We start from the raw sequence: 57,671 nt of genomic DNA, 5'->3' as shown, positions 1-57,671 counted from the left end.
CCATCGGCAGGCGACGCGGGATGAAGCCGCCCTTGGCGCCGGTGGGCACGATCACCGCGTTCTTCACCTGCTGCGCCTTCACCAGGCCCAGCACTTCAGTACGGTAGTCTTCCTCGCGGTCGGACCAGCGCAGGCCGCCACGGGCCACGGCGCCGAAGCGCAGGTGCACGCCTTCCACGCGCGGGCAGTAGACGAATATCTCGAACTTCGGCGTCGGACGCGGGATTTCCGGAATGGCCTTGGGATTGAACTTGAAGCTGAAGTAGCTCTTGTTCTGCCCGGTCGCATCCGGCTGGTAGAAGTTGGTGCGCAGGGTCGCCTTGATCAGGTCGAGGTAGCGCCGCAGGATGCGGTCTTCGTTGAGCACCTGGACCTCGTCCAGCGCCGTAAGGATGGCCTGCTCCAGCTTTTGCTGCTTGTCTTCCAGGTCTTCGGCGGTGAGCTTGCGGGCCAGGTAGAAGCGGGTCTTGAACAGGCGCACCAGTTCGCGGGCGATGTCCACATGGGCATTCAGCGCACTGGCGATATAGCCAAGGTCGAAGCCCAGGCGGATCTGCTTGAGGTAGCGAGCGTAGGCACGCAGCAGCGCCACGTCACGCCACGGCAGGCCGGCGGTCAGCACCAGGCGGTTGAAGGCGTCGTTCTCGGCATCGCCGTTGACGATATGGACGAAGGCGTCCTGCAGGGTCTCATTGAGTTCCTGGATGTTGACGTCCAGGCCTTCGGCGTAGGTGAAGGCGAAGTCGTGGATCCAGTATTCGCGGCCGTTGGTGTGGCGCAGGCGATAGGGGAACTCGCCGAGCACGCGCAGGCCGAGGTTCTCCAGGATCGGCAGGACGTCCGACAGCGCCAGCGGCGTGTCGGCGTGGTACAGCTTGCAGTGCAGCTGCTGCTCGCCCTGGGCCAGCGGCTGGTAGAAGCTCATCACCAGCGGACGGCTGTCGGAGAGGCTCGACAGGTGCTGCAAATCCACCACCGCGAAGTGCGGGGCGAAGCGCTCGCGGTAGCCGGCCGGGAAGCCTTTGGGGAAGTCTTCCAGCAGGTTGTTGCCCTGTCCTTCGCCGAAGTTCTCCAGCACCAGCGCGGCGTAGTCGTCCTGCCAGGAGCGGCAGGCCTGGATGGCTTCCTGTTCCAACTGGACGGCGTCGACGTCGATACGATTCTTCGGATCGACGCGCAGGATGAACTGCACGCGCGCCAGGGTGGATTCGGAGAAGAAGGTCCAGAACTCGCAGTCGCTGGCCTTCAGGCGATCACGCAGGACCTGCTCGATCTTGATGCGAGTCTCGGTGGAATAGATGTCGCGCGGCACGTACGCCAGGCAGTAGGCGAAGCGGCCGTAAGGGTCCTTGCGCAGGAACAGGCGGATCTTGTTGCGCTCCTGGATCTGCACGATGGACATGGCCGTGCTGAACAGCTCGTCCACCGAGGTCTGGAACAGGTCGTCACGCGGCAGCACTTCCAGTATCTGGGCCAGTTCCTTGCCCAGGTGGGCATTGGCGTCGAAACCGGAGCGGCTCTCCACTTCCAGCACCTTGCCGCGGATCGACGGGATCTGGGTCACGCTGTCGTTGTAGACCGAGGAGGTGAACAGGCCCATGAAGCGGAACTCGCGCAGCACCTTGCCCTTGGCATCGATCTCGCGGATCGACACGTAATCCGGGTAGGCCGGGCGATGCACGCGACTGGGGTGCGAGGCCTTGGCGAAAGACAGCAGCAGAGGCTCGCGCAGGTAGGCCACCGCGTAGTCTTCGATATGCAGCTCCTGCTGGCTGAGGCCGGTACGCAGCAGCTTGGTCACACCGAGGAAGGACTTCTCGTCGTAGATCATGCGCCCGCCATCGGTCTCGTCGACGACGGTGAATTCCTCATAGCCGAGGAAGGTAAAATGGTTGTCCAGCAGCCATTCGAGGAAGGCACGCACCTCGGCGGTGTCTTCCGCACGGACCTTGGATTTTGACTTGCCCAGCCAGCCCAGCAAGTCTTCGGCCTTGGCGCGCATGGCCGGGAAGTCGGCCACCGCCAGGCGAACCTCGCCCAGCACTTCCAGCAGGCTCTTCTCCAGTGTGCGCAGCTCGCCGATGTGCGAGGCGCGATCGATCTCCAGGTACATCAGCGACTCCTGATGCACGTCCTTGCCGTGGTTGCCCTTGGGCAGGATTTCCAGCAGCTCGCCCTTGGCGCTGCGGCGCACGCTCAGCACGTTGGTCTGCAGGGTATGGATGCTGTAACCGCGGCGGTTCAGCTCCATGCGCACCGAGTCGACCAGGAACGGCTGGTCCGGATGCAGCACCTGCACCGCGGTATGGGTGGACTGCCAGCCGTGCTTTTCGTAATCGGGGTTGTACACCGCAACGATGGGCTGGGCGGGGTCGAAGCGTTCCAACAGGCGCCAGGAAGACAGCGTGCAGCCGACCAGGTCGGTCAGCCTGCGCTGGGTCAATTCGTCGAGGGAGATGAAGCCGAAGAACTGCTCGGCGAACAGGGTCACTTGTGGCAGACCCTTGTCGTCGACGTGCTGTGCCAGGGCCGCTTTCAGTTGTTGCTGGAAGTCGGCTTTGCTGGCTGCGGTGAAGAACGCCATGTTGGTACTCCGCTGGGCTCGTTTTGTTGGATTGAGCGTAGAACGCTTCTCGCCGTACATCAGGTGGGCCACAGATATAGCCGGGCAGTGTGGCCCTCGATTGACAACCCCGACCGGGCGGTCACCAATCCCACCGAGCTTATCGGGAGTCGCCCGGCGCTGGCTTCCGGGGCTGCGACATATTCGTTCAACCGCATGCAGGCTTCGTGTCTACGAGAAACAACCGGGATTACAGTACGATCGTTCCGCATCTGCCGCAGGAAATATCAAAGCGCTATCATGCTGATTCCTGCCCTGGAACGGACGCCATGCAACGCCACCCGCCTCTACACCGCCCGCTTTTGCGCCACCTGGACAACCTGCTGGTCACCCTGCTGGGCGTGGCACTGCTCGTGCCGGCCTGGCTGTTCCTCGATGAAGCCGTACGGCCGCTGCTGCTGGGTGCAGTCCCGGTCTACCTCGGCGTGCTGCTGCCGCGCATCGTCGGCCGGGACGAGCGTCTGCGCCGTGTCGAAGCCGCGCGAGAGCGCTCGGTGCGCGACTGGGGCTTCTGCAGCCGCGACCGCACTGGCCCGTGGATCAACTACATCGACTTCCCGTTGGTCTGCGAGGACGTACTGTTCGAGGGCCGTTTCTTCTATAGCGAGTGGCTGGTGGTGCATGACGGACGCATCATCATCAATCCCGGCCCTGCCCAGGTGGACCTCACCGCCGGCACGGTGAGCTACGACTTCGGCTGCGCCCGCACCTACGCCTGGGACGGCTGCTCGCCGAAAGTGCCGTTCTTCTGGATCGCCACCCTCGGCACGCCGGACTGGTGGGAGCACCTGGAAAACGTGCAGTGCCTGCGCCATGGGCAGCAGAAGGGGCGCGTGATGTTCTGGCCAGTGGCGCACCATGCGAGCCTGGTGCACGACGCGCTGTACCAGTTCCTCAACGTCGCGCCGGTGACCAAGGCCGAAGCCGACCAACTGTTCCATCGCCTGCTGCTCGACGCCGGCATGCCGCGCCTGGTGGCCTGGGTTTACCGCTTCGCCGTGGTCCACGGCGGCGCGCGCGACATGCGCCAGCAGCGCAACCCCAACACTTCCCTGCGCTGCCTGACGCCGTTGCCTGGCGATCCGCTGCTGCTGGAACCACTAGCGCCGCACAAGGCTCGAAGTGTGGCGCTGCAAGAGTGACGGCCGATGCAGTAAAGTAGGCGCCCCGACAGCCCCACCCTTCGTCCAGGAAATCCACGCGATGGAACATCGTGAGTCGCTCCTTGCACTGCGCCAGTATCTCTCCAGCCAGATCCTCGGCCAGGAAAAGCTCATCGAGCGGCTGCTCATTGCCCTGATCGCCGACGGCCACCTGCTGGTGGAAGGCGCACCGGGCCTGGCCAAGACCAAGGCGATCAAGGACCTGGCCGAAGGCCTGGAGGCCGACTTCCACCGTATCCAGTTCACCCCCGACCTGCTCCCGGCCGACATCACCGGCACCGAAATCTATCGCCCGGAGAATGGCAGTTTCGTGTTCCAGCAGGGGCCGATCTTCCACCACCTGGTGCTGGCTGACGAAATCAACCGCGCGCCAGCCAAGGTGCAGTCCGCCCTGCTCGAAGCCATGGCCGAGCGCCAGGTCAGCGTGGGCCGCAGCACCTACGACCTGCCGCCGCTGTTCCTGGTGATGGCGACGCAGAACCCCATCGAGCAGGAAGGCACCTACCCGCTGCCCGAGGCCCAGCTCGACCGCTTCCTCATGCATGTGAAGATCGGCTACCCGGAAGCCTCCGTGGAGCGCCGTATCCTCCAGCAGGCCCGTGGCGAAGCGCTGAACGGCGAGACCAAGCCCGAGCGCCGGGTCACCCAGGAGGCCATCTTCGCCGCCCGCCAGGAAATCCTCGGCCTGTACATGGCCGACGCGGTGGAGGAATACCTGGTACAGCTGATCATGGCCACGCGCACCCCGGCCAAGTACGACGCCGAACTGGCCGAGTGGCTGTCGTATGGCGCCAGCCCGCGCGGTTCCATCGCCCTGGACCGCTGCGCACGTGCCCACGCCTGGCTCGCCGGGCGCGACTTCGTCAGCCCCGAGGACATCCAGGCGATGCTCTTCGACGTGCTGCGCCACCGCCTGATCCTCACCTTCGAGGCCGAGGCCGCCGGGATCGACCAGGACCGCGTGGTCCAGCGCATCCTCGACGTGGTCGCCGTCGCCTGACATGCACAACGTCCTGGCGCCCGGCGTGGCCGTCTCGCTCGGCGAGCTGATCGAGATCCGTCACCGCCTGCGCGAAGTCCAGCTGTTCTCCACACCCTCGCGGCGCAGCCCGCTCATCGGCCTGCACCACTCGCGCCTGCGCGGCCGTGGTGTGGACTTCGACCAGGTGCGCGTCTACCAGGCCGGCGACGACGTGCGCACCATCGACTGGCGCGTCACTGCACGCAGCCAGGAACCGCACACCAAGCTGTTCCATGAGGAGCGCGAGCGCCCGGTATTCGTCCTGGTCGAGCAGAGCGCGCGGCTGTTCTTCGGCTCCGGGCTGTGCTTCAAGTCTGTGCTTGCCGCCCGCGCCGCCGCCTTCGTCGGCTGGGCCGCGCTGGCGCACAACGACCGTATCGGCGGGCTGGTGTTCACCGACAGCGAATGCCACGAGATCAAGCCACGGCGCAGCAAACAGAGCCTGCTGCAGTTGTTCAACCTGATCGTGCGCGCCAACAACGCCCTGCTTGCCGGCTCCAATCTGAGCCACAGCGGCGACGGCTTCGGCATGGCCCTGCGCCGCGCCCGCGAGGTGCTGCGCCCTGGCAGTCTGGTCATGGTGATGTGCGACGAACGCGCGCTCAGCGACGTGGCCGAACAGCAGCTGTCCCTGCTGGCACGGCACACCGACCTGGTGATGCTGCCGGTGTCCGACCCGCTCGACCACGCCCTGCCCGCCGCCGGGTTGCTAAGGTTCGCGGAAGGCGCGGCGCAGCTGGAACTGGACACCCACATCGACGAACAGCGCCTGGCCTACCGCGCTCTCGGCGAGGCCCGCCGCGAACGCTGGCAGCGCCTGGCCCTGCGCCTGGGCGTACCGCTGCTGCCGCTGACCACCCAGGAAGAGCTGGTGGAGCAGTTGCGCAACCTGCTGGAACAGCACCAGCGGGGATATGCCAAATGAATCCCCTCGACCAGCTGCAACCGCTGATCGAGCCCGCCGCGGTGCCCTGGTGGCCGCCGGCGCCAGGCTGGTGGCTGCTTGCCGCACTGGCGCCGCTGCTGTTCTGGGCGCTGTGGCGCCACCGCCAGCGCTGGCTGCCCAAACGCAAGGCCAAGGTCGTCGCCGAGGTGCCGCTGGACCCGCTGCGCGAAGCCGCGCTGGAAGAACTCAAGCGCCTGCCGCGCCCCTATGACCGCGCGCCGGCCGGCCCCTGGCTGCAAGCGCTGAACGGCCTGCTCAAGCGCCTGTCGCGCGCCCGCTGGCCGGACAGCCACAGCCACACCCTGAGCGGCCGCGCCTGGCTGGCCTTCCTCGACACCCGCTGCCCGGCGGCGGGCCTGACCCGCTGGATGATCCTGGTGGAGGGTGGCTACCGCAGCGAGTGCAAGCTGGACGACAAGGCCATCGACGGCCTGGCCGCTTCAGTGGAGACCTGGGTGCGCAAGCATGTTTGAGTTCGCCTGGGCCTGGATTTTCCTGCTCGCCCCGCTGCCCTGGGTGATGCGCTTCATCCTGCCGCCCGCCGACAACGGCGAGGCGGCGATCAAGGTCAGCTTCCTCAAGGAACTCGAAGGCCTCGCCGGCCGCCGCGCCCGTGCGCGCCTGCCAGCCTGGCGCCAGCAGGCGCCCTTCGCCCTGCTCTGGCTCTGCCTGCTGCTGGCCGCCGCGCGCCCGCAATGGGTCGGCGAGCCTCTGCCGATCCCCGCCACCGGTCGCGACCTGCTGGTGGCTGTGGATGTCTCCGGCTCCATGGATTACGCCGACATGACCTGGGATGGCTCGGAAGTCAGCCGCCTGGACCTGGTGAAGAAACTGTTCGGCGACTTCATCGAAGGCCGCCGGGGGGATCGCGTCGGACTGATCCTGTTCGGCACCCGCGCCTACCTGCAGGCACCACTGACCTTCGACCGTTCCACCGTGCGCATCTGGCTGGACGAAGCGCTGATCGGCATCGCCGGCAAGGACACCGCCCTGGGCGACGCCATTGGCCTGGCGGTCAAGCGCCTGCGCCAGCGACCGGCCGAAAGCCGCGTACTGGTGCTGATCACCGACGGCGCCAACACCGCCGGCGAGATCTCCCCGCAGACCGCTGCCAAGCTGGCCGCCGAAGAGCACGTGAAGGTCTACACCATCGGCATCGGCGCCGACCCGAAACAGGGCGGCGTGGCCGGGCTGTTCGGCCTCAATCCCGGGCTGGACCTGGACGAACCGGCACTCAAGGCCATCGCCGAAAGCACCGGCGGCGAATACTTCCGTGCACGCAATGGCGAAGAACTACAGCGCATTTCCGACAGCCTCGACCGGCTCGAGCCGGTGGAGCAGAAGCCAACCCAGGCGCGCCCGGCCATCGCCCTGTACAGCTGGCCACTGCTGTTCGCCTTGCTGGTCAGCGTGGCCCTGGTAATCGGTACCCTCTGGCCGCCCGAGGAGTGGCGCCTGCCGGCCCGGCTGGCGCGTCTACGCAAGGAGCGCCAGCCATGAGCGCCCTCTGGCCCCACCTGCTGCGCCCCTGGTGGCTGCTCCTGCTGCCGCTGCTCGGCTGGCTGCTGTGGAAACTCTGGCACCGCGAACGCCGCGCCGGGCGCTGGCAATTGCTGCTGCCCCAGGCCTTCCATCCCTGGCTGCTGTCCGGCGGTAATGGTCGCCACGAGCGCCGCCCGTGGATCTACCTCGGCATCGCCTGGCTGCTGGCCGTGCTTGCCCTGCTCGGCCCGAGCTGGCAGCAGGTGGAACAACCGACCATGGAGCGCAGCGATCCGCTGGTGGTGGTGCTGGAGCTCACCCCGCAGATGCTCGCCACCGACCTCAAGCCCACGCGCCTGGAACAGGCCCGGCGCAAGTTGCTCGACCTGTTGCAGGCCCGCAGCGATGCGCAGACCGCCATCGTCGTCTACGCCGGCAGCGCCCATACGCTGGTGCCGCTGTCCAACGACCTGGGCACCGCGCGCAACCTGCTCGACGCCCTCAAGCCGTCGATCATGCCCGAGCCTGGCCAGCGCGCCGACCTCGCCGTGGCCCAGGCCCGCCGCCTGCTGGAAAACGGCGCAGAGGGCAACGGCCGCATCCTGCTGATCACCAGCGAACTGGACGCCCGCGAACGCCAGGGCATCCGCCAGGCGCTCAAAGGCAAGGGCAAGGACCTGCTGCTGCTCGCCGTGGGCACTCCCGGCGGCGCACCCATCGCCCAGGAGGACGGCACTTTCCTCAAGGACGACCAGGGCAACATCCTCGTGCCGCGCCTGGACGAGAGCTCGTTGCGCGCCTTCGCCACCGACATGGGCGGCCGCTTCCAGCGCCTGCGCGCCAGCAGCAGCGACCTGCGCTCCCTCGGCCTGCTGGACAGCACCCAGGGCCTGCAGGTGAGCGAAGAGGACGCCCTGCTGCGCCTGCAGCGCTGGGCCGATCAGGGCTACTGGCTGCTGTTGCCGCTGCTCCTGCTGGCCGCCTGCGCCGGCCGTCGCGGCTGGTTGTTCAGCCTGCCGCTGCTGCCCCTGCTGTGGGCGCCGCCACAGGACGCCAACGCCTTCGAGTTCAACGACCTCTGGCTGCGCCCTGACCAGCAGGGCCAGCGTCTGCTCGATGGCGGGCACCCCGCCGAGGCCGCCGAGCGTTTCGAGGACTTCCGTTGGAAGGGTCTGGCACTCTACCGCGCTGGCGACTACGTGGACGCCGCCCTGGCCTTCGCCCAGGGCGATGAGGCTGCCGACCACTACAACCGGGGCAATGCCCTGGCCAAACAGAATGAACTTGAAGCGGCCATCGACGCCTACGACCAGGCGCTGGAGCGCGACCCGGAGCTTGAGCCCGCCCAGCGCAACAAGGCGCTGCTCGAAGACCTGCTGCGCCAGCGCAAGGAAAACCCCGAAGGCAGTAGCACCGACCAGCCATCCCAGCAGAAGCAGAACCCCGCCCAGAGCAGTGATCCCCAGGCCGCCAAGCCGCAGGACGAACAGCACGACGAAGAGCACTCCAGCGAACGCGACTCGCAGCCGGCACCGGCGGCGAAGAATCCCTCGCAGGAAACCGAGCGGCCCTCCGCCAGCCAGAGCGACAAGCCCGGCGAGAACGCCCGCGAAGAACAGGAAACCAACCCGGAAGATGCCGGTCCACTGAGTGACGAGCGCCACCAGGCCCTGGAACAGTGGCTACGGCAGATTCCCGACGATCCGTCCGAGCTGTTGCGCCGCAAGTTCTGGTACCAGCAACAGCAGCAGCGCCAGGAACCCACCCCATGAAAAGGCTGATCTGCCTGACCCTGCTCTGCCTCGCCGCGTTCCGCGCCGAGGCCAGCCTCACCGCCAGCGTCGACCGCGCGCAACTGACGGCGGGCGAGAGCGTCGAACTGACACTGGAATCGGACGACCCAACCCTGTTCGGCAAGCCGGACCTGAAGCCGCTGGACGAACAGTTCGTGGTGCTCGGCACCCGCCAGGTCAACCGTCTGACCACCCTCAACGGCAAGGCCCAGGCCACCACGCGCTGGATCATCACCCTGCAGCCGCGCAACGAGGGCAAGGTGGAAATCCCGCCGATCCTCCTGGGCGGCAATGCCAGCGAACCGATCAGCCTTGAGGTCCTCAAGGCCGAGGACAGCGACGAGGGCCAGAAACTCGCGCCGGTATTCATCGACGCCAGCGTCGACCATGAGCAAAGCTGGGTGCAGGCCCAGGTGATCCTGACCCTGCGCATCTATCACTCGGTATCGCTGTACGACGACAGCAGCCTCAGCCCGCTGCGCATGAACGACGCCCGCGTCGAGCCACTGGGCGAACCGCGTACCTACGAGAAGAACATCAATGGCGTTCGCCACGGCGTGATCGAAGTGCGCTACGCGATCTTCCCGCAGAACAGCGGCACCCTGAAAATCCCTGGGCAGACCTTCAACGCCACCCAGGTCGCCCAACGCCGCAACGAGGACAACAACCCCTTCGGCCCACCGCCGGGCAAGCAGGTACGCGTGGTCTCGCCGAGCATCCCGCTGCAGGTCGACCCTAAACCGACGGACTACCCCAAGGACGCACCGTGGCTGCCCGCCCGTTCGCTCAGCCTGACCGAAACCTGGAGCCCGCAACCGGAAGAGGCCAAGGCCGGAGAGTCGCTGACCCGCAACATCATGCTGCGCGTGGAAGGCCTCTCCAGCGCACAATTGCCGCCGCTGCCGATCACCCTGCCCGAGGGCCTGCGCCATTACCCGGATCAGCCACAGCTGGCCAATGAAGCCAGCGACCAGGGCATGATCGGCAGTCGCGAGGAGCGTGAAGCGCTGATCGCCGACAAGGCCGGGCCGGTGGAGTTGCCACCGGTGGAGATCGTCTGGTGGAACACCCAGGAGCACCGCGTCGAACGCACCAGCCTGCCGGCACGCACGCTGCAGGTCGCCGCCAACTCACAGCTGGAGGAACACCCGGAGAGCTCCGCCGTTGCCAGCGAAACCGTGATCAGCGATGTGTTGCTGTGGCCCTGGAAGCTGGCTTGCGCGCTGCTCAGCCTGACCACCCTGCTCGGCTTCACCCTCTGGTGGCGCGCCCGCAGCCAGCCGGCGGTCATCCGCGTGGCGCAAGCCGGCCCGAGCACCCGTACCCTGCTCGACGAACTACGCCGCGCCAGCCAGGCCAACGACCCGCACGCCACCCGCCAGGCACTGGACGCCTGGGCCCGCCAGCAACCGGAAACCCTGGCCGACATGGCGGCGCGCTTCGTGCCGCTGTCCGACGCGCTGGATGGCCTCAACGGTGCGCTCTACAGCGACAGCGAGGGCGGCCGCAACTGGCAGGGCGAAGACCTCTGGCGCGCTATCCGCTCCCTCCCCGGTGCCGATCCGGACGCTCCGCCAACGCCGGAAGCCAGCAGCCTGCCGCCGCTCTACCCTCGCTGACGGCTATGCTGCAGGCATCCTCGCCCGAGATGCCTCCATGCTTCGTCACCCGCTGATTCCTGCACTGGCCGTCAGCCTGCTGCTGATCCCCGCCGGCACGCTGAACGCGGCCGAGGCGCTGCCGCCGACCCAACCGCTGCAAGGCCCCGGCGGCTCGAATTACGCCCATGCCGACGTGCGCCAGTGGCACTTCACTGCCGAGGGCAACGAATACTGGATTTTCACCCCGGACCGCCCTGTCCCATCCAGCGCCCCCGTCGTGGTCTTCAGCCACGGCTGGAGTGTGATGCAGCCGGACCTGTACCGCGCCTGGATCGAGCACATCGTCCGGCGTGGCAGCATCCTCATCTACCCGCGCTACCAGGCGACGCTGAAGACGCCGGCGGAAGCGTTCCTGCCCAATGCCGCCGATTCCGTGCGCCGCGCCATCGCCGATCTACAGGCGGGCAAGCTGGAGGTGAAGCCGGAACTGGAGCACGTCGCCTACGTCGGCCATTCGGCCGGGGGTCTGATCGCCAGCGGGCTGTCAGCTTCCTGGCAGCGATTGGGCATACCGAAACCGCGAGTGCTGATGGCCGTGGAACCCGGCAAGAGCAGTGGCCCGCGCTGGCGGCAGGTGCCGCTGGAGCCATTGGCGAACATTCCCGCCGGCACGCTGCTGCTGGCACTGTGCGGCGACGAGGACGAGCGAGTCGCCTGCGATGACGCCCGGCGCATCTACTCGGAAAGCACCCAGGTCGCGGCTCGCGACAAGGACTTGCTACTCCTGCGCAGCGACCGCCACGGCAGCCCGCCACTGCTGGCCAACCATGCAGCGCCGACCGCGCCGCGCTTCGATCCGCGTTACCCGCCCAGCGATGCTTCCAGCTGGCTGCTCAACCGCGTGCAGGAGCGCGTGAAGCAGCGCCTGAAACAAGGCCAACCATCAGCGCACAACGCATTGGCAACGGATGCCATGGACTGGTTCGGCCCCTGGAAGCTGTTCGATGCGTTGTGCGATGCAGCCTTCTACGGCCAGGATCGCGGCTACGCCCTGGGTGGCGGGCCAGCGCAACTCTCCATGGGGCGCTGGAGTGACGGGACGCCGGTGAAGACGATCCAGCGCTTGTCGAATCCCTGAAGCGTGTACCCGTAGGAGCGGACTCTGTCCGCGATGGATTCCTGTCGGCTGCGGGCCCGACCGAGAGCAATAAAAAAACCGCGGCCCAAGGGCCGCGGTTTTCGTTTACCGCTAATGCCGTCGATCAGTGAACCAGGATCGATGCCTTCTTCTGACGCACCTTCTCCGGGTTGATCAGGAAGCGCGCCAGTGCCGGCAGCAGCCACAGGGCGCCGAACATGTTCCAGAGGAGCATGAAGGTCAGCATCAGGCCCATGTCGGCCTGGAACTTGATCGCCGAGAAGATCCAGGTGGCAACACCGATCGCCAGGCACAGGCCGGTGAACAGCACGGCCTTGCCGGTGGACTTCAGCGTCTCGTAGTAGGCCTCCTGCAGGGACAGGCCCTGACGCAGGAAGGACTCCAGGCGGGTGTAGATATAGATGCCGTAGTCCACGCCAATCCCCACGCCCAGCGCGATCACCGGCAGGGTCGCCACTTTCACGCCGATGCCCAGGGTCGCCATCAGCGCGTTGCCCAGCACCGAGGTGAGGATCAGCGGCAGCACGATGCACAGGGTCGCGGCGAAGGAGCGGAAGGTGATCAGGCACATCAGCGCCACGCAGATGTACACCAGGATCAGGATGGTCAGTTCCGAGTGCTTGATCACGTCGTTGGTGGCGGCCTCGATACCGGCGTTACCGGCGGCGAGCTTGAACTTCAGGTCGTCCTTCTCGTTGGCCTTGGCGAAGTCCTGGACCACCGCAACGGCACGGTCGAGGGTCTCGGCCTTGTGGTCATTGAGGAACACCAGCAAGGGCGCCAGCGAGCAGTTGCTGTTGAACAGGCCTTCGGCGCGGCTGATGGAGTTGTTCAGCACGTCCTGGTTGCGCGACAGCGACTCCCACTTCAGGTTGCCTTCGTTCATACCCTTGATCATCTGCTTGGAGACGGTGACCAGGGAGATGGCCGACTGCACGCCCTGGGTGTTCTCCAGGCGCCAGGCCAGCTCGTCGATGGCGGACAGGGTATTGTGGGTGGAGCAGCCTTCAGCTTGGGACTCCACCATCACCACCAGCACGTCGGAGCTGGTCGAGTAGTTGCGGATGATGAAGTCGTTGTCCAGGTTGTAGCGCGAGTCCGGACGCAGCTCCGGCGCGCCCTGGTCGAGGTCGCCGATCTTCAGGTGATGGCCTTGCCACATGCCGCCTGCGAACATCGCCAGGGCGATGACCACGGAGATCGGCGCCACGCTCGGGCTGGCGAAGTTGGACAGCGCGCGCCAGAAGGGATGGTCGCGCACGGCGTCTTCCTTGCTGCGCTGCACGGCCTTCTTGCTGATGCCGATGTAGGAGATGGCGACCGGCAGCAGGATCAGGTTGGTGAACACGATCACCGCCACGCCGATGGAGGCGCCGATGGCCAGTTCGCGGATCACGCCGATGTCGATCACCAGCAGGGTGATGAAGCCCACCGCGTCCGCGAGGATCGCGATCATGCCCGGCAGGAACAGCTGGCGGAAGGTACGGCGCGCGGCCAGCAGCGGGGTTTCCGCGTCACTGGACTGCAGGGCGATACCGTTGATCTTCTGCACGCCGTGGGAAATACCGATGGCGAAGATCAGGAACGGCACGAGCATCGAGTACGGGTCCAGCCCGAAACCGAAGAGGTGCAGCAGGCCCAACTGCCAGATCACTGCCACCAGCGTGGTGGACAGCACGGCGATGGTGGAGCGCACGCACTTGGTGAACCACAGCAGCAGCACCAGGGTGATGACGAAGCAGATGCCGAAGAAGCCGACCACCATCAGCAGGCCATCGATCAGGTCACCGACCTTCTTGGCGAAGCCGGTGATGTGCACCTTCACATTGGGGTTCTGCAGCTGGTACTTGTCGCGGATCTTCTCTTCCAGCTCATGGGAGAACTGGCGGTAGTCCAGCTTCATCAGCTTGCCCTGGTCCTTCGGGTCCGGGTAGACCTCCAGCAGCGGCACGTCGACGATGCTCGACTTGAAGTTGTTGGCTACCAGGCGGCCGATCTGGCCGGACTTGAGCACGTTGTTGCGCAGCAGGTCGAGAGCCTTGGCCGAACCGTCGTAGGTCTGCGGGATCACTTCGCCACCGGCGAAGCCTTCCTCGGTGACCTCGGTCCAGCGCACGCTCGGGCTCCACAGCGACTTCATGCCGGAGCGGTCGACGCCGGGGATGTAGAACACCTCGTCATGGATCTGCCGCAGCGTCTCCATGTATTCCTTGGTGAAGATGTCGCCATTCACCGCTTCCACCGAGATGCGTACGGTGTTGCCGAGGTTGGCCAGGTCGTTGCGGTGCTCCAGCATGTTCTGGATGAACGGGTGCTGCAGCGGGATCATCTTCTCGAAGCTGGTGGACGGACGCACCTGCATTGCCGACCAGGCAAGGAAGACGGTCACCAGCAGGCACGCGATGATCACGAACGGCCGGTGGGTGAAGATGATGCGTTCCAGGAAAGTTGCCTTGTCCTGTTGATGCTTGTTCAGAGCGTTCATTGCGGCTCCCCGGCTTATTGTTGTTCTGTCAGCTCGGCGCCGGTCGCCGAAGCCAGGTGGATACCGCCCTGGCCGACCAGGACCAGGTTGCCATTGCCGGCGGCGCTCACGCCCGCGAGGGACAGGCGATCCGGACGGTTGACGACGCTGAAGCTCACGCCGTCGTCCTTGCTCTCCAGCACGCTGCCGCCATGGCCGACGACGACGATGGTGCCGTCATTCAGCAGGCTGCCCTCGGAGAGGCCGAACTCCAGCTCACCGCCGTTGGCGGTGGGCAGGCTGACCTGCTGCCAGGTAGTACCGAAATCGGTGGAACGGAACAGGTGGCCGCGCAGGCCGTAGGCCAGGACAGTGCCCGCCTGGCGGGTGCCGGTGACGCCGAACAGCGAGCCTTCGTACGGGCCCTGGAGTTTTTCCCAGGTCTCGCCCCAGTCTTTGGAGCGGAACATGCTGCCCGCCTCGCCCACCACGAACAGGCCGGAATCCTTCACCGCCGCGATGGCGTTGAGGTGGAACTGGTCTTCGTTGTCCAGGCGGTCGCTGACGTCTTCCCAGTGCTGGCCGCCATCGGTGGTTTCCAGCAGCGCACCGTAGGCGCCCACGGCCATGCCGTGGTTCTCGTCCTGGAACCAGATGTCCAGCAACGGCGCTTCGCGCTTGAGGTCCTCGAACTGGCGCACCCAGGTGGTGCCGCCGTCGGTGGTGGCCAGGACCTGGGCGTCATGGCCGACGGCCCAGCCCTTCTTGTCGCTGATGAAGAATACCGAGGTCAGCAGCTGGCGGGTCGGCACGGTGGCCTGGGTCCAGTTCTTGCCATCATCGTCGGAATAGAGGATGTGCCCGTGATCACCCACCGCGACCAGGCGCTTGCCGGCATTGGCGACGCTCAGCAGCAGGCTGTTGGCGGCCTTGGCGGAAATGATCGAGTTGGAATCACTGGCCGCTTCCGTTGCAGCTACAGCGTGCAGCGGAGCCAGGGACATCATCAGGAAGGAAAACGCGCCGAGCAGGGAAATCGACTTGCGCGACATCGGGATTGAGCTTCGCACTCCCGACACGGGCTGCTCGCTCGAAGTGCGCCACAGGGGCTCACGCATATGCCTTTACCTCTTTTTCTTATGCAGGCGGTATGTAGTTTGGAGCTATATAGCCAGCCTTTTCCGGGGCTGACAATTGACGGCACGTTATCTTTTGTTAAGCCCCGGTCGCCTCACTCAAAAGGATGACTGCGTTTTGCCACCTCACCCGAAAGGCGCACCGCTGGAGGCTTCCAGCGGGTTGAGCGGTAACACTTTTCGCTTCTGCCCTACAGGATCTGAGGACGTTTCCACCACAAATGAAAAAGCCCGCCGAAGGGCGGGCTTTTTCCAGGAGCCGAGCTTGCTCGCTCCTGCAAGTTCGTCCGACGAACTCAGCGGGTGCCGCGGCGACGCAATGCGGACGGGCTGAAGTAGGAGTCGTCCGGTACGGCCTGGCCGAAGTCGATGGTGCTCGGCTCTTCGTTGTCCAGGTTCTGTACGTGGTAGCGACGGGCCTGCAGGTCGTGGAAGGTATCCAGAGCGGTCCAGGTGGTGGGCAGCTCGTAGTAGTTCTTCAGGTAGGCCAGCGATACACGCCACAGCTCGCCACGACCATCGTACTGGTCGACTTCGGCGGCGCCCCAGCTATCTTCGTCCAGGAACAGCACGCGCTTGGAGTAGATATGGCGCGAGCCCGGCTTCAGGGTGCCTTCGACGACCCACACACGGTGCAGCTCGTAGCGGGTGTATTTCGGGTTCAGGTGGCTGGGGGTCAGCAGATCCTTGTACTTAACCTCAGGGCTGGAAACCTTGTAGTTGTTGTACGGGATGTACATTTCCTTCTTGCCGATCAGCTTCCAGTCGTAGCGATCCGGCGAGCCGTTGAACATGTCGGTGTCGTCGGCGGTACGCAGGCCGTCGGCGGCAGCGATCGGGGTGTCATAGGCCAGGTTCGGCGCACGACGCACGCGGCGCTGGCCGGCGTTGTAGCCCCAGGCCTGACGCGGCTCCTTGACCTGGTCGAGCGTCTCGTGAACCAGCGCGGCGCCGCCCGCCAGGCGAGCCGGGCTCTTGGTGAACGACAGGTAGTAGAACAGCAGGTTGTTCAGGTTCGAGAAGCTGTTGCCCTGGATGTAGTACTTGAACAGCGCTTCCTGCTGCGAGGTCACCAGCGAGTAGTCACCGTTACGCTGCACGGCCACTTCGGAGGCACGGCGCACGATGAAGGTGCCGCGGTAACGGGCGATGTGGTTCCACACCGCCTCGACGCCACTCTGCGGAATCGGGAACGGCACGCCACCGAAGGCATCGACGAAGCCATTGCCGCCCTCGGCCAGCTTGGCGCTGGTGGCGTTCTTCAGGGTGTTGTCATACACCCACTGCGGCGCCGAACCACTGCGGCGGCTCGGGTACACCGGCATCTGGAAGGTATCGGGGTAGGTGGCGAACAGCGCCAGGGTGCCCGGGGTCAGGTTGGCCTTGTACTGGTCCAGGTTCGCCTTGGTGATGGTGTACAGCGGCTTGTCGGCGGCGAACGGGTCGATGTGGTGCTGGCCCGGCTTGTAGCCGGCCGGCGCCTGGGTAATGCCACCGGTCCAGGCCGGAATGGTGCCGGCGGCGTTGCCGGCCTTTTCCGCGCCCATCGGGGTCAGGGTCGATTGCAGCTTGGCCGCATCCTGCGGGGAAACCGCCGCCAGCGCGCTGCCGGCGGACAGAGCCAGGGCCACCGCGGCGCCGACCAGGGTACGCATGTTGCGCATGTTGCTTCTCCGTGAGCTATGCGCGGCGGGTACTTCTGACGCCCGCCGCGCGCTGATCATTATTAGAAGGAGTACTTGACGTTGAAGCCGACGTTGTCGCGGTCGCGTGCGGCGTTGTTCTGCCCGGCGCCGTAGAACTCGGTGTACTGCAGTTCGGCTTCCAGGGCGTTCAGGTAGGTGGCCTTGACGCCCAGGGTGTAGGCCTTGCGGCCTTCGATGAAGTTACCGGTCTGGTAGGAGTTGCCTTCGAAGTCGTCCTTGTAGACGGCGTAGGGCGAGATGTTCACACCGGCGTAGACGTCGTTCCAGGTACCCGACAGCAGCAGGGTGTAGCCGTAGGCGTTCTTGTTCACCTGATCGTCGCGGTCGTAACCGGAGATGTAGGCGCCGTTGCCACGGCCGGAGTAGTAGCGGGTCGAACCATCGTAGGCGGTGTACTGCAGGTTGCTGCCGCGCAGGTGCTCGGAAGCCAGTTCAGCCACGCCCATCAGCGAGTCGAAGGACAGCGACGGGCCGAAGTTGTAGATGGTGCCCAGCGAGGTATTGAAAGCCTCGACGCGCTCGTAGTTGTGGATCTGGTCGCTCATCGAGACCTGGCCACCACCGATATTCACGCTTTTGCCGCTGGCCAGCCCCGGGGCCTGGACCAGCAGGTCGCCGAGCAGGTCGTTGGTGGTGGCGATGCCGATCGGCAGGTTCGGGCGGTAGGCCAGCTCACCGAATACCGAGGCTTCGCCCACGGTGGTGTTGAAGCTCAGGCCATACATGCGGATGTTTTCGACGTACTCGCGACGGGCGTTGACCTGGTTGGCAACGTCCACCGAGGTCGCGCCATTGACCAGGCTCAGCACCTGGCCGGCCAGGGCGTTGCCGCTGCCGGCTGCCGACTGCAGCTGGTCGTAGGACGAGAAGCCGCCAATTCCAGCCAGTTGATCGAGGTCGACCCCGGCATAGTCGCTGTTCAGGTCAGCGTAGATGGTCGGCTCTTTCGAGTGGTAGTTGACGAAGTAGAAGCCGAACTCGGTGGAGTTCAGCTCTTCCGCCACATAGTGGAAGGCGACGCCGAACTGACCATCGTTCTTCGCGTTGATGTCCTTGCCGACGTTGGCAACCTTGAACACGCCGTTGGAGTCCAGGTAGCTGGTGCCCTGCAGGCCACCTACGTGGGCAGCGGACAGCTGCGGGTAGAGGGTCTGGAACAGCGGGTTGGAGAGCGCGCCAACAGTGGTGTAGGCCGTGTTGCCGCCGTCGGCGAACAGGTCGGTCTCGGAGAAGAAGGTGCCAACTGGGTCGATGCGGGTCTCTTTCCAGTTCCACTGGTAGAAGGCGTCCATCGACAGGTTGTCGGTCAGGCCGATGTTGAAGCTCGCGGCTTCGACCGGCATCAGCACTTCTTTCAGCTCGGAACCCGGCAGGCGGAACTTGGCGGCATCCACCGGGTTGGTGGTGTTCACGCCACCGCGGTAGAAGATGCCCTCGCCCCAGTTGAACACCTGGCGACCCAGGCGCGCGGTCAGCGGGTGGTCGGCTACGTCCCAGTTGCCATAGACGTAGGCATCGAGGATCTCGGCGCGGTTACCGGCGGCGTCGCGGGTCTCGCTGGTGAAGCGGTCGCTATTGGGGTAGGTCTGGCTCGGCTGCGCCGGATGGTTGTTGTCGTAGTAGTCGTTGCGTTTGTCCATGATCTGGGTGTCATAGAAAGCCGAGCCACGTACGAACAGGCCGTAGTTCTTGTAGGTCGCTTCCAGGTCGGAAGTGATCTTGTACACCTCGGAAACCAGGCCGGTGTCGAAGTTGCGGTTGCCGTCGTTGCCGTTGATGTCGTTGTTGGTCTTGTCCTGCCCCTGCACGCGCCACAGGGCGCCATAGGACACGGTGCTGTCCAGCGAGCCGGTGACTTCGTTGTCGAGGAAGCTGAATTCGACGGCGGTCGCTGGCGCGGACATCAGCAGCGGCAGGATGCCTGCCAGGGCAAAGCCCGCACGAGCAGGCGCATAACGCAAGACGGACTTGCGAACTGGGATTTCCATTAGGACTCACTCCATGGACTGATCATTCTTTGGCGGTGCCGTCACTGCGGGCGGTTCACCGTTTCAGCCGTTATTCCACGGCCTTGTTGTCGTCGATCTGAAGGAAACTCCCCCAAGGTGCTCGACACGCCTCCCGCCCCATCGGACGGGCAAAGGCTAAGCGGGGTCCGTCGGTGCAACCCCAGTGCCAACAGCACCGATGTATCCGAATCTGCTTACAAAAAATAAAGAATCTACGCGCTACTTTTTGTGACTGGTCGTTCACTAACCAATTCAAGTGGCCGATTGCGCCATTTACCATCCCGAGTGGCGCAATCGGCCCCTGAAGGCGCGACGCAGACACGTCGGCGTTTTTCGCCCAATATCACAAAGCGATAAGAATGATATCGATTAATTTCGATAGGTAACAAAAAGGTGTTACCAACAAGGGTTGGTAACACCTTTTCGACAGTGCTTTGCGCCCCAGGGAGGGGGCGCGGCGGGAGTGTTACGCGAGGCTCTTGCTGACCACTTCGTAGACATCGCTGGACAGTTCGCCGGACGCCAGGATGCGTTCCAGCTCCGCCTTCATCAGTGACTGGCGCGCCGGCGCGTACTTGCGCCAGCGGGTCAGCGGCGTCAGCAGGCGCGAGGCGATCTGCGGGTTGAGCGCGTTGAGGGTGATGATCTGGTCGGCCAGGAAGCGGTAGCCGGCGCCATCCGCGCGATGGAAGTTCACCGCGTTCTGGTTGGCGAAGGCGCCGATCAGCGCACGAATCTTGTTCGGGTTCTTCAGGGTGAAGGCCGAGTGCTTCATCAGCTCCTGCACACGCTCCAGCCCACCCGGCAGGGTGCAGCCGGCCTGGACGCTGAACCACTGGTCCATCACCAGCGGGTCTTCCTTGAAGTAGTCGGCGAACATCGCCAGCCCCTCGGCCTTCGCGCTCTCGAACGACTTGCCCTTGGATGAAGCGTTAACCAGCACGGCAAGCGCGGTCAGGCGCTCGGTCATGTTGTCGCAATCCTTGTACTGCTCCTGGCAGGCGGCGAGCACTTCGGCCTTGCCACTCTGCATGAGGTAGGACAGGGAAATGTTCTGCAGGCTGCGACGCGCGATGTGCGAGGCCTCGGCAACGTAGGCAGTCTCGCGGGACTGCTTGCGGTTGGCCTGGTAGCGCTCCCACAGCTGCTCGTGCAGCGCCGCGCCGATCTGCTGGCGGGCGAACTCGCGGGCGGCATGAATTGCCTCGACATCAGCCACTTCGCTGATCTCGGTGAGGTACGCCTCGCTGGGCAGCGAGAGCATCTCGGCGACCATCGCCTGATCCAGCCCGGTGTCCAGCAGCAGGGTGCGCAAGGCGGTGATCAGGCGCTGGTCGAGCACCAACTGCTCGCCGCGCTGATGCTGGCCAATCAGTTCCTGCAGCACCTGCACGGAGAGCTGCTGGCCAGCTTCCCAGCGGTTGAAACCGTCCTCGTCGTGCTGCATGAGGAACATCAGTTGATCGCGGTCGTACGGGAAGCTCAGCTTCACCGGCGCGGAGAAGCCACGCAGCAGCGATGGCAGCGGCTTCTCGGCGAGGCCGACGAAGGTGAAGGACTGCTCGGCCTCGGTGACCTGCAGCACGCGGTCGCTGCCATGAGCGTGCTCCTCGCCCTGCAGGCGCAGCGGCACGGCGTTGCCCAGCTTGTCGATCAGGCCCATTTGCACGGGGATAACGAAGGGCTGCTTCTCGCTCTGCCCCGGCGTGGCCGGGCAGCTCTGGCGGAAGGTCAGGGTGTAGCTCTGCGCCGCGGCGTCAAAGCTCTCCTCCACCGCCAGACGCGGGGTACCGGCCTGGCTGTACCAGCGTTTGAACTGGGTAAGGTCGACGCCGTTGGCGTCTTCCATGGCCTTGACGAAATCGTCGCAGGTCACGGCCTGGCCATCATGGCGCTCGAAGTACAGGTCGGTGCCCTTGCGGAAGCCGTCGGCGCCCAACAGGGTGTGGATCATGCGCACCACTTCCGAACCCTTCTCGTAGACGGTCAGGGTGTAGAAGTTGGAAATCTCGATGAAGGAATCCGGACGCACCGGGTGCGCCATGGGGCCGGCATCCTCGGCGAACTGGTTGGTGCGCAGGAAGGCCACGTCCTCGACGCGTTTGACGGTGCGCGAATTCATGTCGGCAGAGAACTCGCTGTCGCGGAACACGGTGAAACCTTCCTTGAGCGACAGCTGGAACCAGTCGCGGCAGGTCACGCGGTTGCCCGACCAGTTGTGGAAGTACTCGTGGGCCACCACGCCTTCGACACGCTGGTGCGCAGCGTCGGTCGCGGTCTCGGCCTTGGCCAGTACGCAACTGGAGTTGAAGATGTTGAGGCCCTTGTTCTCCATGGCGCCCATGTTGAAGTCATTGACCGCAACGATCATGAAGATGTCCAGGTCGTACTCGCGGCCGTAGACCTTCTCGTCCCAGCGCATCGAGTTCTTCAGGCTGTCCATGGCGTGCTGGACCTTGTCGATGTTCTCCGGCTCGACATAAATGCGCAGGGTGACTTCGCGCTCGCTCATGGTGGTGAACTGGTCTTCCACGCACCAGAGGTCACCGGCAACCAGGGCGAACAGGTAGGCCGGCTTCTTGAACGGATCCTGCCAGGTCGCCCAGTGGCGGCCACCCTCTTCCGCGCCGCTGGCCACCGGGTTGCCGTTGGAGAGGAGCACCGGGTACTGGTGCTGCTCGGCCGACAGCGTGGTGGTGAAGCTGCTCATCACGTCGGGGCGGTCGAGGTAGTAGGTGATCTTGCGGAAGCCTTCGGCCTCGCACTGGGTGCAGAACATCTTGCCGGACTTGTACAGGCCTTCCAGTGCGGTGTTGCTTTCCGGGTGGATGCGCACGGTGCTGTCGACAGTGAAGGTCTCGGCAGTCGGCTGCAAGGTCAGGTGGCTATCGTCGAGTTGGTACTGGCCGGCTTCGAGGGGCTGGTCATCCAGCGCCAGCGACAGCAGCTCCAGCTGCTGGCCGTCGAGCACCAGCGGCGGCAGGCCAGCGCCGCGCTCCGGGTTGCGGCGCATCACCAGCTGGGCGTGGACCAGGGTGTGGTCCTCGTACAGCTCGAAGGTCAGGTTGGTCTCGTCGATCAGGTACTCGGGCGCCTGATAATCCTTGAGGTGGATGACTTTCGGTTGCTCGGTACGCATGGCTTTTGGCCCCTTGGCAGGCGGCAGGCGGGATGGGCCGGCCGGAGGAATACTGACTCTAGCGATTGGGAACGGCGCGGGCGAGTCGCAAGCGCATCTATCCCTAGATGCGCCTTCTCTAGATGCGAGCTGCGGGCCCTGAATTCAATGCAGGTTCGATCAGGCGCTGATGGCCAACTGGTACGCGGTGAACTTGCGCACGTTGATCACGCCGGTATCGAAGATCAGATACTGGCCCTTGATACCCTGCAGGGTACCCTCGACCACCGGCGTCTTGTCCAGATCGAAGCTGGTGATCTTGGCCAGGTAGGCCTCCACCGGGTACTGGATTTCGATCGGCTGCATGTCGATCACCGGCTGGATCGCCTGCAGGCCGAAGCGCTGCTGCAGCGCGACGATGCCGTCGGCGCAGGCGTCGAAGATCTGCTCGCGAATGGCCACCAGGTCCAGCGGCTCGGCCTCGCCCTTGAGCAGCGCGCGCCAGTTGGTACGGTCGGTGACCTGGCTGCGCAGCAGGTCCTCGACGAAGCCGGACTGCTGGCGGGTCGCCACGCGCATGATCGGCAATGCCTGGCGCGCGCCCTGGTCGATCCAGCGAGTCGGCACCTGGGTGGCGCGGGTGATGCCCACCTTGGCTCCCGAGGAGTTGGCCAGGTAGACCACGTGGTCGGTCATGCAGAAGCGCTCGCCCCACTCCGGCTCACGGCAGGAGCCGTCTTCGTAGTGGCACTTCTCCGGGCTCATGATGCAGCTGTCGCATTGCGCCAGCTTGGTGAAGCACGGGTAGCAGTAGCCCTGGGCGAAGCTCTTCTTGGTCTTGCGGCCGCAATGGCCGCAGAAGATTTCACCGAGGTATTCCAGGCGCACCGTCTTGCCGATCAGCGGGTTCACCGGAACCTGCGAATCGCCCAAACGGAAGGAATACTGCACGGGGCTTTCCAGGCGCGCCGACATCTTGTCCAGGGCGCCGCGTCCAAGCTCCTGCATCAGTGCAGCGAGTTGGAGGAGAAGAGGATGTTCGGGATCGGCTCGGCGTGGGATTCGCAGGCCTGCGGGCCCATGTAGCCGGTGCGCTGATCCTCGGGCAGGTTGTCGAGCTCCCAGGCGATCATGGCCTGCAGCGACAGCTCCTTCTGCTCCACGGTGAGCTTGCGGCCGTCAGGCCACTTGCCGATTTCCACGGCCAGTTTGAGGCTCTCGTAGATGTCGGGGGTGATGTTCTCGATCATTTCGGCGAAGGACGACATGGGCCGGCTCCTGCAGGGGAAAAACGAAGCCGGCATTCTACCGGGCGAAAGCCTCACGCGCACGAACACCGGTCAATCGGTTGCGCCGCTCCCGTTCATCCTGGGGACTGCTTTCGTAGGATGGCATGGAGCGAAGCGATACCCATCACTCCCGGAATCGACAGCGCTCCTACAGGTTCAGCGTTACGCGGTGCGGCGCCGCGCCAGCAGCCCACCGACCAAGCCGCTCAGGCACCCCGCCACCAGCCCGCCGACATGGGCGCCGTTGGCGATGGAGCCGAAGCCGAGCATATCGATCACCCCCGACAGGCACACCAGCAGCCAGATCAGCATCATCGCCACCACGCCCTTGGGCAGGTGATAGGCCGGCGTGGGCGCCATGCGCTGGAAGATCCAGCAGTGGCCGAGCAGGCCGTAGAGCACACCGGACAGGCCACCGAACAGGCTCGGGCCGCTGACGCCGTACTGCACCAGGTTCGACACCAGGCCGAAGCCCAGGCTCAGGCCCAGCAGCAGCCAGGGCCCCTGGCGGTACTCGATGCGCCGACCCAGCTCCCAGTACCACATGGCGTTCATCGCCAGGTGCAGCCAGCCAAAGTGGATCAGCATGGGCGTCAGCAGGCGCCACCACTGCCCGCTCGCCAGCGTGTCGGAGAGCGGATAGAACAGCACGCGGTCTTCGCTGACGAAGCGGAAGTCCTGGAAGGTGAACCAGCGCAGGGTCTCCGGCGAGGTACCCAGCAGCGTCACGGCGGCCACCACGAAGGTCACCAGCAGCACCGCGGCAGTCATTCGGCTCAGCTTCAACTGCTGCACGAACCCCGGCCCACGACGCTGGGGCTCGGCCTGCACGGTGAAATCCGGGTCGCCCTGTGGATAGCGCTGGTACAGGCTGCGAACCTGCTCCGCCAGCTGCGAATTGGGTACCCAGAGCACCTGTTCGCCGGACTCCTCGCTGACCCGGAACGGCACGTTCAGCCGGCGCAGCAGGCCGACGAACTCGCCCAGGTCCACCGCCGCCGGCAGCCGCATCGCTTCAACTGTACTCACTCATTGCCCTCCGGGCGCTTCACATCCACCCACACGAACTTGTTGCGGTCCAGCCGCGTTTCCTCGTCCAGCCGGTAGGCCGCGAGCTTGCCGTACATCACCGCGCTGTAATCCAGGCAGGCAAGGTTCGGGCGGATCGGCGCCGGCGTGCCGCGCCGCCAGTAGTGGCCGACGAACAGCAGCGGCTCGTCGGCACCATAGGTCAGCAGGCGAGACTTCTGCTCCTCGCTCAAGCGCTCGCTGGCCACTTCGTCGGGCAGCGCGTCGGGCTGGAACACGATATCGCCATAGGTCTCCGGCGCACGGTCCTCTTCCCAGAACTTGGTGCGGAAGAAAGCACGGGTGAAACCGTCGCTGCCGGTCAGAGTCAGGCCGTTGGGCAGGCGCATGTCAGTGCCGCGCAGCAGGCGGTCGCAGGCCTGCTGGGCAAAGCTGCCAGGCTCTGCGGTGGCCATGAGGAAGGCTTCGTCGATGCGCCCGTCCGGGAATTGCTGGCGCAGCGCGTCGATCACGTCGTGGTCCCAGCAGGCATGGGCCATACGGAAGCGCCCGGCATCGAGGAACAGCGGCATGTCCTGGAACCAACCGAGGAAATCGCGCCAGTCCGCCGGGTGGCCTTCGAACTGATCCAGCGTCTCGCGGATCAGTCGGGCATGGCGCGGCGTGTGCTCGCGCACGTACTGGCGCCCACTGCCTGGCGCTGCCGGAGTGGACCAGCCAAGGGCGTTGAATTCGTGATTGCCCATGATGCACAGCGCTTCGCCGGCGGCGACCATGTCGTGTACCCGGTGCAGCGCCTCGCGGATACGCGGGCCGCGATCGATGATGTCGCCGAGGAACAGCGCCTGGCGCCGCGCATGCCGCCACACGCCACCCTGCTGTCGGTAGCCGAGGCGCTCCAGCAGATGGTCGAGGGTGTGCGCGCAGCCGTGGATGTCACCGATCAGGTCGTAGCCGCGTGCGGGGTCGAGTTCCATCACTCGCTGCTCCCGAGACGGCTGCCCCAACCCAGTTTGGTCCGGCAGACCTCGTAGTAGTTGTGGTCGATGGGGTGGATCAGGCGCAGCTTCTGCGGCTTCTTGCTCACCGTGACGGTATCGCCCGGCGCACAGGTGAAGTGGTTCTGGCCGTCGCAGGACACCTGCGGGTAGATCTGCATATTCGGCGAGACGACGATCTTCAGCTCACTGTTGCCATCGACCACGATGGGCCGGCTGGAGAGCATGTGCGGGTACATCGGCACCACCACGATGGCATCCAGCTTGGGATGCATGATCGGCCCGCCGGCGGACAGCGCGTAGGCGGTGGAGCCGGTCGGCGTGGCGACGATCAGGCCGTCGGCCTTCTGGCTGCAGACGAACTGGCCGTCGATGTACAGCTCGAACTCGATCATCCGCGTGGACTTGCCGGGGTGCAGCACCACATCGTTCAGCGCGTCGCCCTGGCCGATGGATTCGCCGTGGCGGCGCACCAGGGCATCGAGCAGGAAGCGGCTCTCGACGATGTACTGGCCGCCGAGCACTTCGGCGACCTTGGTCTCCAGTTCGTCAGGGCGGATATCGGTGAGAAAGCCCAGGCTACCGCGGTTGATCCCCAGCACCGGCACCTTGTGCCGCGCCAGGGCGCGCGCGGCGCCGAGCATGCTGCCGTCGCCACCGACGACGATCACCAGGTCGCAGATCTCACCCATGATCTTGCGCGAGCAGGTCTGCAGACTGTGACCCGGCAGCACCTCCGCGATGGTGTCCTCGAGGATCACGTGCAGATGGCGCTCGGTGAGGAATTTCTTCAGCCGACGGATGGTTTCCAGCACCTGGGTGCTGCCCAGGCGGCCGATGATGCCGATATTGCGAAAGGGTTCCATGGGACTCCGGACGGCGTTGCGCTACTCGAATGACGGAATTATGGGCGAAAGGCGGAAGCAGCGGCAAACCGCAGCGTGGCCGGAGCGCGCGCATAACGGCTAGGCTTGGGGGATGACCGACTTCACCTCCCTGCTCGACGAGTTGCTGATCGACCTGCGCCAGCCGCAGGTCCGCGACCTTGCCTGGACGCTGCTCTCCCCGCCCTTGCTACAACCAGGCAGCCCTGCCCTGCGCCATCCGCTGAGCGCCAGCCGCTGGTACGCAAAACCCTCGCTGCTGGCCGACTGGCTGCGTGCCCTGGAACAGTCGCCAGGTGAATTACTGGAACAGCTCGAGTCTGCGCCACACCAGCGCCTGGGCCGTTACTACGAGCGCCTCTGGCAATACGCCCTGGAACGCGCTCCGGACCTGCGCCTGCTGGCCGCCAACCTGCCGGTGCGCGACAACGGCCAGACCCTCGGCGAACTGGATCTGCTACTGGAGGACGACGACGGCCTGCATCACCTGGAACTGGCCATCAAGCTCTACCTCGGCCCCAGCGACGACGGACCCGACTCCTGGCTCGGACCGGGCGCCGAAGACCATCTGCTGCGCAAGATCGAGCACTTCTACCAGCACCAACTGCCCCTCTCCTCCACCGCCGAAGGGTTGGCCGTGGTGCGCGAGCACAGCGACGCCGAGCCGTCACCCGGTCTCTGGCTCGGCGGCTACCTGTTCTATGCCTGGCCGACGCCCTGCCGGCCACCTGCCGGCGCCAGCAGCAACCACCAGCGCGGCCGCTGGCTGCACCGACGCGCCTGGCCCGCCTACCAGGCACAACACCCGCAAGGCTGGCAGGCTTTGTCCCGCAAGGGCTGGCTATCCCCGGCCGCCGAAGATGAAAGCTGGAGCGCAGAGCGTTTCGCTACCTGGCTGGCCGAGCTGCCGGAGGACGGCTTCCCACAGATGCTGGTGCGCATGGAGCACCACGAAGGGCGCTGGCGGGAGCAGGAGCGCCTGTTCCTGGTGGGCGACCGCTGGCCACGGGTGCACAGCGGCTATACGCGCTGAGCGGCCAGGGTCTTCAATTTCTCATCCAGCGCCCGACGCCCCTGCAAGCCGCCGCTGTGGATGGCGACGATGCGGGTGCCGCGTGCGATGCGCCCCGCTGCGATTTCATCGTGTAACGCCAGCAGCAACTTCCCGGTGTACAGCGGCTCCAGCGGCACGCCGCACTCGGTTTCGGTCGCGAGGATGAAGTGCGCCAGCGTCGTATCGATCCGTGCGAAGCCGCCCCGGCTGGCGTCGATCAGTCGGTAGCCGGCATTGGTGGCACCCGCTTCGCGCAGCAACTCAGGCACCTGTGTTTCCACGCCATGCCCAGGCGGCACCGCCATGGTACCGACCACCGGATGCGCGCCGCGCTCTCCGAGCACCAGGCCGGCCAGGGTCGTACCCGTGCCACAGGCCACCCAGAGTTGTTGATAGTCATCCCAGCCGATGCCGCCGAGCTGATGACGAATCTGCGTGACCAGTGGCGAACACCCCTGAGCACCGCGCAGCCCGCCGCCGCCCTCACCGACCGCCAGCAATTGGGGATAACGCTCGCGCCATGGCGTCCAGAAATCTGCTTCGTGACGCCGACGATAACCACCGTAGCCAAGCCAGTGGAGCTGCATGCCTAGCTGCTGCAGATCGGCGACAGTAGGATTGTCCTGCTCTTCTCCGCGCAGCAATCCAACCGTTTCGAAACCGAAGCGTGCCCCGGCGGCAGCCACTGCGTGCAGGTGATTGGAGTGAGCGCCGCCCAGGGTCATCACGCCACGCAGGCCGAGATCAGCGGCCAGATGCAGATACGGCGTGAGCTTGAACCACTTGTTGCCAGAGACGAACTCATCCACCAGGTCCAGACGCAACAGCGCCAGCTCGATGCCAGCGCGATCGAGCCAATCCAGATGGATGCGTTGCAGCGGTGCTTCGGGGCGCCAGTCGGGGAACCGCACGGCGCCCCGGTCAGCCGGTGGTGACGCTGCGCAGACGGCCGGCGGTCTTGTGCCGGGAACAGCAGTTGCTGTCGCCCTCGACGAAGCGGCCGGGAGTTTCCACGCGGTCGATGGGCATGGCGCAGCGCTCGCCGTTGGACAACCGTCCCTCACAGGCAGGCTGCTGGTAATGGGCAAGCCAGCTGCGGTATTGGTCTTCGGCGACGAAGCACTTGGCGGCGGCAAACGCCATGGGGTTTTCCTGGTAACGGGCGACATCCTGCAGTGACAGGGTCAGATGCCCCGCGCCCGGATGGTACACCACGAAGATCACCCCCATGCCGGACAGGCGCTCCAGCACCGAGCCGCCAGCCGCCTGGGCTGACAGAGCGTCCAGCTCCAGGCGCAGGCCATCCGCGCCCTGCTGCAGTTGCGCGGCGATCTGGCGCAACTGACCGGTTTCCTCGCGAAGTTGCTCGGCCTCCTGGCGCAGTTGCTGGTTCTCCTTCTGCAGCTGCTGGTCCAGCTCGTTGCGGTAACCCAGCTCGACGTCGCGGACGGAAATCTGCTCCTTGTAGCGAGCCTCCAGGCTGGCCATGCGGGTGCGCGACTCCTCCTCGATCTGCTGGCGCAATTGCTCCAGCTCGTCTCGGCCGCTCGCCTCGATGTGGCGAAGTTGTGCGGTCAGCTCCTCGCGCCCGCGCTGGAAACCGTTGGCCTGGCCATCCAGCTCTCGGCGCAGACCGGCGTTGATCTCTTCCTCGCGCTTGAGGCCCTCGCGCAGCGCCGCGAGCTCGGCCTGCAGCACCTTGACCTGCTCCTGCGCGCCCAGCTTCAGGCGGCCGAGTTCCTGCTCATGCTGCTGACTGATCTGCGACAGGCGGGTCTCGTGCTGGCCGAGTAGTTCGGCGGTCTTTTGATGATGATCCTCGAGCATGGCGCGGGCCAGCTTCTCGGCCTCCTCGCGCGACTCCTCCTCGGCGGGCGCATACCACTGGTGTTCGTCGGCCATCTGCAGGCGTGCCAGCTCGACCGCAGCCGGCTCCTCTTCCACCAGCACGCCAAGATTGTTGCGCTTGATCGATTCGCGCAGCTGGACCAGATGGTTCCTGCTGGCATCCAGGGTCGGATCCCACAGGTGCATCTGGTGCCAGGACACCGGGCACTGGCTGCGGCACGCCAGGCGAATGGGGCCTGCGCCCATGTCCGGGCCGCGACCGGCGCGGTCGGCCAGGTTGCGCAGCGGCAGGTTCCAGCCACGGTCGGCCTCGCCCTTCTCGTCGAAGTCCAGGTAGAAGAACACCACCGCCTTGACCAGCAGGCGCGGGTTGATCAGCACATAGGCGAGCTGCATCTGCTGATCGGCGTATTCCGGCATCTGCACGACGTTGTCGAGCAGCGCCTCGAACTCGGGATAGAGCATTTCCTTGCAGACGCCGCGGTCATTGAAGAAGACCACGGCTTCCACCATTTGAGGCTTCTTCTGCATGCTCATCGATTGACCTCTGGGCTGGTGCGGGAGGAAGTCTGAAAAAAGGGCCTGTCAGAAACGCAGCACCCGAACAGCGGGAAAATCCCGACATTCGAGCAAGTCTAGGGGAATTAATGTCGCAGGCAATGTGACTCGGTTGGCACCCGACCCGGCGGTCAGGCCGGGCGGTTAACTGGCTGGATCATTCTGTGACGCGGTTGGATTTTCGGGAAGATATCCGGGCCCGGAAGGGAACTTTTCCGGGCCCGATTCTGCGACTCAGGTCGCAGCCGAATCAGATTGCAGCGGCGAGGCGTGAGCCCTGATTGATGGCGCGCTTGGCGTCCAGTTCGGCGGCCACGTCGGCCCCTCCGATCAGGTGCACGCTCTGGCCGGCGGCAACCAGGCCGTCATGCAGCTCGCGCAGCGGGTCCTGGCCGGCGCAGACGACCACGGTATCCACCGGCAGCACCTGCGGCTCGCCACCGGCGATGCTGATATGCAGGCCATCGTTGTCGACCTTGAGGTACTCGACACTGTTGAGCATCTGCACCTGCTTGTTCTTCAGGCCGGTGCGGTGGATCCAGCCGGTAGTCTTGCCCAGGCCGTCGCCGACCTTGGTCTTCTTGCGCTGCAGCAGGAACACCTGGCGCGCCGCGGAGTGCGGGTGCGCCTGGATGCCGGCAACACCGCCACGGGCCTCCAGGTTCTCGTCGATGCCCCACTCCTGCCAGAAAGCATGGCGGTCCAGGCTGGTGGACTCGCCGGCATGGGTGATGTACTCGGAAACGTCGAAGCCGATGCCGCCGGCGCCGATCACCGCCGCGCTGTGGCCGACCGGCTTGCGCTCGAGGATGGCGTCCAGGTAGTTGATCACCTTGGCATTCTCGATGCCCGGAATGGCCGGGGTGCGCGGCACGATGCCGGTGGCCAGGATGATCTCGTCGAAGCCGCCCTTGACCAGATCATCGACGCTGACGCGGGTGTTCAGGTGCAGGTCGACGCCAGTGGTTTCCACCTTGCGCTTGAAGTAGCGCAGGGTCTCGTAGAACTCTTCCTTGCCTGGGACGCGCTTGGCGACGTTGAACTGGCCGCCGATCTCACTGGCGGAATCGAACAGCGTCACCTCGTGGCCACGTTCTGCCGCCACGGTGGCAGCGGACAGGCCAGCGGGGCCGGCACCGACCACAGCGATCTTCTTCACATGGGTGGTGGGGATGTAGTTCAGCTCGGTCTCGTGGCAGGCGCGCGGGTTCACCAGGCAACTGGTCAGCTTGCCGCCGAAGGTGTGGTCCAGGCAGGCCTGGTTGCAGCCGATGCAGGTGTTGATCTCGTCGGCGCGGCCTTCGGCGGCCTTGTTGACGAAGTCCGGGTCGGCGAGGAACGGACGGGCCATGGAGACCATGTCGGCGTCGCCTTCGGCCAGCACCTGTTCGGCGATTTCCGGCGTGTTGATGCGGTTGGTAGTGATCAGCGGGATGCCGATCTCACCACGCAGCTTGGCGGTGACCTTGGTGAAGGCCGCGCGCGGCACTTTGGTGGCGATGGTCGGGATACGCGCTTCGTGCCAGCCGATGCCGGTGTTGATGATGGTGGCGCCGGCCTGCTCGATGGCCTTTGCCAGCAGGACGATCTCATCCCAGGTGCTGCCGCCTTCCACCAGGTCGAGCATCGACAGGCGGTAGATGATGATGAAGTTCGGGCCCACGGCCTCGCGCACGCGGCGGACGATCTCCACCGGCAGGCGCATGCGGTTCTCGTAGCTGCCGCCCCAGCGGTCGGTACGGTGGTTGGTGTGGGCGGCCAGGAACTGGTTGATGAAGTAGCCTTCCGAACCCATGATCTCGACGCCATCGTAGCCGGCCACCTGGGCCAGGCTCGAGCAATTGACGAAGTCGGCGATCTGCTTCTCGATACCCTCTTCATCCAGCTCGCGCGGCTTGAACGGATTGATCGGCGCCTGAATGGCGCTGGGCGCAACGGATTTCGGGCTGTAGGCGTAACGGCCGGCGTGGAGGATCTGCATGCAGATCTTGCCACCCGCCTCGTGCACCGCCTGGGTGACGACCTTGTGCTTCTCGGCCTCTTCGGCGGTGCTCAGCTTGGCCGCGCCGGAATACACACCACCCTCCTCGTTCGGGCCGATGCCGCCGGTGACCATCAGGCCAACGCCACCACGGGCGCGCTCGGCAAAGTAGGCCGCCATGCGCTCGAAGCCCTGGGGCTTTTCTTCCAGGCCGGTGTGCATGGAGCCCATCAGGGTGCGGTTGCGCAGGGTGGTGAAGCCCAGGTCCAACGGTGCGAGCAGGTGCGGGTAAGTGGCGGTCATGTTGTCTCCGGCATTCACGATGATGCCGCGCCCTCAGCTTGCAGTATGGGAACGGCAATGCATGGGGCGCGGTCGGTATGGAGCAGACTCTAAGGAGCGCACTCTCGTCGCTCAATGATCGAAAATGACAAGTTACTGATCGAATATGACACCCCGGCTTGGCAACGTCCGGCCCAACCCCTACCCTGTGGTGCATTCCATGAGTACCCGTCCTTTATGCGTAAGCTGATCTTCTTCGTCCTGGTCGTTCTCTTCGCCGGCTATGCCGGCTGGGCGGAGCGTCGCCCGGTGGGCCACTACCTGTCCGACCTGCGCAGCCAGGTCGCGCTCAACCAGGGCCAACCGTCCGAGCGCGGCAACCTGCTGGGCGTGCAGCCGGAGCTGTTTACCCAGGACTACCAGAGCGTCGAGCGCCTACGCCTGAAGCTCCACGCCTACCTCGCCAAGGCCCGCGACGAAGGGCTGATCAACCCGCGCACCGTGGTGGTCTTCCCCGAGCACATCGGCACCTGGCTGGTGGTCGCCGGTGAGAAGCCCGAGGTCTACCAGACCGAGCACATCGCCGAGGCGATGGAATGGATGGCCGCCAGCAACCCGCTGAAACTGGCGCGCGGCTGGCTCGGCGCCAAGGGCGAGGACCGCATGGCCGACGCCCTGTTCCGCATGAAGGCCGTGGACATGGCCCACGACTACCAGACGCTGTTCGGCGGACTGGCGAAAGAATTTGGCGTAACCATCGTCGCCGGCTCCATCGTGCTGCCCAACCCACGCATCGTCGAAGGGCAGATCCGTACCGGCAACGGTCGCCTCTACAACGTCAGCCAGGTCTTCGGCAGCGACGGCCTGCCGCTGGGCAAGCCGCAGCGCAAGCTATTCCCCATCGACGACGAGAAGGGCTTCACCCGCGGCGGCGATGCCGACGACCTGCAAGTGCTGCAGACCCCTGCCGGGCGTCTCGGCGTGCTGGTCTGCGCCGACAGCTGGTACCCCTCCAGCTACAGCGCACTGGCCGCGAACAAGCCGGACATCATTGCGGTACCGGCCTTCCTCACCGGCAACGGTAACTGGAACAAGCCGTGGAAGGGCTATAACGGCAGCGCGACGCCGAGCGACGTGACACTCAAGCCGGGCCAACTCACCGAAGGCGAAGCCTGGGAGCGCCTGGCCCTGGCCGGACGTCTCGGCGAGAGCGGCGCACACGCTGGCATCACCGTGTTCTTCCGTGGCCATCTCTGGGACCTGGGCAGCGATGGCCGCAGCCTGGTGGTCAGCGGTGACAGCCACACCCTGGCGCCCGACGGCCCCGGCGCGCGCCTGATCAATCTCTGGCTATGAACCGCCCGACCATGCGGCTCGGCGACCTTTCGGTGGGCTTTGTCCACAGCCTCGCCGATGCGCTGGCGGAAAGCGGCATAGCCCCACAAGCCCTGCTTCAACAATACGGACTGGACGCCGCCCGCCTGGGCGAGCCCGGCGCACGCCTGTCGATTCCTCGCTACATGCGCCTGGGCCACGCGGCCATCCAGCAGAGCGGCGACCCCGCCCTCGGCCTGCGCATGGGCCAGTTGAGCCGGCCGAGCCAGAGCGGTCTTGCCGGCGTCACCGCCGCCCAGGCACCCAACCTGCGCGCCGCCGCCCGCGCGCTGATCCGCTTCGAGCCGCTGTATGCGCAGAACTACCGCGGCCAGAGCAGCTTCATCGAAGACGCCAGCGGGGCCTGGCTGCGCTTCTACTCCATCAGCCCGTACAACGCCTACAACCGCTTCGTGGTGGATTCGGTGCTGGCCGGCTGGGTGAGCATGCTCGGCAGTATCGGCGCGCAGCCGCTGCGCCCGGAGAAGGTCGCGATCGAGTACCCGGCACCTGCCTGGGCGTCACGTTTCGAGGAAATGCTTGGGTGTCCGGTGGAATTCGGCGCCGAGCACAACCAGCTGCGTCTGGACCAGACAACACTGGCGCGCGCCAACCCGGACCACTGCCCGAGCACCTGGCGGCAATTGCTGGATATCTGCGAGAAGGAGCTGGAGCAGCTGACCCGCACACGCAGCCTGCGCGAGCGCGTTGCCCAGTTGCTGGGCCCGATGCTCAACGGTCGCGAGCCGGACCTGGAAGAAGTGGCTGCGCGGCTCAAACTGCCGACCTGGACGCTACGCCGCAAGTTGGCCGAGGAAGGCACGCAGTTCCGCGGCATCCTCAACGACACCCGCCGCGACCTGGCGATGATCTACATCCGCGACACCGACCTGGCCTTCGGCGAAATCGCCTACCTGCTCGGCTTCGCCTCCGCCGAGGCCTTCCAGCGCGCCTTCAAGCGCTGGAGCGGACAGACCCCCGGGGAATTCCGCCGCGCCCAGCGCCACAGCGCCTGATCACATCTCCGTGGCGTCGTCGGCCGGCTCCGGCAGGTCCTGTTCCACGGCGTGCAGTTCCAGCAGTTCTTCCTGATAGTCGTCCATTGGCTTTTCTCCTGACCGTTCGATCCGGTTTTAGCAAAGACCATGGGAAAAAGGCTAGACGTCAAAGGTGAACGAGCTGTGACAGCGTCTTACAGAGGTTTTTCGGACAGGAACGAAAAAACCCTCAGGTATTGCTACCTGAGGGCTTTCGAATATGGCGCAGCGGACGGGACTCGAACCCGCGACCCCCGGCGTGACAGGCCGGTATTCTAACCGACTGAACTACCGCTGCGTGTCGGTTGGACTTTCGTCCGGTACAGCAACCTCCTTTTGCCTGGAGTGAATCACTCAACAAGCGGGTTCAGGGTAGGAACCAAGGAGGGAAAATGGCGCAGCGGACGGGACTCGAACCCGCGACCCCCGGCGTGACAGGCCGGTATTCTAACCGACTGAACTACCGCTGCGCGTAACTTGCGAGAGTGGTGGGTGATGACGGGATCGAACCGCCGACCCTCTGCTTGTAAGGCAGATGCTCTCCCAGCTGAGCTAATCACCCTTCGTCTCGAAGTGGGGCGCATTCTACAGTCGGCAGATCCTAAGTCAATGCCCTGATTGAACTTTTTTTCATTTCCCACGAAAAAAGTTCGCCGCGCGATTATCAGCCTCGATGCAGGACGCGGTTCGCGAGCAAGCTCGCTCCTACAGGGTGGGGCGTTGCTCTTGTGTAGGAGCGAGCTTGCTCGCGAAACCGCCCAGCACCGGAGCCGAGCGCAAAAGAAAAAGGGCGACCCTCGGGCCGCCCTCCTCTTCCACACCCGACACTCAGTCGAGGTAGATCATCTTGCGCGTCATGCCACCGTCAATCACCAGCTCCTGGCCGGTGACGAAACCGGCGCTGTCGCCGATCAGCCAGGCCACGGCCGAGGCGATGTCCTCCACCGTGCCGACGCGGCCGACCAGATGCTGGTCATGGTCCAGCTCGGTCAGCGGCTCGGCCTCGCGCTCGCGCAGGTCACGGGCGTCGATCCAGCCGGGGGAAATCGCGTTGACACGGACATCCGGCCCCAGGCTGCTGGCCAGGGCATGGGTCAGCGACAGCAGCCCGCCCTTGCTCGCCGCGTAGGCTTCGGAGTTCGGCTCGGACTGGTGCGCACGGGTGGACGCGATGTTGACGATGGCGCCGCTGTGCGCGCGCAAGTATGGCGCACAGTGCTTGGCCAGCAGCATCGGGCCGGTGAGGTTCACCGCCAGAGTACGGCTCCACTCGTTCAAACCCAGGCTTTCCAGCGCGGTGTTGTGCGGCCGCGCGATGGCAGCGTTGCTGACCAGCGCATCGAGACGACCAAACTGGCCGATCAGCTCGGCCACGGCCGCGGCGACCTGCCCTTCGCTGGCCACATCCAGTGCGATGAAGCTGGCGCGCTCACCCAGCGCCGCCGCTACTTTCGGGCCGCGCTCGCGGTCGATGTCCGCCAGTACCACCTGCCAGCCCTCGGCGACCAGCCAGGCGCTGACGCCCAGGCCGATGCCGTGTGCGGCACCGGTGACCAGCACCACCTGGCCGTTGCCCAGGGCATCCATCACACTCACAGTGCTACCAGGCCTCGCGCCAGGTCGGCCTTGATGTCATCGACATCTTCCAGGCCCACCGCAACGCGGATCAGGTTGTCACGGATGCCGGCGTTTTCACGCTCCAGCGGCGACAGACGACCGTGGGAGGTGGTGGCCGGATGGGCGATGGTGGTCTTGGTGTCACCCAGGTTGGTGGTGATGGAGATCATCCGGGTGGCATCGATGAAGCGCCAGGCCGCAGCCTTGTCGCCTTTCACCTCGAAGCTCACCACCGCACCGAAGCCTTTCTGCTGACGCTTGGCCAGCTCGTGCTGCGGGTGGCTGGCCAGGCCCGCGTAGTACACGCGCTCCACGCCTGGTTGCTGCTCCAGCCACTCGGCAACCAACTGAGCCGAAGCGCTGTGGGCCTGCATGCGCACGCGCAGGGTTTCCAGCCCCTTGATGAAGATCCAGGCGTTGAACGGGCTCAGCGTCGGGCCGGCGGTCCGCAGGAAGCCGACCACGGGCTCCATCTGCGCGCGCCGTCCGGCGACAACCCCGCCCATGGTGCGGCCCTGGCCGTCGATGTACTTGGTCGCCGAGTGAATCACTACGTCCGCGCCCAGCTTCAGCGGCTGCTGCTGCGCCGGAGTGCAGAAGCAGTTATCCACCGCCAGCAATGCACCCTTGGCGTGGGCGATCTCGGCCAGTGCGGCGATGTCCACCAACTCGGCGATCGGGTTGGACGGCGACTCGACGAAGAACAGCTTGGTGTTCGGCTTGCACGCCGCTTCCCAGGCCGCAAGATCGCTCAGCGGCGGATAGTCCACCTCGATACCGAAGCGCTTGAAGTACTTCTCGAACAGGCTGATGGTCGAGCCGAATACGCTGCGCGAGACCAGCACGTGGTCACCGGCGCTGCACAGGCTCATCACCAGGGACAGGATCGCCGACATGCCAGTGGACGTAGCCACCGCTTGCTCGGCGCCTTCCAGCGCAGCGATGCGTTCCTCGAAGGTGCGCACCGTGGGGTTGGTGTAACGCGAGTAGACGTTGCCCGGCACTTCACCGGCGAAACGCGCGGCCGCGTCGGCGGCACTGCGGAACACATAACTGGAGGTGGTGAACAGGCCTTCGCCGTGCTCTGCCTCCGGGGTGCGACGTTGTCCGGCGCGTACCGCGAGGGTGTCGAAGCCGACGCCCTCCAGGTCGCTGTCCAGCCGGCCGGCTTCCCAATCCTGAGCCATGCCCTGCTCTCCCTTATCTTCTGAGAATCAGTCGTTGTACAGATCGATGATCGCGCTGACCGCCGTACCCTTGTTCTTGGTTACGTCGTTGCGCGCCTGCTCGATCTTGTTCAGATAGGCTTCATCGACATCGCCGGTGACGTACTCACCGTTGAACACGGCGCAGTCGAAGTGATCGATCTTGATCTTGCCGCCCTCGGTGGATTCGATCAGGTCCTGCAGGTCCTGATAGATCAGCCAGTCAGCGCCGATCAGCTCGCCGACTTCCTCGGTGCTGCGGTTGTGCGCGATCAGTTCGTGGGCGCTCGGCATGTCGATGCCGTAGACGTTGGGATAACGCACCGCCGGAGCGGCGGAGCAGAAGTAGACGTTTTTCGCGCCGGCCTCGCGGGCCATCTGGATGATCTGCTTGCAGGTGGTGCCACGAACGATGGAGTCGTCCACCAGCATCACGTTCTTGCCGCGGAACTCCAGCTCGATGGCGTTGAGCTTCTGGCGGACCGATTTCTTGCGCGCAGCCTGGCCGGGCATGATGAAGGTGCGGCCGATGTAGCGGTTCTTCACGAAACCTTCGCGGAACTTCACGCCCAGGCGGTTGGCCAGCTCCAGCGCGGCGGTGCGGCTGGTGTCTGGAATCGGGATGACCACGTCGATGTCGTGGTCCGGGCGCTCGCGGAGGATCTTGTCGGCCAGCTTCTCGCCCATGCGCAGGCGCGCCTTGTAGACCGAGATACCGTCGATGATGGAGTCCGGGCGGGCCAGGTAGACGTGCTCGAAGATACACGGCGCGTACTGCGGGTTGGCCGCGCACTGGCGGGTATAGAGCTTGCCGTCTTCGGTGATGTACACCGCTTCGCCGGGAGCCAGGTCGCGGATCAGGGTGAAGCCGAGGACGTCCAGGGCCACGCTTTCCGAGGCGATCATGTACTCCACGCCGTTCTCGGTGTGACGCTGGCCGAAGACGATCGGGCGGATCGCATGGGGATCGCGGAAGCCGACGATGCCGTAGCCGGTGATCATCGCCACCACCGCGTAGCCACCCACGCAGCGGGCATGCACGCCAGCGACTGCGGCGAAGACGTCTTCCTCGGTGGGCTGCAGCTTGTTGCGCACCGCCAGTTCATGGGCGAACACGTTGAGCAGCACTTCCGAGTCGGAGTTGGTGTTCACGTGGCGCAGGTCGGATTCGTAGATTTCCTTGGCCAGCTGCTCGACGTTGGTCAGGTTGCCGTTGTGCGCCAGGGTGATCCCATAGGGCGAGTTCACGTAGAACGGCTGTGCCTCGGCGGAGCTGGAGCTGCCCGCGGTCGGGTAACGCACATGGCCGATACCGATCTTGCCGACCAGGCGCTGCATGTGGCGCTGCTGGAAGACGTCACGGACCAGGCCGTTGTCCTTGCGCAGAAACAGACGGTCGTCCTGACAGGTAACGATCCCCGCAGCGTCCTGGCCACGATGCTGGAGAACGGTGAGGGCGTCATAAAGCGCCTGATTCACGTTCGACTTGCCCACGATACCGACGATGCCACACATGCGACGCAACCCCTAGTTGGTGTTCAGGCTAAAACAATTCCGTATTCGGCAGTATCCACCGGACCCGCCGTTGCCGCGACGGCTTCCCGTCGCCTCTGCTTGCCCATCACTGGGCCGGCAGCAAAGACCCCACTCCGGAAGGCGGAGTGATGGTAACGCCGGACATCCACTGCCCGGCAAAAGTCAGGATGAAGTTCTTCGACCAGTCGGCGACCATCAGGAAATGCGGCATCAGCACCGATTGCTGCCACCACGGATCCTGCTGCACCGGCGCAAGACTGAGCAGGCCGACCAGCAGCACCACCAGCAGCACACCACGGGCGCCACCGAAGACCATGCCGAGCACCCGGTCGGTGCCGGACATGCCGGTTACCCGCACCAGTTCGCTGATCAGAAAATTGACGAGTGCGCCCAGCAGCAGCGTGACGACGAAAAGCAGGGCGCAGGCGGCGATGACACGCCCGGAGGGCAACTGAATATAGGGTGCGAGATGCTCGGCCAGCGCGCCGCCGAACATCCAGGCGACTGCACCGGCTACGATCCAGGTGACCAGTGACAGGGCTTCCTTGACGAAACCACGGCTCAAGCTGATCAGGCTGGAAATGACGATGATGCCGATCATCGTCCAATCGACCCAGGTAAATGCCACGTTGCGGCCCAGAAACGGAAAGGCCCCGCATTTTAGCAGAGGCCTTCGATTTAGAAGAGCCCCAGTTTGACATGGGGCTGATTGAAAGAATCTAACGAACGGTCTCAGCCACGCTCAGGCTGGAAGCGCACCACGAAGCCGTTGAGCTTCTGCTGCTTGCCGAGCTGGTCACGCAAACGATCAGCTTCGGCGCGCTCGACCACCGGCCCGACGAATACCCGGTTCATGCCGTCGAAGCTGCGCACGTAGGCGTTGTAGCCCTGGCTGCGCAGGGACTTCTGTAGCTCGTCGGCGCGAGCACGGTTGGACAGACTGGCCAACTGCACCGACCAACTGACCGGCAGGTTGTTACTGTCCAGGCGCTGGGCCGGCTGTGGCGCAGGAGCGGCGCTGGCCTGCGCAGGCTGCGGCGCGGGTGCAGCGGGCTTGGGGGCGGCCGGCTGCGTAGCTGGGGGCTTGGGTTGCGGCGACTGGGCTGGCTGGCTGGCGATGGGTGCGGAAGGCGCCGGTGCCGGAACCACCTGGGCCGGCGGAACGGCGTCCTCGACGTCCTCGGCCTGCGGCTCGGGGACTTCAGTGGGCTGCACTTCGACGGTGGGCATGGCCGGCGGCTTGGGCATCACCGGCGCCTCGACCACCACCTGGCGTACATCATCCTCGCGGGAGAACAGCATCGGCAGGAAGATCACCGCCAGCGCCAGCAGCACCAGCGCTCCGACTACCCGCTGCCTGAGCCCCTTATCGAGCAACGCCATGCACAACTCCCCTTAGGTGTACTTGATTGAGCAGCTTATTGAGCAGCCTTGGCGAGCCACTCCAGGGCATCCGCCACGCTGTAGAACGAACCAAACACCAGAATCTCGTCATCGACGCTCGCTGCATCGCATTGCGCTACCAGTGCCGCGGCGATATCGCCATGGCAGCTGGCCTGCGCCCCGTGAGCCTGCAGCGCGGCCTCCAGCTCTGCGGCCGGACGACTGCGGCCAGTGGGCAGCGGCGCGACGGCCCAATCCTGCACCAAGCCGAGCACGGGTTCCAGTACGCCGTCGAGATCCTTGTCCGCCAGCAGGCCGAATACCGCGTGGCGCACACCCTTGGGCGGCGCCGCCCGCAGGCGGCTGGCGAGGTATTGCGCAGCGTGCGGATTATGCCCGACGTCGAGCAGCAAGTGGCGCTCTTCACCGCGCCATTGCACGGTGCGGCGATCCAGGCGCCCGGTCACGCGGGTACGCTGCAGCGCGGCGATCAGTTGCTCGGACCGCCACGGCAAGTCGAGCAAGGCATAGACCTGCAGGGCCAGCGCCGCGTTCTCCATCGGCAGATCGAGCAGCGGCAAATTATGCAGGCTCAGCGCCTCGCCTGTAGCGGAACGACCGCGCCAGTGCCAGTCGGCTTCGCCCAGCGCCAGATCGAAATCACGCCCGCGCAGGATCAGCGGCGAGCCAAGCTTGCGGGCCTGCTCCAGAATCGGCGTCGGCGGTTCCAGATCACCACATACCGCCGGCTTGCCGGCGCGGAAGATACCGGCCTTCTCGAAAGCCACGCTTTCGCGGGTATCGCCCAGCCAGTCGACATGATCGATACCGATACTGGTGACTACGGCGACGTCGGAGTCGACCAGGTTCACCGCATCCAGGCGACCGCCCAGGCCAACTTCCAGCACCACGGCATCGAGACCGGCACGTTCAAATAGCCAGAAGGCTGCGAGAGTGCCCATCTCGAAGTAGGTCAGGGAGATTTCGCCACGGGCCGACTCGACGGCGGCGAAGGCTTCGCAGAGTGACTCATCGCTGGCTTCGACGCCATCGATGAGCACTCGCTCGTTGTAGCGCAGCAGGTGTGGCGAGCTGTAGACACCGACGCGCTGGCCCTGCTCGCCGAGCAGGGCGGCGAGGAAGGCGCAAGTGGAACCCTTGCCATTGGTGCCAGTGACGGTCACCACGCGGGGCGCGGGGCGCCCCAGGCCGAGTCGGCCAGCTACCTCACGGGAGCGATCCAGCCCCATCTCGATTGCCGTGGGGTGGAGTTGCTCGAGATAGCTGAGCCAGTCGGCAAGGGTACGTTGGGTCATCCTGCGAGCGCAGCACTGGGAGTGTGGGTGAATTTGGCCAGGATGCTGGCGAGCCGCTGACGCATTTCCGAACGGTGGACGATCATGTCGATGGCGCCGTGCTCCAGCAGGAACTCGCTGCGCTGGAAGCCTTCGGGCAGCTTCTCGCGCACGGTCTGCTCGATCACGCGCGGGCCGGCGAAGCCGATCAGGGCGCGCGGCTCGCCGACGATCACGTCGCCGAGCATCGCCAGGCTGGCGGACACGCCGCCGTAGACCGGGTCGGTCAGCACGGAGATGAACGGGATGCCTTCCTCGCGCAGGCGGGCCAGCGCGGCGGAAGTCTTGGCCATCTGCATCAGGGAGATCAGCGCTTCCTGCATGCGCGCACCACCCGAGGCGGAGAAGCAGATCATCGGGCAACGATTTTCCAGGGCGTAATTGGCAGCGCGCACAAAACGCTCGCCGACGACGGAACCCATGGAGCCGCCCATAAAGGAGAACTCGAAGGCACTGACCACGACCGGCAGGCCCATCAGTTTGCCACTCATGGAAATCAGCGCGTCCTTCTCACCGGTGTCTTTCTGCGCGGCGGTCAGGCGGTCCTTGTACTTCTTGCTGTCGCGGAATTTCAGGCGGTCCACCGGCTCCAGCTCGGCGCCCAGCTCTTCGCGGCCTTCCTCATCGAGGAAGATATCGATGCGCGCGCGGGCACCGATACGCATGTGGTGATCGCACTTGGGGCAGACGTCGAGGGTCTTTTCCAGCTCCGGGCGGTACAGCACCGCTTCGCAGGACGGGCACTTGTGCCACAGGCCTTCCGGTACCGAGCTCTTCTTCGCCTCGGAACGCATGATGGAAGGGATCAGCTTGTCGACCAGCCAGTTGCTCATGCTCTCGTCTCCAGTGCAGGGGCACGGCGTGCAGCCATGCGCGTGTCCCTGAGCAAATTCATCGTCGCGGTTCCGACCTCAAGGCCGGAACCCCTCGCAAACACAGGCGCCGCCTGAGGCGTCGCCACGGATACAGCACTCGGTGCGGGTCGCAGATGGGCAAGATTGCCAGCATCGACGATACCCAGCGCTACCCGCGGGCAGCGATTGGGTAGTGGACGGCGGCAGGCCGCTCGTCGTCACATGAAGATTCCTCGTCACGCGACCGAACGACACTGGGCGATGAAATCGCGGATCTTCTGCGCATCCTTGATGCCCTTGCTCGCTTCCACCCCGCCGCTCACATCCACGGCATAGGGGCGCACCTGAGCGATGGCATCGGCCACGTTGGCAACCGTCAGGCCGCCGGCCAGGATCAGTGGGCGCTGCACATCCTTCGGCACCAGGGACCAATCGAAGGCCAACCCGGTTCCACCAGGGATACCTTCCACATAGGTATCCAGGAGGAAGCCGCTGGCCTGGGGGTATTTCGCAATCTGCGCCGCCACGTCGTCGCCCGGCTTCACGCGCAGGGCCTTGAGGTAGCGCTTGTGCCAGCCGGAGCAGGCCTCCGGCGTCTCGTCGCCGTGGAACTGCAGAACGTCCAGCGGCACCGCATCGAGGATTTCTCCCAGCTCGCAGCGGCTGGCGTCGACGAACAGGCCGACGGTACTGACGAAGGGCGGTAGCGCAGCGACTATCCCCCGCGCCTGCTGAATGCTCACCGAGCGCGGGCTCTTGGCGTAGAACACCAGACCGATGGCGTCAGCGCCCGCCTCGGCGGCGGCCAGGGCATCCTCGACTCGGGTAATACCGCAGATTTTGATGCGAACGGCGGACAAGATGCAGCAACCTTCAGGTAAGTAATCGATCGATGGTAGCAAATGACCCTGGCATCGTCAGCCAACGATATCCGGCAAACTTGAAAGGAAATGTGGCCCGACATAACGCTCGGGCAACACGAACTCCTCCGGATATTCCACGCCCACCAGGTACAACCCGTAAGGGTGCGCCGTGATCCCGCTGGCACGCCGGTCGCGGGCGGCCAGTGCCTCGGCCGTCCACTCCACCGGGCGCTCGCCGGCACCGATGGTCATCAGCATTCCGGCAAAGTTGCGCACCATATGGTGGAGGAAGGCATTGGCCCGGACATCCAGCACGATGAAGCGACCGTGCTCGATCACCTCAAGATGGTGCACCGTCTTGATTGCCGACTTGGCCTGACACTGCACCGCGCGGAACGAGGTGAAGTCATGGGTGCCGACCAGCGCGCGGGCGGCTTCGCGCATGCGCGAGACATCCAGCGGACGGTGGTTCCAGGTGACCTCTTCGGCCATATGCGCCGGGCGGATCTGGTCGTTGTAGATCACGTACCGATAGCGCCGCGCCATGGCGGTGAAGCGCGCGTGGAAGTGCGCCGGCATTACCTTGGCCCAGGTCACGCTGATATCGTTGGGCAGATTGGCATTGGTGCCCATGACCCAGGCGATGAGCGAGCGCTCGGCCGTGGTATCGAAATGCACTACCTGGCCGCTCGCATGCACCAGGGCATCGGTGCGCCCCGCACACATCAACGAAACCGGATGGTCGGCCACCCGCGACAGGGCTTTTTCCAGCGCGCCCTGCACGGTCGGCACACCATTTTCCTGGCGCTGCCAGCCGCGATAACGCGAACCTTTGAATTCGACGCCCAGGGCAATCCTGGAAACGCCAACGGCGGCCGATTCGGCCGCCGCTGAGGGTACTGCTTCAATCATCTAATGTGAGCCTTCCGGCTCAGGCGATACGCCCGAGCAATTCACGCGCTTCCTGCTGCTGGTTGTCATTACCCTCGGTGATGACTTCATCGAGGATGTCGCGGGCGCCTTCGGTGTCGCCCATGTCGATGTAGGCACGCGCCAGGTCGAGTTTGGTGGCCGCTTCGTCAGCGCCGGAGAGGAAGTCGAAATCGTCTTCGTCGTCCCCCTCACCCGGCAGCTCCAGGTCGCCAGCGGCGAAGCTGTCTTCTGCCAGTGGCGCAACGGCCGGCGCTGCCGGCTCGTCATTCTGCACGGAAAGACGGTCCAGTTCTGCGCTCACTTCATCCAACTGGGCGGCAAAGCTGTCCTCAGCCTTGGCCGGCAGCGGCTCGTCATCCGCCAGCGACAGGTCGAAGTCGTCTGGCAGGTCATCGGCCTGCGGCGCCTTGCTCTCGATGTCCAGGCTGAACTCCTCGGGGCTCACACCGGACAGCGAAGCGGTGTCGTCATCCAGCCCCAGCAGGAAGTCGTCTTCCGCCGAGGTCAGGGTGGAATGACTGTCTTTCTCCAGGCCCTTGTCCAGGTCCAGGGAGAAATCGCCCAGTTCGTCAGCCAGCGACGGAGCCTCGACCTTGGCGGTAGAGACTTCCGGCAGGTCCAGATCGAAGGCAAAGTCGTCGTCGGCCTTTGCGCTCGAGGCTGCAGCCGGCGAACCACCCAGACTCAGATCGTCGTCCAGGTCGAAGCTGCCGAAGGAGAGTTCATCGCTGTGCTGGGCGGCCGGAGCAGCGGGCTTGTCGTCACCCAGCTCCAGATCGTCCAGTGCCAGATCGAACGCATCGTCCAGGTCACCGTGGGGCTGCGCAGCAGGTTCGGCAGCGGCCACCGGGGTATCGAGGGCGAAGTCATCCAGGCTGAAACCGTCGAGATCATCGTCGGAAGCAACTGCGGCAGCGGCCAGACCGCCACCCACGGCCGCCAGGGCGACCATGCCCGGATAGCGGGACTTCAACTGCTCGACCTGCGGCTCGGCACCGCCGATCTCGCGCAATTCGTTTTCCTGGCGAGCAAAGCCTTCACGATCACCGATCTCTGCGTAGACCTCCATCAGCTTCAGGCGCAGGTCGGTGCGCTGCGGCTCGTCGTAGATGGCACCCTGCAGCAGTTCGGCGGCCTGGTTGAAGCGGCCGTAGGCGATATAGATATCCGCCTCGCCCAGCGCATCGCTGGTCTGCGCGGCGACGCGCTCGGGCGCGGCCTGCGCCGGAGCGTTAACTTCGGCGGCCTGCGGCGCGTCCAGGGTGTCGAGTTCGCTGCCGGCGAGGGTCAGGTCGTCATCCAGGGTCGGCTCATCGTCGCCTGCATAGGTAGCAAGGCTTTCCTGCTCCTTGGCGGCGCGACGGCGGGAAATGATCATCAGCAGGACCAGCAGAGCCAGCAGGGCGCTGCCGGCGATGGCGCCCAGCCAGATCGGATTGGCGAGGACCTCGTCGATGAAGCTGGTTTCGGCCTGCTCGACAGGCGCCGCGACCGGAGCTGGTTTGGGCTGCGTCGCCTCAGGTGCGGGGGCAGCCGCCGGGGCGACCGGAGCGGGAGCGGGTTGCGGTTGCGTCTCGGCGGCAGGAGCCGGCGGAGCACCCGCATCCCCAGCGGGAGCCGGTGCGGCCGGTTGCTCCGCTGCGGCCGGAGCCGGAGAGTCGCCCGTCTGCGCGGCGGCCTCGACGGCGGGCACGGCAGCGGTGCCGTCGGCGGGGGCCTTGTCGCTGCCCAGCTCGCCTTGCAGCTTCGCCAGTTGCGCATCCTTCAGCGCAATGAGTTTCTGCAGCTTGTCCATCTGGCCCTGCAGATCGGTCATGCGGCCCTGCAGCTCATCGTTCTCGCGACGGGTACTGTCGAGGCTTTCCTTGGTGACGGCGAGCTTGTCGGCGACGGCCTGGCCGTCCTTGCTGCCCTTGTCGCCACCCTTGGCCTTGCCGCTCTCGCCGGAGAGCAGACGCAGGCTGTCCTTGGTTTCGGCCTGGGCCGGAGCGGCACCGGCGTTGGCGCGCGGTGTGGCGTCCAGCTGGCGAGCACCGCCGGTGGGCAGGCTGCGACCTTCACGCCAGGCGGTGTACTGTTGGCTGACCTCGGCGACGGCGTCCGGCTGGGTACGGGCCTTGATCTGCTCGGCATCGGGCAGGCGCAGCACCTGGCCGCTCTTCAGGCGGTTGATGTTGCCGCCGAGGAAGGCATCAGGATTGAGATCCTGGATCGCCAGCATGGTCTGCTGTACGGAAACACGACCATCCGGGCGCGCACGGGCGGCGATTTCCCAGAGGGTGTCATTCTTGCCGGTACGGTACTCGTTGCCTTCCAGACGTCGAGTCGGAGCGGCCGCAGCGGTGCTGGAGGCAGCAGTCGCGCGCGGGGCTGCCGCAGCGGAGCTGGAAGCAGCGGTCGCACGCGGTGCTGCCGGAACGGAAGGACGCGCCACCGGGGCAGGCACGGCCATCGGCGCGCGTGGTACCGCGGCGGCGGTTTGCGGGGAATACAGCGGCGGGTCGAGCAGCACGGTGTACTCGCGCAGCAGCCGGCCGTTGGGCCAGACCACTTCCACGAGGAAGTTCAGGTAAGGTTCCTGCACCGGCCGACTGGAGGTCACGCGAATGACGCTCTTGCCGTTCGGCTTGACGATGGGGGTGAACTTCAGTCCGGTCAGGAAGTACTGACGGTCGACGCCTGCCTTGTTGAAGTCTTCCGGCGACGCCAGCTTCGGGATCACCTCGGCCGAGGACAGATCGCGAACTTCGACCAAGTCGATCTCGGCATCCAGTGGCTGGTTCAGTGCCGAACGCAGGTGGATGTCTCCCAACCCCAGTGCATGCGCCATGCCCGAGGTCAATGCCGAAGCAGCTGCGATTGCCTGCACCAGTTTACGAAGCCGGACCATATATTAATCCCTTGTTTTAATAGCTTTTTTCTGGATTAGAACAACGTCTATCGGGCGCCGCTGCCCACTACACCGGCCGTTTTCACGGAGGTGCTTTCCCCTGTCAGCGACGTTACCGGCCAGCATTGCCAAGCTAGAATACTTCTTCAAATATTCGGTAAGTATCTTTTACAGATAGTGTTTTATCAACAATTCGGCCAAGTTCACAGCATTTAGGGCTGCGCCTTTTCTCACATTATCTGACGCAATCCACAAATTCAGTTCGCGCGAATCTGTCAGACCGGTCCGTACGCGACCGACATAAACACTATCCTGCCCCTGTGCATCGCCGATGACAGTGGGGTAATCGTCTTCGACCAACTCGATACCTTCGGCCGCTTCCAGCGCTGCGCTGACGGCGGACAGGACGACCGGCGCAGCCGCCTTGAGCGACACCATCAGGGCATCGCCGAAGAACACCGGCGCCAGGCTGCAGGTTACGCTCAGGCCGTCCTTCAGCTCGGGGAACAGCACGGCGAGCTCCGCCGCGATCCGGCGCTCGACCACGGAATAGCCCTGTTCATCGACGCCGCCCAACTGCGCCAGCATGTTGAAGGCGAACTGGCGATCCAGCAGGCGCGGCTCCAGCGGGCGGGCATTGAGCAGTTCGGCAGTCTGTCGCGCCAGCTCCTGCACGCCCTCGCGCCCCAGCGCGGAGGCGGACAGGCAGGCGCTCACAGTGACCTGGCGAAGCTCGAGCACGCCACGCAGCGCGGCAAGCACCTCGGCAACCTCGGCGGCCGGCGCTGCCGGGGCGGCAATCAAAGCGGGAAGTTGCAGGGTTTCGACGGCCTCGCCATTCACGCAGGCCTGGGCCAGCAGCGCGGCGGCATTGTTCAGCGACGCACCACTGAGATCGATCACGCTGCAGCCGGCCTCACGGGCACGGGCGGCACAATCGACAGCCGCATCAGCCGCCACGGAAAGGAAGACCAGGCGCACCTTGGCGAAGTCGAAATCGTCGAGCTTGCCGACCCGGATGTTGCGCCCGCGGAAGGCGATCGACTTGCCGGCGGACTCACCGCTGGCCAGCAGATACAGGTTGGCGACGGGGAAGTCGCGCTCCTCCAGCAGTTCGACCAAAGCCTCGCCAACGAGCCCTGTGGCGCCTACTACGGCGATGTCGAGTGTTTCAGGCATCAAAATATCCAAATCGGTGGGGAAAGTAGCGCAGCACTTTACTGCCCCCACCGGCGGCGAAGCAATCCAGCGCTCCGCCGCCTATCGCCGCAGCTCAGGGGCGCGGCTCAGCACCGGCTGCCTGGGCGGTCAAAGGCGCAGCGGCCTGGGCGACAGCTCCCGTCGAAGCCTGCGGGTTGCTCGCTGGCGACGCGGCGTTAGCCTTGGCGCGATCCTGTTCGGCCAGGCGCGCGATCAGGCCGGCGATCTGCGAGTCTTTCAGTTCGATCAGCTTGTTCAACTTCTGGGTCTGGCTTTCCAGATCGGAAATCCGGCTGCGTAGCTCATCGCCTTCGCGGCGCGCACTGTCCAGGCCTTCCTGGGCGACAGCCAACTGCTCCGCCTCGACCTTGCCTTTATCCTTGCCCGGCTGACCGGAGATCAGGCGCAGACTGTCGCGCTCCTCGGCTTTCGCCGGCGCACTCCCGGCCTCTGCCTTGTGGGTAGCATCCAACTGACGGCCTTGCTGGGCCAGCTGCGGATTGCGCTTGGCCTTCCACTGCGCAGTCTGGGTTTCCACATGGGCCAATGCCTGGGCATGGTTCTGCTCGCGAACCTGCTGCTCGCTGGGCAGACGCAGCACCTGGCCGACCTTGAGGCGGTTGATGTTGCCTTCGACGAAGGCATCCGGATTCATCCGCTGGATCGCCGCCATGGTCTGCATGACCGAGACGCCGCTGGACGGACGATTGCGTGAAGCGATGTCCCACAGCGCGTCATTGCGCTGGATGCGGTAACTGTCCGTGGCCGGTGCGCCCGCCTGCGATGGCGTCAGCGGTTGCGCTTGCGGTGCACGAGCGACAGCAACCGGCGCAATGGCTGGCGGTGTCACCGGGCTGGCCACATAGCTCGGCGGATCGAGCAGCACGGTGAACTCGCGCACCAGACGGCCCTGCGGCCAGACCACCTGGAGAACGAAGTTCACGTATGGCTCGCGAATCGGTTTGGATGAGCTGACGTGAATGACGCCACGGCCGTTCTTGCCCAGATCGGGGGTGAACTTCAGGCCACTGGTGACGACGTTGCGATCCACGCCCAGGCGTTCGAAGTCTTCCGCCGAGGCCAGGTTCACCACCACTTCCTCGGAACTCAGGTCGGTTACGCCGCGCAGTTCGATATTGGCCGAGAGGTTCTGCCCCAGCACCGCCCGCGAGGAAATCTCGCCCAGTTCCAGAGCACCCGCCATGCCGGGCATGAAAGCCGCCGCCACCGCCGTCGCCAACCACAATCTGTGTAACCGAGCCATCCTCTCCCCCGCTGCTTGCTTGCCGTCGGCCGGCACGAAAAGGCGCGCCGAAACCTGTCCCCATGGACGGGCTGCGAGGATAGCGACTGGTTCCCGCTGGCTTTTGCGGGTGCGTCACAGAAACCGGCGCCAAAAGGCCGACAGCGGCCTGGACTGGCGTTTTTGTGCGGCGGTTCACCAACACAAGGGGAACTTCTCGTGCTTCGAAATGCACGACGCCGGCACAAGGCCGGCGTCGTGAGTGTCACGGGGCGGTATCAGCGGGAGCGAATCAACGCTCCAGCAGGATGCGCAGCATGCGGCGCAGCGGCTCGGCAGCGCCCCACAGCAGTTGGTCGCCCACAGTGAAAGCACCGAGGAACTGCGTGCCCATGTTGAGCTTGCGCAGACGGCCGACCGGAACGCTCAGGGTGCCGGTAACGGCCGCCGGAGTCAGTTCGCGCATGCTGATTTCGCGCTGGTTGGGGATCAGTTTTACCCAGGGGTTGTGCTGGCTGATCATGCCTTCGATGTCCGCGATGGGCACATCCTTGTTCAGCTTGATGGTCAGCGCCTGGCTGTGGCAGCGCATGGCGCCGATGCGCACGCAGATGCCATCCACCGGGATCGGGTTCTTGAAGCGGCCGAGGATCTTGTTGGTCTCCGCCTGGCCCTTCCACTCTTCGCGGCTCTGGCCGTTGGGCAGTTCCTTGTCGATCCATGGGATCAGGCTGCCGGCCAGCGGCGCGCCGAAGTGCTCGGTGGGCATGGCGTCGCTGCGAATCGCCTCGGCGACCTTGCGGTCGATGTCGAGGATGGCGCTGGACGGGTTGGCCAGGTCATCGGCGACGGAGGCATTGATGGCGCCCATCTGCTTGATCAGCTCGCGCATGTTCTGCGCGCCGGCGCCCGAGGCCGCCTGATAGGTCATGGCGCTCATCCACTCGACCAGGCCGGCTTCGAACAGGCCGCCCAGGGCCATCAGCATCAGGCTGACGGTGCAGTTGCCACCGATATAGTTCTTGGTGCCGGCGTCCAGCGAGTTGTCGATGACCTTGCGGTTCACCGGGTCGAGGACGATGACTGCGTCATCCTGCATGCGCAGGCTGGAAGCGGCGTCGATCCAGTAGCCCTGCCAGCCGGCTTCGCGCAGCTTGGGGAAGACTTCGCTGGTGTAGTCGCCGCCCTGGCAGGTCAGGATGACGTCGAGGGATTTCAGTTCCTCGATGCTGTAGGCGTCTTTCAGGGGGGCAATGTCCTTGCCAATGGACGGGCCTTCGCCACCCACGTTGGAGGTGGTGAAGAACACCGGCTCGATCAGGTCGAAGTCCCGCTCTTCCAGCATCCGCTGCATGAGCACCGAACCCACCATGCCACGCCAACCGATCAGACCTACACGCTTCATCGCTACTACACCTTCAAATATTTAGAGGGCCGTCGTTCCCGCTTTCCTACAGGGGCGCGGGAACGAGCGAGCCGGACAGATTACAGATTCCGCAGTGCTGCGACTACCGCGTCGCCCATTTCGCGGGTACCGACCTTGGTGCAGCCTTCGGACCAGATGTCACCGGTGCGCAGGCCCTGGTCGAGCACCAGGCTCACGGCCTTCTCGATGGCGTCGGCGGCGGCGCCTTCGTTGAAGGTGTAACGCAGCATCATCGAGACCGAAAGGATGGTTGCCAGCGGGTTGGCGATGCCTTTACCGGCGATGTCCGGCGCGGAACCGTGGCAAGGCTCGTACATGCCCTTGTTGTTCGAATCCAGCGAGGCAGAAGGCAGCATGCCGATGGAGCCGGTGAGCATGGAAGCCTCATCCGACAGGATGTCGCCGAACATGTTGTCGGTGACCATCACGTCGAACTGCTTGGGCGCGCGAACCAGCTGCATGGCAGCGTTGTCGACGTACATGTGCGACAGCTCGATGTCCGGATAGTCCTTGGCGACTTCTTCGACCACTTCACGCCACAGCTGGCTGGAGGCCAGGACGTTGGCCTTGTCCACCGAGCAGAGCTTCTTGCCGCGCACTCGGGCCATGTCGAAGCCGACGCGGGCGATGCGGCGGATTTCACTCTCGCTGTACGGCAGGGTGTCGTACGCCTGACGCTCGCCGTTCTCCAGCACACGCTGCTCGCGTGGCTGACCGAAGTAGATGCCGCCGGTCAGCTCGCGGACGATGAGGATATCCAGGCCGGCGACCACTTCCGGCTTCAGGCTGGAGGCATCGGCCAGTTGCGGGTAGAGGATGGCCGGGCGCAGGTTGCCGAACAGGCCCAGTTGCGAGCGGATCTTCAGCAGGCCGCGCTCGGGGCGGATGTCACGCTCGATCTTGTCCCACTTCGGGCCGCCCACGGCGCCCAGCAGAACGGCGTCGGAGTTGCGCGCGCGCTCCAGGGTCTCGTCGGCCAGCGGTACACCGTGCTTGTCGATGGCGGCGCCGCCGATCACGTCTTCGGTCAGTTCGAAGCCCAGGGCGAACTTGTCGTTGGCCAGCTCCAGCACCTTGACCGCTTCGGCCATGATTTCCGGGCCGATACCGTCACCGGGAAGAACCAGAATCTGCTTGCTCATCTCTCTGCTCTCTCTTTTAAGACGCCGACTTTTACAGCGACGCCTGGCAAATAACGTAACGCCCCGGATGGCTCGTGCCATCCGGGGCGATCAGAAGCTTGAATTCAGCGCTCCGCCCAGAGCACCAGCACATCGGTGCTGAAAGAGCCCTCGGCATCGATCTCGAAATACTCGCGCACCTCGTCGCCCATCGAAAGCTGCAGGGTACGAATGGCCTGGCGCATCACTTCGGGAGTGCGCATGCGCTCGACCCAGGAAGTGAACTCCAGACGCAGGCGCTGGCGCTTGGCGGCAGTCACCGCAAGACCGGCCTCGCCGACCAGACGCGCCCACTCCGACGGGGAGTAGTCACGCACGTGGCTGGTGTCGCGCAAGACCTCGACAGTCTGCAGATAGGTGTCCAGCAGAGGCAAGCCCGGCGCCGCGACGTCGATGAAGCAGACCACGCCGCCCGGCTTGAGCACCCGGCGCACTTCGCGCAACGCCTGGCCAACATCCCGCCAGTGGTGCGCGGAATAACGGCTGAAGACGAAGTCGAACTCGCCGTCCTCGAACGGCAGTTGCTCGGCAACGCCACAGCGCGTGACGATGTTGCCCAGGCCGCGCTCGGTGGCGGCCGAGGCCACCACGTCGAGCATCTGCTGGGACAGGTCGTAAGCCACCACTTCGCCGGCCAGCGGCGCGACGTTGAAGCTCACATGCCCTGCCCCGCAACCCAGGTCCAGCACGCGCGCACCGGTAGTCGCCGACAGTCGCTCGCGCAGCTGGGCGAATTCCTCGCCCTGGGCGTGTACGGCGCTGGTCAGGTAAGCGTTGGCCTGGGCGCCGAACTGGCGCTGGACCACTTGCTCGTGGCGACTCTCGGTCATGGCTTTCTCCTTCTTGGGGTGCGACGCCGATCAGGCGTCGCGGAACAACCAGGGCTGGTTCTGCTTGTAGCCGGTTTCGAAACTGCGGATTGCCTCGGCGTCCTGCAGGGTCAGGCCGATGTCGTCCAGGCCATTGAGCAGGCAGTGCTTGCGGAACGCATCCACTTCGAAGCTGTACTGCTTGCCGTCCGGGCGGGTCACGGTCTGTGCGGCGAGGTCGACGGTCAGTTGGTAACCCTCGGTGGCCTCGCACTGCTGGAACAGCTCGTCGACTTCTTCGTCCTTCAGGATGATCGGCAGCAAGCCGTTCTTGAAGCTGTTGTTGAAGAAGATGTCAGCGAAGCTCGGCGCGATCACGGTGCGGAAGCCGTACTCGTCCAGCGCCCACGGCGCGTGCTCGCGGGAGGAGCCACATCCGAAGTTCTCGCGGGCCAGCAGCACGCTGGCGCCCTGGAAGCGCGGGAAGTTGAGGACGAAGTCCTTGTTGACCGGACGCTTGGAGTTGTCCTGGTTCGGCTGGCCCACGTCGAGGTAGCGCCACTCGTCGAACAGGTTCGGGCCGAAGCCGCTGCGCTTGATCGATTTGAGGAATTGCTTGGGAATGATCTGGTCGGTGTCGACGTTGGCGCGGTCGAGCGGTGCGACGAGACCGGTGTGCTGGGTAAAGGCTTTCATGTTCGGTCTCCTCAGGCCTGCATCAATTCACGTACGTCGATGAAACGGCCGGTCACGGCAGCCGCGGCGGCCATCGCCGGACTCACCAGGTGGGTACGACCACCGGCGCCCTGGCGGCCTTCGAAGTTGCGGTTGGAGGTGGAAGCGCAGTGCTCGCCGCTCTCCAGGCGGTCCGGGTTCATCGCCAGGCACATGGAGCAGCCCGGTTCACGCCATTCGAAGCCGGCCTCGATGAAGATCTTGTCCAGGCCTTCCTGTTCGGCCTGGGCTTTCACCAGGCCCGAGCCCGGCACGACCAGCGCCTGCTTGACGGTGGCAGCGACCTTGCGGCCCTTGGCCACGGCGGCGGCGGCGCGCAGGTCTTCGATGCGCGAGTTGGTGCAGGAGCCGATGAACACGCGATCCAGCTGGATATCGGTGATCGCCTGGTTGGCGTTCAGGCCCATGTACTTGAGGGCACGGACGATGGAGTCGCGCTTGACCGCATCGGCTTCGGCCGCCGGGTCCGGCACGTTCTGGTCCACCGCGAGGACCATCTCCGGGGAAGTCCCCCAGCTGACCTGCGGCTTGATGTCCTCGGCACGCAGCTCGACGATGGTGTCGAAGTGCGCATCGGCGTCGGAAACCAGGTCGCCCCAGGCTTCCACCGCCTTGTCCCAATCACTGCCCTGCGGCGAGAACGGACGGCCCTTCACGTATTCGACGGTCTTCTGGTCGCACGCCACCATGCCGACGCGAGCGCCCGCTTCGATGGACATGTTGCAGATGGTCATGCGGCCTTCCATGGACAGGTCACGGATGGCGCTGCCGGCGAATTCCAGGGCATGGCCGTTGCCGCCGGCGGTACCGATCTTGCCGATCACCGCGAGGACGATGTCCTTGGCGGTCACGCCGAAGGGCAATTTGCCTTCCACGCGGACCTGCATGTTCTTCATCTTCTTGGCAACCAGGCACTGGGTGGCGAGCACATGCTCCACCTCGGAAGTGCCGATGCCGTGGGCCAGCGCGCCGAAAGCGCCATGGGTCGAGGTGTGCGAGTCGCCGCAGACCACGGTCATGCCCGGCAAGGTCGCGCCCTGCTCCGGGCCGACCACGTGAACGATGCCCTGGCGAACGTCGTTCATCTTGAACTCGAGGATGCCGAAGTCATCGCAGTTCTCGTCCAGGGTCTGGACCTGGATGCGCGACACTTCGTCGGCGATGGCCGCGAGGCCGCCCTTGCGCTCGACCAGAGTGGTCGGCACGTTGTGGTCCGGGGTCGCGATGTTCGCGTCGATGCGCCACGGCTTGCGGCCGGCCAGGCGCAGGCCTTCGAAGGCCTGCGGCGAGGTCACTTCGTGGAGGATGTGGCGGTCGATGTAGATGAGCGACGAACCATCGTCACGGCGCTTCACCTCGTGCATTTCCCAGAGTTTGTCGTAGAGCGTCTTGCCGGCCATCAGAGAGTCCTCATCAGCGTCTTTCTATGCCCCTTGGGCTTGTGGGGATGATCCTATGGAAAGGCACCGAATAACTCAAATTCATATTTTTCATCCAAAGGATTCCCACGAGGAATACGGTGCGTTATAAAAGCCGGGCGCCGCTTCCAGAGCGCAGGGAGTCGACATGGACCTGACCAGCCTCAACACCTTCCTCGCCATTGCCGAATCCGGCAGCTTCTCCGAAGCCGGCGAGCGCCTGCACCTGACCCAGCCGGCGGTAAGCAAGCGCATCGCCGCCCTGGAAAACCAGTTGGGCGTGCGGCTGTTCGACCGCGTCGGCCGCGAGGTGACCCTGACCGAATCCGGCCGCGCCCTGCTGCCGCGCGCCTACCAGATCCTCAGCGTGCTCGACGACACCCGTCGCGCCCTGACCAACCTCAACGGCGAAGTGAGCGGTCGGCTGGTCCTCGCCACCAGTCACCACATCGGCCTGCACCGCTTGCCGCCGCTGCTGCGCGCCTTCACCAAGGCGCACCCGCAGGTGGCGCTGGACATCCAGTTCTGCGACTCGGAAGTGGCCTACGAAGAGATTCTGCATGGCCGCGCCGAGCTGGCCGTGATCACCCTCGCCCCGGAGACCGCCGAGCCGGTGCGCGCCGTGCCGGTGTGGGACGACCCGCTGGACTTCGTCGCCGCCCCGGAGCACCCGCTGTCCGTGCAAGGCCCGGTATTCCTTGCCGACGTGGCAGCGCACCCGGCGGTGTTCCCCGGCGGCAACACCTTCACCCACCACATCGTGCGGCGCATGTTCGAGGCCGAGGGGCTGACGCCCAACATCGGCATGAGCACCAACTACATGGAGACCATCAAGATGATGGTTTCCATCGGCCTGGCCTGGAGCGTACTGCCGCGCACCATGCTCGATGACAGCGTCGTCCGCCTGCCGCTGCAGGACATCCAGCTCAGCCGCCAACTGGGCTACATCCTGCATACCGAGCGCACGCTATCCAATGCTGCGCGGGCCTTCATGCGCCTGCTCGACGCCCAGGCAGCGGGGCTTGCGCCTGTCACGGCCTAACCTCTATTGTTCTGACAGAACTAGAAGAAGGGGCCCGAATGCCCGTCCGCATGTCACTTCGCGATCACCGGCCTGAGTTGGCCGGCTCCGACCGACACAGGGGGAGCGCCGCATGAGCCGCGATCCTCTCTTTCCCCCGCTCGCCACCGACGGCCAGGACAAGTTCGCCAAAGCCTTTCATACCGCGCCCGACGCCATGGTCATCACCGACCGGGACAGCGGAAGATTCCTCGAACTCAATGCCAGCTTCGTCGAGCGCTTCGGCTGGAGCCGCGACGAGGCCCTCGGTCGCACCTCCCTGCAACTCGGCCTTTGGCGCAGCCTCGACGAGCGCCAGCGGATGCTCGACAAGATCGCCGCCGAGCAGCAGATCGATGGCTTCGAAGCCACCCTGCTGACCCGCACCGGCGAAATCCGCAGCGCCCGTATCTACGGCTGCCAGATCGAACAGGACGGCCACCCCTGCCTGGTGCTCACGGTGCGCGACATCACCCGCATACGTGCCCAGGAACAGGCCCTGCGCGACAGCCAGGAACGCCTCGACCTGGCGCTGGACTCCGCGCAACTGGGTATCTGGGACTGGCACATTCCCAGCGGCCTGCTCTACGGCTCGACTCGCGCCGCCGTTCTGCACGAATTGCCTGACCAGGATTTCCACGGCCCCTTCGGCGAGTTCTTCGCCTGCGTCGACAAGACCGACCGCCAGCGCATGCGCCAGGCCTACGCCCGACTGGCTCGCGGGCCGGACAGCGACTACCAGTTCACCTATCGCGCCCAGCTCGGTTCCGGTGAGGTGCGCTACCTGGAGAGCCGCGCCCGGCTCTACCGGAACACCGACGGCAAGCCGCTGCGCATGGCGGGCACCCTGCTCGACATCACCGAGCAGGTAGTGCGTGAACGCAACCTGGAAGCCTCCGAGGAAAAGTTCGCCAGCCTGTTCCAGGGCAGCCCGGACCCGATCTGCGTGACACGGGTGCGCGACGGCGAATTCATCGAGGTCAACCCGAGCTTCTGCGGCACCTTTGGCTGGCGGGCCGAGGAAGTCATTGGCCAGTCGTCGCACCGGATCACCTTCTGGACGGACAATCAGATTCGCGAGCGGCTGTTCGAGCAGTTGATGCGCGACCACTCGCTACAGAACATCGAGGTGCAATTCCTCACCCGAGAAGGCCACCCCATTACCTGCATGGTCGCCAGCCGGCTGATCTGGGTCGACCGCCAGCTGTGCATCCTCTCCAGCTTCCGCGACGTCACCCGGCGCCTGCAGGCCGAAGCTGCGCTGAAGGCCAGCCAGGAGAAGTTCGCCAAGGCGTTCCACTCCAGCCCCGATGCCATCACCATCACCGAGCGCGACACCGGCCGCTACATCGAAGTCAACGAAGGCTTCCACCGTCTCACCGGCTACCGCACCGACGAGGTGATCGAC

The 57,671-nt window shown here is 65.1% G+C and carries 44 protein-coding genes and 3 tRNA genes (2 of these 47 running past the window's edge); 13 read left to right on the top strand and 34 right to left on the bottom strand.

Annotated features, from left to right (window positions below; all coding sequences use genetic code 11):
• On the bottom strand, positions 1 to 2,584 hold the 5' portion of the coding sequence (locus CTR55_RS10205) for an NAD-glutamate dehydrogenase (protein ID WP_296285851.1). 2,279 nt of this gene lie to the left of the window's left edge; only the first 2,584 of its 4,863 coding nucleotides appear in the window; its start codon is at positions 2,582 to 2,584; its stop codon lies off the left edge, out of view.
• Positions 2,585 to 2,892: 308 nt separating this feature from the next.
• Between CTR55_RS10205 and CTR55_RS10200 the strand changes: the two genes are divergently transcribed.
• The 8 genes from CTR55_RS10200 to CTR55_RS10165 all read left to right on the top strand — a co-directional run bounded on the left by CTR55_RS10200 (position 2,893) and on the right by CTR55_RS10165 (position 11,767).
• Positions 2,893 to 3,765, top strand: a complete 873-nt coding sequence (locus tag CTR55_RS10200) for a DUF1353 domain-containing protein (RefSeq protein WP_296285850.1) — start codon at positions 2,893 to 2,895, stop codon at positions 3,763 to 3,765.
• Between the two features lie 61 nt (positions 3,766 to 3,826).
• A complete protein-coding gene (locus CTR55_RS10195) occupies positions 3,827 to 4,786 on the top strand; it encodes a MoxR family ATPase (protein ID WP_296285849.1) in 960 nt (319 codons plus the stop codon).
• Between the two features lies 1 nt (position 4,787).
• A complete protein-coding gene (locus CTR55_RS10190) occupies positions 4,788 to 5,732 on the top strand; it encodes a DUF58 domain-containing protein (RefSeq protein WP_296285848.1) in 945 nt (314 codons plus the stop codon).
• Complete coding sequence (locus CTR55_RS10185; protein WP_296285847.1) at positions 5,729 to 6,226, top strand: DUF4381 domain-containing protein; 498 nt, start codon at positions 5,729 to 5,731, stop codon at positions 6,224 to 6,226. The genes CTR55_RS10190 and CTR55_RS10185 overlap by 4 nt, the downstream gene beginning before the upstream one ends.
• Entirely contained in the window at positions 6,219 to 7,253 is a 1,035-nt protein-coding gene (locus CTR55_RS10180; protein ID WP_296285846.1) for a VWA domain-containing protein, read from the top strand. The genes CTR55_RS10185 and CTR55_RS10180 overlap by 8 nt, the downstream gene beginning before the upstream one ends.
• The gene (locus tag CTR55_RS10175; RefSeq protein ID WP_296285845.1) at positions 7,250 to 9,007 is read left to right on the top strand and encodes a VWA domain-containing protein; all 1,758 of its coding nucleotides are present in this window, start codon (positions 7,250 to 7,252) and stop codon (positions 9,005 to 9,007) included. The genes CTR55_RS10180 and CTR55_RS10175 overlap by 4 nt, the downstream gene beginning before the upstream one ends.
• Positions 9,004 to 10,647: a BatD family protein gene (locus CTR55_RS10170; protein ID WP_296285844.1), complete on the top strand. Its 1,644-nt coding sequence runs from the start codon at positions 9,004 to 9,006 to the stop codon at positions 10,645 to 10,647. The genes CTR55_RS10175 and CTR55_RS10170 overlap by 4 nt, the downstream gene beginning before the upstream one ends.
• Positions 10,648 to 10,684: 37 nt before the next feature.
• Complete coding sequence (locus CTR55_RS10165; protein WP_296285843.1) at positions 10,685 to 11,767, top strand: alpha/beta hydrolase; 1,083 nt, start codon at positions 10,685 to 10,687, stop codon at positions 11,765 to 11,767.
• 124 nt (positions 11,768 to 11,891) lie between these two features.
• Here CTR55_RS10165 and CTR55_RS10160 read toward each other — a convergent pair whose 3' ends face one another.
• The 10 genes from CTR55_RS10160 to CTR55_RS10115 all read right to left on the bottom strand — a co-directional run bounded on the left by CTR55_RS10160 (position 11,892) and on the right by CTR55_RS10115 (position 26,403).
• A complete protein-coding gene (locus CTR55_RS10160; RefSeq protein ID WP_296285841.1) occupies positions 11,892 to 14,273 on the bottom strand; it encodes an RND family transporter in 2,382 nt (793 codons plus the stop codon).
• Positions 14,274 to 14,287: 14 nt separating this feature from the next.
• The gene (locus CTR55_RS10155) at positions 14,288 to 15,370 is read right to left on the bottom strand and encodes a YCF48-related protein (protein ID WP_296285840.1); all 1,083 of its coding nucleotides are present in this window, start codon (positions 15,368 to 15,370) and stop codon (positions 14,288 to 14,290) included.
• A gap of 314 nt (positions 15,371 to 15,684) precedes the next feature.
• On the bottom strand, positions 15,685 to 17,052 hold the full coding sequence (locus CTR55_RS10150; protein WP_296285839.1) for a DUF1329 domain-containing protein: 1,368 nt from the start codon (positions 17,050 to 17,052) through the stop codon (positions 15,685 to 15,687).
• Between the two features lie 62 nt (positions 17,053 to 17,114).
• Entirely contained in the window at positions 17,115 to 19,082 is a 1,968-nt protein-coding gene (locus CTR55_RS10145; RefSeq protein ID WP_296285838.1) for a DUF1302 domain-containing protein, read from the bottom strand.
• A gap of 487 nt (positions 19,083 to 19,569) precedes the next feature.
• Positions 19,570 to 22,242, bottom strand: coding sequence for an aminopeptidase N (pepN, locus tag CTR55_RS10140; RefSeq protein WP_296285837.1), 2,673 nt, complete (start codon positions 22,240 to 22,242; stop codon positions 19,570 to 19,572).
• 159 nt (positions 22,243 to 22,401) lie between these two features.
• Complete coding sequence (locus CTR55_RS10135) at positions 22,402 to 23,229, bottom strand: DUF2797 domain-containing protein (protein WP_296285836.1); 828 nt, start codon at positions 23,227 to 23,229, stop codon at positions 22,402 to 22,404.
• Positions 23,229 to 23,489 carry a DUF1315 family protein gene (locus tag CTR55_RS10130; RefSeq protein WP_296285835.1) on the bottom strand — a complete coding sequence of 87 codons (261 nt, stop codon included), beginning with the start codon at positions 23,487 to 23,489 and terminating at the stop codon, positions 23,229 to 23,231. The genes CTR55_RS10135 and CTR55_RS10130 overlap by 1 nt, the downstream gene beginning before the upstream one ends.
• Positions 23,490 to 23,672: 183 nt before the next feature.
• The gene (locus CTR55_RS10125) at positions 23,673 to 24,539 is read right to left on the bottom strand and encodes a rhomboid family intramembrane serine protease (protein ID WP_296285834.1); all 867 of its coding nucleotides are present in this window, start codon (positions 24,537 to 24,539) and stop codon (positions 23,673 to 23,675) included.
• Positions 24,536 to 25,516: a metallophosphoesterase gene (locus tag CTR55_RS10120; protein WP_296285832.1), complete on the bottom strand. Its 981-nt coding sequence runs from the start codon at positions 25,514 to 25,516 to the stop codon at positions 24,536 to 24,538. The genes CTR55_RS10125 and CTR55_RS10120 overlap by 4 nt, the downstream gene beginning before the upstream one ends.
• Positions 25,516 to 26,403 (bottom strand): NAD(+) kinase, encoded by an 888-nt coding sequence (locus CTR55_RS10115; protein WP_296285831.1) that lies wholly within the window; start codon positions 26,401 to 26,403, stop codon positions 25,516 to 25,518. The genes CTR55_RS10120 and CTR55_RS10115 overlap by 1 nt, the downstream gene beginning before the upstream one ends.
• Before the next feature lie 112 nt (positions 26,404 to 26,515).
• Between CTR55_RS10115 and CTR55_RS10110 the strand changes: the two genes are divergently transcribed.
• Complete coding sequence (locus CTR55_RS10110; RefSeq protein ID WP_296285829.1) at positions 26,516 to 27,454, top strand: DUF1853 family protein; 939 nt, start codon at positions 26,516 to 26,518, stop codon at positions 27,452 to 27,454.
• On the opposite strand, the gene CTR55_RS10105 is transcribed toward CTR55_RS10110, so the two are convergent.
• From CTR55_RS10105 to CTR55_RS10095, 3 genes are all read right to left on the bottom strand, one after another.
• A complete protein-coding gene (locus CTR55_RS10105) occupies positions 27,442 to 28,386 on the bottom strand; it encodes a pyridoxal-phosphate dependent enzyme (protein ID WP_296285827.1) in 945 nt (314 codons plus the stop codon). The two genes, CTR55_RS10110 and CTR55_RS10105, sit on opposite strands and share 13 nt — an antisense overlap.
• A gap of 10 nt (positions 28,387 to 28,396) precedes the next feature.
• Positions 28,397 to 29,860 (bottom strand): chromosome partitioning protein ParA, encoded by a 1,464-nt coding sequence (locus tag CTR55_RS10100; RefSeq protein ID WP_296285826.1) that lies wholly within the window; start codon positions 29,858 to 29,860, stop codon positions 28,397 to 28,399.
• Positions 29,861 to 30,131: 271 nt separating this feature from the next.
• Positions 30,132 to 32,165: an NADPH-dependent 2,4-dienoyl-CoA reductase gene (locus tag CTR55_RS10095; RefSeq protein ID WP_296285825.1), complete on the bottom strand. Its 2,034-nt coding sequence runs from the start codon at positions 32,163 to 32,165 to the stop codon at positions 30,132 to 30,134.
• Between the two features lie 216 nt (positions 32,166 to 32,381).
• On the opposite strand from CTR55_RS10095, the gene CTR55_RS10090 reads away from it, so the two are divergent.
• Both CTR55_RS10090 and CTR55_RS10085 read left to right on the top strand, forming a co-directional pair.
• Positions 32,382 to 33,500 carry a carbon-nitrogen hydrolase family protein gene (locus CTR55_RS10090; protein WP_296285822.1) on the top strand — a complete coding sequence of 373 codons (1,119 nt, stop codon included), beginning with the start codon at positions 32,382 to 32,384 and terminating at the stop codon, positions 33,498 to 33,500.
• Positions 33,497 to 34,534 (top strand): AraC family transcriptional regulator, encoded by a 1,038-nt coding sequence (locus tag CTR55_RS10085; RefSeq protein ID WP_296285821.1) that lies wholly within the window; start codon positions 33,497 to 33,499, stop codon positions 34,532 to 34,534. Before CTR55_RS10090 ends, CTR55_RS10085 begins: the two co-directional genes overlap by 4 nt.
• A 242-nt stretch (positions 34,535 to 34,776) precedes the next feature.
• Here the strand turns inward: CTR55_RS10085 and CTR55_RS10080 are convergent.
• From CTR55_RS10080 to leuC, 20 genes are all read right to left on the bottom strand, one after another.
• A tRNA-Asp gene (locus CTR55_RS10080) sits at positions 34,777 to 34,853 on the bottom strand.
• 95 nt (positions 34,854 to 34,948) lie between these two features.
• Positions 34,949 to 35,025 (bottom strand) — tRNA-Asp (locus CTR55_RS10075).
• A gap of 16 nt (positions 35,026 to 35,041) precedes the next feature.
• A tRNA-Val gene (locus CTR55_RS10070) sits at positions 35,042 to 35,117 on the bottom strand.
• A gap of 266 nt (positions 35,118 to 35,383) precedes the next feature.
• On the bottom strand, positions 35,384 to 36,142 hold the full coding sequence (locus CTR55_RS10065; RefSeq protein ID WP_296286510.1) for an SDR family oxidoreductase: 759 nt from the start codon (positions 36,140 to 36,142) through the stop codon (positions 35,384 to 35,386).
• A gap of 5 nt (positions 36,143 to 36,147) precedes the next feature.
• Positions 36,148 to 37,359: an O-succinylhomoserine sulfhydrylase gene (locus tag CTR55_RS10060; RefSeq protein WP_296285819.1), complete on the bottom strand. Its 1,212-nt coding sequence runs from the start codon at positions 37,357 to 37,359 to the stop codon at positions 36,148 to 36,150.
• 27 nt (positions 37,360 to 37,386) lie between these two features.
• Positions 37,387 to 38,892: an amidophosphoribosyltransferase gene (purF, locus tag CTR55_RS10055; RefSeq protein WP_296285818.1), complete on the bottom strand. Its 1,506-nt coding sequence runs from the start codon at positions 38,890 to 38,892 to the stop codon at positions 37,387 to 37,389.
• A gap of 106 nt (positions 38,893 to 38,998) precedes the next feature.
• Positions 38,999 to 39,541: a CvpA family protein gene (locus tag CTR55_RS10050; RefSeq protein WP_138525869.1), complete on the bottom strand. Its 543-nt coding sequence runs from the start codon at positions 39,539 to 39,541 to the stop codon at positions 38,999 to 39,001.
• Positions 39,542 to 39,645: 104 nt separating this feature from the next.
• The gene (locus CTR55_RS10045) at positions 39,646 to 40,296 is read right to left on the bottom strand and encodes an SPOR domain-containing protein (RefSeq protein ID WP_296285816.1); all 651 of its coding nucleotides are present in this window, start codon (positions 40,294 to 40,296) and stop codon (positions 39,646 to 39,648) included.
• Between the two features lie 35 nt (positions 40,297 to 40,331).
• Positions 40,332 to 41,612: a bifunctional tetrahydrofolate synthase/dihydrofolate synthase gene (gene folC / locus CTR55_RS10040; protein WP_296285814.1), complete on the bottom strand. Its 1,281-nt coding sequence runs from the start codon at positions 41,610 to 41,612 to the stop codon at positions 40,332 to 40,334.
• Positions 41,609 to 42,484 (bottom strand): acetyl-CoA carboxylase, carboxyltransferase subunit beta, encoded by an 876-nt coding sequence (accD, locus tag CTR55_RS10035; protein ID WP_296285812.1) that lies wholly within the window; start codon positions 42,482 to 42,484, stop codon positions 41,609 to 41,611. The genes folC and accD overlap by 4 nt, the downstream gene beginning before the upstream one ends.
• Positions 42,485 to 42,741: 257 nt before the next feature.
• Positions 42,742 to 43,365, bottom strand: coding sequence for a phosphoribosylanthranilate isomerase (locus CTR55_RS10030; RefSeq protein ID WP_296285811.1), 624 nt, complete (start codon positions 43,363 to 43,365; stop codon positions 42,742 to 42,744).
• A gap of 57 nt (positions 43,366 to 43,422) precedes the next feature.
• Positions 43,423 to 44,280, bottom strand: a complete 858-nt coding sequence (truA, locus tag CTR55_RS10025; RefSeq protein ID WP_296285809.1) for a tRNA pseudouridine(38-40) synthase TruA — start codon at positions 44,278 to 44,280, stop codon at positions 43,423 to 43,425.
• Positions 44,281 to 44,299: 19 nt separating this feature from the next.
• Positions 44,300 to 47,191 carry a FimV/HubP family polar landmark protein gene (locus CTR55_RS10020; RefSeq protein ID WP_296285808.1) on the bottom strand — a complete coding sequence of 964 codons (2,892 nt, stop codon included), beginning with the start codon at positions 47,189 to 47,191 and terminating at the stop codon, positions 44,300 to 44,302.
• Between the two features lie 168 nt (positions 47,192 to 47,359).
• Positions 47,360 to 48,370: an aspartate-semialdehyde dehydrogenase gene (locus tag CTR55_RS10015; RefSeq protein ID WP_296285807.1), complete on the bottom strand. Its 1,011-nt coding sequence runs from the start codon at positions 48,368 to 48,370 to the stop codon at positions 47,360 to 47,362.
• Positions 48,371 to 48,464: 94 nt separating this feature from the next.
• The gene (locus CTR55_RS10010; protein WP_296285806.1) at positions 48,465 to 49,604 is read right to left on the bottom strand and encodes a FimV/HubP family polar landmark protein; all 1,140 of its coding nucleotides are present in this window, start codon (positions 49,602 to 49,604) and stop codon (positions 48,465 to 48,467) included.
• Between the two features lie 322 nt (positions 49,605 to 49,926).
• A complete protein-coding gene (gene asd, locus CTR55_RS10005) occupies positions 49,927 to 51,039 on the bottom strand; it encodes an aspartate-semialdehyde dehydrogenase (RefSeq protein WP_296285805.1) in 1,113 nt (370 codons plus the stop codon).
• Between the two features lie 80 nt (positions 51,040 to 51,119).
• A complete protein-coding gene (gene leuB / locus CTR55_RS10000; RefSeq protein WP_296285804.1) occupies positions 51,120 to 52,202 on the bottom strand; it encodes a 3-isopropylmalate dehydrogenase in 1,083 nt (360 codons plus the stop codon).
• Between the two features lie 104 nt (positions 52,203 to 52,306).
• Positions 52,307 to 53,071: a class I SAM-dependent methyltransferase gene (locus tag CTR55_RS09995; RefSeq protein WP_296285803.1), complete on the bottom strand. Its 765-nt coding sequence runs from the start codon at positions 53,069 to 53,071 to the stop codon at positions 52,307 to 52,309.
• Positions 53,072 to 53,101: 30 nt separating this feature from the next.
• Positions 53,102 to 53,746 (bottom strand): 3-isopropylmalate dehydratase small subunit, encoded by a 645-nt coding sequence (gene leuD, locus CTR55_RS09990; RefSeq protein ID WP_296285802.1) that lies wholly within the window; start codon positions 53,744 to 53,746, stop codon positions 53,102 to 53,104.
• Between the two features lie 11 nt (positions 53,747 to 53,757).
• Positions 53,758 to 55,185, bottom strand: a complete 1,428-nt coding sequence (gene leuC / locus CTR55_RS09985) for a 3-isopropylmalate dehydratase large subunit (protein ID WP_296285800.1) — start codon at positions 55,183 to 55,185, stop codon at positions 53,758 to 53,760.
• A gap of 166 nt (positions 55,186 to 55,351) precedes the next feature.
• Here leuC and CTR55_RS09980 point away from each other — a divergent pair, with 166 nt between their 5' ends.
• A complete protein-coding gene (locus CTR55_RS09980; protein WP_296285798.1) occupies positions 55,352 to 56,245 on the top strand; it encodes a LysR family transcriptional regulator in 894 nt (297 codons plus the stop codon).
• A gap of 112 nt (positions 56,246 to 56,357) precedes the next feature.
• On the top strand, positions 56,358 to 57,671 hold the 5' portion of the coding sequence (locus CTR55_RS09975) for an EAL domain-containing protein (RefSeq protein ID WP_296285796.1). 1,563 nt of this gene lie beyond the right edge of the window; the window shows 1,314 of its 2,877 coding nt (coding positions 1–1,314); the start codon lies at positions 56,358 to 56,360; its stop codon lies off the right edge, out of view.

The sequence above is a fragment of the Pseudomonas sp. genome (genome assembly GCF_002796985.1).
GTDB lineage: Bacteria > Pseudomonadota > Gammaproteobacteria > Pseudomonadales > Pseudomonadaceae > Pseudomonas.
The sequence above is the reverse complement of the archived record's forward strand: the minus strand, read 5'-3'. Positions and strand labels throughout refer to the sequence as shown.

What these genes read in the sequence shown, in the direction of transcription:
- CTR55_RS10150 (WP_296285839.1), bottom strand. Translation starts at nt 17,052, where the DNA reads ATGCGCAACATGCGTACCCTGGTCGGCGCCGCGGTGGCCCTGGCTCTG.
- folC (WP_296285814.1), bottom strand. Translation starts at nt 41,612, where the DNA reads ATGACCCAACGTACCCTTGCCGACTGGCTCAGCTATCTCGAGCAACTC.
- purF (WP_296285818.1), bottom strand. Translation starts at nt 38,892, where the DNA reads ATGTGTGGCATCGTCGGTATCGTGGGCAAGTCGAACGTGAATCAGGCG.
- leuB (WP_296285804.1), bottom strand. Translation starts at nt 52,202, where the DNA reads ATGAGCAAGCAGATTCTGGTTCTTCCCGGTGACGGTATCGGCCCGGAA.
- CTR55_RS10015 (WP_296285807.1), bottom strand. Translation starts at nt 48,370, where the DNA reads ATGCCTGAAACACTCGACATCGCCGTAGTAGGCGCCACAGGGCTCGTT.
- CTR55_RS10010 (WP_296285806.1), bottom strand. Translation starts at nt 49,604, where the DNA reads ATGCCCGGCATGGCGGGTGCTCTGGAACTGGGCGAGATTTCCTCGCGG.
- CTR55_RS10160 (WP_296285841.1), bottom strand. Translation starts at nt 14,273, where the DNA reads ATGAACGCTCTGAACAAGCATCAACAGGACAAGGCAACTTTCCTGGAA.
- CTR55_RS09995 (WP_296285803.1), bottom strand. Translation starts at nt 53,071, where the DNA reads ATGACCGAGAGTCGCCACGAGCAAGTGGTCCAGCGCCAGTTCGGCGCC.
- CTR55_RS10130 (WP_296285835.1), bottom strand. Translation starts at nt 23,489, where the DNA reads ATGTCGTCCTTCGCCGAAATGATCGAGAACATCACCCCCGACATCTAC.
- CTR55_RS10065 (WP_296286510.1), bottom strand. Translation starts at nt 36,142, where the DNA reads ATGGATGCCCTGGGCAACGGCCAGGTGGTGCTGGTCACCGGTGCCGCA.
- CTR55_RS10095 (WP_296285825.1), bottom strand. Translation starts at nt 32,165, where the DNA reads ATGACCGCCACTTACCCGCACCTGCTCGCACCGTTGGACCTGGGCTTC.
- CTR55_RS10195 (WP_296285849.1), top strand. Translation starts at nt 3,827, where the DNA reads ATGGAACATCGTGAGTCGCTCCTTGCACTGCGCCAGTATCTCTCCAGC.
- CTR55_RS10045 (WP_296285816.1), bottom strand. Translation starts at nt 40,296, where the DNA reads ATGGCGTTGCTCGATAAGGGGCTCAGGCAGCGGGTAGTCGGAGCGCTG.
- CTR55_RS10060 (WP_296285819.1), bottom strand. Translation starts at nt 37,359, where the DNA reads ATGGCTCAGGATTGGGAAGCCGGCCGGCTGGACAGCGACCTGGAGGGC.
- CTR55_RS10175 (WP_296285845.1), top strand. Translation starts at nt 7,250, where the DNA reads ATGAGCGCCCTCTGGCCCCACCTGCTGCGCCCCTGGTGGCTGCTCCTG.
- CTR55_RS10145 (WP_296285838.1), bottom strand. Translation starts at nt 19,082, where the DNA reads ATGGAAATCCCAGTTCGCAAGTCCGTCTTGCGTTATGCGCCTGCTCGT.
- CTR55_RS10200 (WP_296285850.1), top strand. Translation starts at nt 2,893, where the DNA reads ATGCAACGCCACCCGCCTCTACACCGCCCGCTTTTGCGCCACCTGGAC.
- truA (WP_296285809.1), bottom strand. Translation starts at nt 44,280, where the DNA reads ATGATTGAAGCAGTACCCTCAGCGGCGGCCGAATCGGCCGCCGTTGGC.
- CTR55_RS10115 (WP_296285831.1), bottom strand. Translation starts at nt 26,403, where the DNA reads ATGGAACCCTTTCGCAATATCGGCATCATCGGCCGCCTGGGCAGCACC.
- CTR55_RS09980 (WP_296285798.1), top strand. Translation starts at nt 55,352, where the DNA reads ATGGACCTGACCAGCCTCAACACCTTCCTCGCCATTGCCGAATCCGGC.
- CTR55_RS10180 (WP_296285846.1), top strand. Translation starts at nt 6,219, where the DNA reads ATGTTTGAGTTCGCCTGGGCCTGGATTTTCCTGCTCGCCCCGCTGCCC.
- CTR55_RS10190 (WP_296285848.1), top strand. Translation starts at nt 4,788, where the DNA reads ATGCACAACGTCCTGGCGCCCGGCGTGGCCGTCTCGCTCGGCGAGCTG.
- CTR55_RS10165 (WP_296285843.1), top strand. Translation starts at nt 10,685, where the DNA reads ATGCTTCGTCACCCGCTGATTCCTGCACTGGCCGTCAGCCTGCTGCTG.
- CTR55_RS10110 (WP_296285829.1), top strand. Translation starts at nt 26,516, where the DNA reads ATGACCGACTTCACCTCCCTGCTCGACGAGTTGCTGATCGACCTGCGC.
- asd (WP_296285805.1), bottom strand. Translation starts at nt 51,039, where the DNA reads ATGAAGCGTGTAGGTCTGATCGGTTGGCGTGGCATGGTGGGTTCGGTG.
- CTR55_RS10155 (WP_296285840.1), bottom strand. Translation starts at nt 15,370, where the DNA reads ATGCGTGAGCCCCTGTGGCGCACTTCGAGCGAGCAGCCCGTGTCGGGA.
- accD (WP_296285812.1), bottom strand. Translation starts at nt 42,484, where the DNA reads ATGAGCAACTGGCTGGTCGACAAGCTGATCCCTTCCATCATGCGTTCC.
- CTR55_RS10135 (WP_296285836.1), bottom strand. Translation starts at nt 23,229, where the DNA reads ATGCAGGAGCTTGGACGCGGCGCCCTGGACAAGATGTCGGCGCGCCTG.
- CTR55_RS10170 (WP_296285844.1), top strand. Translation starts at nt 9,004, where the DNA reads ATGAAAAGGCTGATCTGCCTGACCCTGCTCTGCCTCGCCGCGTTCCGC.
- CTR55_RS10185 (WP_296285847.1), top strand. Translation starts at nt 5,729, where the DNA reads ATGAATCCCCTCGACCAGCTGCAACCGCTGATCGAGCCCGCCGCGGTG.
- CTR55_RS10085 (WP_296285821.1), top strand. Translation starts at nt 33,497, where the DNA reads ATGAACCGCCCGACCATGCGGCTCGGCGACCTTTCGGTGGGCTTTGTC.
- leuD (WP_296285802.1), bottom strand. Translation starts at nt 53,746, where the DNA reads ATGAAAGCCTTTACCCAGCACACCGGTCTCGTCGCACCGCTCGACCGC.
- CTR55_RS10020 (WP_296285808.1), bottom strand. Translation starts at nt 47,191, where the DNA reads ATGGTCCGGCTTCGTAAACTGGTGCAGGCAATCGCAGCTGCTTCGGCA.
- leuC (WP_296285800.1), bottom strand. Translation starts at nt 55,185, where the DNA reads ATGGCCGGCAAGACGCTCTACGACAAACTCTGGGAAATGCACGAGGTG.
- CTR55_RS10100 (WP_296285826.1), bottom strand. Translation starts at nt 29,860, where the DNA reads ATGAGCATGCAGAAGAAGCCTCAAATGGTGGAAGCCGTGGTCTTCTTC.
- CTR55_RS10120 (WP_296285832.1), bottom strand. Translation starts at nt 25,516, where the DNA reads ATGGAACTCGACCCCGCACGCGGCTACGACCTGATCGGTGACATCCAC.
- pepN (WP_296285837.1), bottom strand. Translation starts at nt 22,242, where the DNA reads ATGCGTACCGAGCAACCGAAAGTCATCCACCTCAAGGATTATCAGGCG.
- CTR55_RS10090 (WP_296285822.1), top strand. Translation starts at nt 32,382, where the DNA reads ATGCGTAAGCTGATCTTCTTCGTCCTGGTCGTTCTCTTCGCCGGCTAT.